Consider the following 57540-nt stretch of genomic DNA (forward strand, 5'->3'; position numbering starts at 1 on the left):
GGATCAAAGCATCCGGGAAATCATAGTCGGGATTGTGTAGCTGCGGATGATCCCGCCCCGCGCCTAGCCAGAACATGGCGTTTTTTGCGCCTTTTCCGAACTGCCCAAAATCTTCCGAAAACCTTTGTGGGGTTGCAACCAGCTTGCAAGGAATGTCGCGGCTTTGGCAGGCCTCTGACAGGATCTGCACGGCTTCACCCGAATTTGTGCAAGCCTCAAACACATCGTCATAGGTGATTTCAACACCTAATCCCTGTGCATGAGCACGTGTAGCCACCAGCTGTTCTGCGTCGCGGATCAGGCTTGCCATCCGGCTGTCCGAGACCGTGCGCAGGGTCACCCACAGTTCGGCCTGACCGGGTGCGATACCAAAAGTGGCCTCACCCAGCCTAGCATGGGTTACCGTTGTCAGCGCATATTCTGCATCCAGCGCCCCACCCTGCCCCAGAATGGCCAAAGCAGGCATAAGCTCTGCCAACGCACCGGCTGGCGACACTCCATCCTGAGGAGCCGCCGCGTGCGAGGTTTTGCCCGTCAAAACAATTCGCATCCCACGCGAGGCGCAATTCGCCGGACCCGAGCAAAGCTCAACCCCGCCCAATTCCAAACCCGGCAAATTGTGTAAAGAAAACACATAGTCCGGAGCGATATCCGCAAACTTGGGATCAGCACGATAGGCAATCGCACCTTGACCGGTTTCTTCGGCGGGTTGAAAAATCAGAACCACCCGCCCCTTGGTCGGACGCTTGTCCCCCAATACAAAGGCAACACCAAGCACCATCGCCATATGGCCATCATGCCCGCAAAGATGCCCCTTTCCGGGATGTTGCGACGCGTATCGGGCACTTGAGATTTCCTGGATCGGTAAACCGTCCAATTCACACCGGATTCCGATGGTAGGTCCGGGCTGTCCGCTATCATAAACCGCCGCGACACCGTGGCCACCGATACCTGTCAGCACCGCATCGGGATCACACGCCTGAAGCAAGTTCGAGATACTCGTCGCGGTTCCACGTTCCTCGCCCGATATCTCAGGCACTTGATGCAGTTCATGGCGCTTTTCGGTAAGCCAGGATTGAAGTTCGGGTTTCACCTCTGGTTCAACTTCTTTTGTCGAGCTTCGCGCAAACGGGCGAAATCATCGCCCGCATGGTAAGACGACCGGGTCAAAGGAGTTGCCGAGACCATAAGGAAACCTTTTCCGAACGCAGCTTTTTCATAGGCCGCAAACTCTTCGGGTGTAACAAAGCGGTCAATGCCATGATGCTTGGGTGTTGGCTGCAGATACTGGCCGATAGTCAGAAAATCGATATCCGCCGCGCGCATGTCATCCATGACCTGACGAACTTGCTGCTCGTCCTCGCCCAGTCCGACCATTATGCCGGATTTGGTGAAAATGGACGGGTCCATCTCTTTGACCCGCTGCAGCAAGCGCAATGAGTGGAAATATCGCGCACCGGGACGCACCTGAGGATAAAGGCCCGGCACCGTTTCAAGATTGTGATTGAACACATCTGGCTTGGCCTCGACCACAATCTCAAGCACCGAGGGATCGCATTTCAGGAAATCCGGCGTCAGAATCTCGATCGTAGTCTTGGGCGAGCGGTGGCGTACTGCGCGTATGGTTTGGGCGAAATGGTCAGCCCCTCCATCCTGCAGGTCATCCCGGTCCACGGATGTGATGACCACATGGTTCAAGCCCAGCTTCTGCACCGCATGCGCCACGCGACCCGGTTCAAATGCATCCAGAGTATCCGGCTTACCGGTCGCAATGTTGCAGAAGGTACAACCGCGCGTGCAGATTTCGCCCATGATCATCATGGTCGCGTGACCCTGGCTCCAGCACTCACCCACATTCGGGCATCCGGCTTCTTCGCAGACGGTGACCAGATTGTTGTCACGCATTATCTTATGCGTCTCGGCATAGCCCTTGCCACCCGGCGCTTTGACCCGAATCCAGTTCGGTTTGCGCGGAGCCGCATTGTCAGGTCGATGTGCCTTTTCGGGGTGTCTTTGCTCGGGTATTTTCAGATCACGCACGGCTGGCTTTCCTGACTTTGGGTCAATTTTCTTTGTTCATAACATAGACCGACTCATTTGGTTACACCAGCGGCGCATAGCCGCTATGCGGCACGTCTACGTGCGTGCAGCGAAAGTGACCATGCACATCATTTTACGCATTACTTATAATGCTTTAACGCCATCAAAGATATTATGCTTTTGCAGCATATATATCATTGAAGCCGAGTTAGAATCATTTTAACTCTCGCGGCAAACATATGTGAATCACAGGAGTTTGATGATGAAAACCGGTGCAAAACTACCTGACGTAACCTTCCATACCCGTGTCCGCGATGAGGCGGTCGAAGGCCCCAACCCGTTCCGTTGGGAAGACAAGACAACTGCGGATTATTTTGCAGGCAAGCGCGTTATCCTGTTCTCGCTGCCCGGCGCATTCACCCCGACATGCTCGACCTATCAATTGCCTGGTTTCGAAAAAGGCCACGGCGATTTTGCGGCCAAGGGCATCGATGCAATCTACTGCATGTCCGTCAACGACAGCTTTGTCATGAACAAATGGGCCGCCGATCAGGGTCTGGAAAACGTCAAGGTCATTCCTGATGGGTCCGGTGAGTTCACGCGTAAAATGGGTATGCTGGTCGACAAGGACAATCTGGGCTTTGGCATGCGCTCGTGGCGTTACGCAGCCATCGTCAACGATGGCGTTGTGGAGGCATGGTTCGAAGAGCCCGGCCTGATGGATAACTGCCCCGAAGACCCTTACGGCGTGTCGTCCCCAGAAAACCTAATGAAGCATCTGGACGAAGCCCGCGAACCGGCGCTGGCATAATCCTGTCATGCACTACTTTGAAAGGCCCACCATTTCGGCGGGCCTTTTTCGTTAGGTTCGAGTTTTAGCTACCACGTCTTCACCGACCTGCCGGATTACTTGCGCCAATCGATCGAACCACTCCTCCGCTCCGGTCGAGCTGCGACGCACCAGGCCAATGGTCCTCGCCGGTTGCGGCGCACCAAATCGCAACAATCGCAGACCAGGGACTGCATCCGTCTCGGCCTGCGCCGCAAGTTCAGGCATCAACGTCAGGCCAAACCCTTCGGCGACCAAACGCGACAACGTGGCAAGCGAAGACGCACCCATATTAATTTGGCCGCTGGTACGATCCTGACCGCAAACTTCTAGCGCCTGATCTGTCAGGCAGTGCCCGTCTTCCAACAGCATCAATTGCGCTGTCTTCAAGTCCACAGGCCGCAACTCTTCCGGGCTGATGGTCAATCGATTCAAGCGAGTCTGACTTCCTGCCAGCAAGAACCGATCTTCGAATAGTGGCTCTTCGTGGAAAGTTCCATTTCCCAAGGGCAGCGCCAGTACGGCGGCATCTATTTCGCCCAAGCCCAACATGGATAGCAATCGCTCGGTCCGGGCCTCACGAATCTGAACCCGTAACGAGACATCCGCAGCCCGCAACCCGGCTAGCACCCCCGGCAGCAAATATGGTGCAACCGTAGGAATAATCCCGATCGACAGGGACCTATGGCCACCCGAATGGTCGCGTGCAAACCGGTCCAACCGTTCGGCCGCGTTCAGGACATGTTGGGCATAGTCCAAAACGTCTCGACCAAGTGGTGTCAACAGGATGTCGCGGGCCTGCCGTTCGAACAACGGCCCACCAATCGAGTCTTCCAGTGCCTTGATTTGAACCGAAAGCGCAGGCTGCGACACATGGCAGACCTGCGCGGCACGGCCAAAGTTACGCTGTTCGGCGACGGCCTGGAAATATTGCAGCTGGCGGAAGGTAAAATTCATAACCCCTGACTATCATTTGGGGTCATTTCCGCAAGGCCGGTATATGGCTGCATGAATCGTTCAGCCGATCATCCGATCCCGCTCGGTCTGGTCCTCGTAGTGGCGCTTCAGCCTTTGCAACGCGATCCGCAGCACGATCTTGCCTGATCGCGCAGACCAGCCCATCCGCTTTTCAGCCAGCTCAAGCCCTTCTAAATAACAACAACAGCGCAGCGCGACGTCGCTCAAACCCGGCCCAAGGTCAGACAGCGCGCGGGCCACACGATCTCTGGCACCAGAAGGTCCTCGCCCCACATGGCTGTCCGAGGCAAAGTCACCGCGTCCTCCGCCTGTCAGAAAGCGATCCCAATTTTGTGTGACCTGAGGTCCGATCTGCGCCAGTTCGAAATCCTCACGCAAGCGCTCGCCCGCGCTCACCAGAGTTTCATCCAGAAACAGCTTGCCATCCCGGTCGCGGCGGCGCGCCAAAGCGATCAGCGGGCTTTCCACAGTGCTGTAACGAACGCGGGGCTGCGATGGCGCCCTTGCACCCGCAGTTGCGGGTTTGAATGCGGCCTGCGCTTCCGCCATGCCAAATTCATTCTGCGTGCGCGCTCGGTTTTCGGCCTCGGCAATCAAATGACTTAGCGCAGCCCTGCCCGAGGTTGAAATCCGGTAGCGTGAGATCCGACCCGGACAATCGCATGAAATCCAATCATTCAGCGCCAGAGCCTGCGCGATCCGGCAATCTACAACTGCCGTTTTGGTAGTTCCACCTTCGCCGTTGTCCCGAACCACAACAGCCTTGTGCATATCCTCGGCCACGGCAAGCACTGCACCGGATTCACACATGCGCCTCAGTACACGCAGCGACTCGCGCTCGAATTCGTCGTCTTGGGCTTCGGGCCGTTCTGCCTCAGACGTCACGATTGCAAATGCAGAACCTGTGCGCTCCATTGGCGCAAAGTGTGACTGGGCCAGAGAATGCAGAGCTGCATCCACCAAAGGATCGTCCCTGCGCATCTCAACCCTGCGGATCTGACGCAGAATGGTCGAGGCATGGCACCCTACGGACCGCGCAATATCCCGAATAGATCGCCCTGACTCCGTATGGTCCAGATATCGTTGCGCCCCTTCGGGAACCCATGCCGGAACAGTGAATGCCACGCTGTTTTCCATATTTCTTTGCCCTCGTCGACAAAACAAACTGACAGTTTTAGCCGTCGGATTCTTAGTTAACCAAATCTAACTAGAGTTGCTTTCGTTACTCGTTCGTTAATCACAGACGGCACAGAGCAGAATTGATTCAAAAAGATAAACAGTGGTGAAACCATAGTTCGGGGTGATCCCGCACAAGGCAACACCCGCTTAGGTTGTGTCACATTTCAGACAGCGAAATTGAAAAAGAAGGAAAGCTGCCGTGCAGGACCTGATGACCATGATCACCACACTCCGCCGCCCGCGACTACTGGCCCGTGCCGCCAAGATCGGGGCGCAGGACTATAATCGCGACCGCCACCTGCAACGGCTTCTTGGATATGGATCAACACCGGGCACTGGTGCAGCGTTGATCCGTTTGCTGGAATTGGAGCGTGAGATTAACGCGCAACGCATCGAAGAAGATGCGGCCTATTCACTGGTTCGCCATCTTGATCTGCTGATTGCATTGAATGGCGAAGCGCAACTGTATCAGGCCAGTCGCGCAACGCAGTATCAGTAATTAGGTGAACGCGTCCGGCATCGATGCTTTCTTTTCGGCAACATATGCGTCGAGCGCCGCCTTTACATCAGGGTCAAGCTGCGGCTGCTGGTAGTTCGCCAACAGATGCTCAACCCGTGCCGAAGCCAGCGTCCGTGTATCGCGGGCGCCTTCTTCTTCCCAGGTCTCAAACGGCTTATAATCCAAGAGATCGGTTTTCCAGAACGCTTCCTTGAAGTTGGCTTGCGTATGGGCACAACCCAAATAGTGACCTCCGGGACCGACTTCGCGGATGGCGTCCATCGCCTGTGCATTCTCATCATAGGCCACACCTTTGGCCAATCCGTGCAAAACGCCGAGCTGATCGGCATCCATGACGAATTTCTCGAAATCTGCCACCAAGCCGCCTTCGAGCCAACCGCAGGAATGCAGCATGAAATTCACACCCGACATCAGGCCCATGTTCAACGAGTTCGCGGTCTCATACGCAGCTTGCGCATCCGGCAATTTTGAACCACAGAACGAACCCGCAGAGCGATATGGCAGACCCAGTCGGCGCGCCAACTGACCCGCGCCATAAGTGACGTGCGAAGCCTCTGGGGTGCCAAAGGTCGGCGCTCCTGAATTCATGTCGATCGACGATACGAACGCCCCAAAGATCGCAGGAGCACCCGGACGGATGATCTGGCTATATGCTACACCTGCCATGACCTCGGCCAGAACCTGCGTCAGCGTGCCCGCGACCGAAACCGGTGCCATAGCACCACCCACGATGAACGGCGAAATAATGCAGGCCTGATTGTTTGCGGCATAAACTTCCAGAGAACCCATCATCACGTCGTCAAAGGTCATCGGCGAGTTGATGTTGGTCAACGATGTCATCACGGTGTTGTTCTGCACGAACTCTTTGCCGAACAGGATCTCGCACATCTCGATCGAATCCTGCGCCCGGCTGGGATCAGTGACCGAACCCATGAACGGTTTGTCGGACAGAGTCATATGCGCCATCAGCATGTCCAAATGGCGCTTGTTTACCGGAATATCTGTCGGTTCGCAGACCGTACCGCCCGAATGGTGCAGCCACTTGGACATGTAGGCCAGCTTCACGAACTTGTTGAAATCGTCCATTGTCGCGTAACGACGTCCGCCTTGCGCATCGCGTACGAACGGAGGACCATAGACCGGAGCCAGAACCATATTGCGGCCGCCGATGACTACCGATTTCTCAGGATTGCGGGCGTGCTGGGTAAATTCGCTAGGGGCGGTCTTGATCAGCTCACGTGCCAGGCCGCGCGGCAGGCGGACCCGCTCACCATCGACATCTGCACCCGCGTCTTTCCAGCGCTCAAGCGCTGCCGGATTGTCTACGAAATTGACGCCAATCTCAGCCAATACGGTTTCCGCATTGGTTTCGATAATCTCCAGCGCCTCTTCGTTGAGGACCTCGAAATTGGGGATATTGCGTTCGATATATTTCGCGGTTTCGATCTTGACCGCCGTACGCTCGGCACGACGGGCGGCACCACCGCCACCCCGTGCCCTGCGCCGGGTGTTTGCCTCTGCCATTGAGTAAATCCCGTGATTGGTTGGTTTGGTAGATGTGTTACATGAACGGCAAACTTCGCCACAGGTAGTTTACGGCGCTCTAGAGGTAAAAGCGACATGAACCGCGGGCCGCTGCGACATATGTCTGTCGGTTACTACTTTGCCTTTTTCTGCATAACGACAGTGTTTCCTGACACCTCGACCTCAACCCACCCCAGATGAGTGTACATTTCGCGGGTTGCACGCATCAGCCGATGTGTCCGCAAGCGCAGGACTGAAAGCCCGGCCTCAACGGCCTTAGCTTCAGCAACTGCAAGCAGTTGCCGCGCAATACCCTTGCCCTGAGCCTCTGGCGAAACGGCGAGATTGAATATCATCATAGCCTCGGCCTGTTGATCAAATATGATGACACCAAAAAGTGTACCGTCCACTTCAGCAATGACGACCTGATGCTCTGCGATCTCTTCCTCGATACCAGACGTAACATCCGGCAGATCGGCAATGTCTCTCATCGCATCGGCATAAGCGCTTGCGATACAAACTTGTATCGACTTGGCGTCGCTTCGTTCGGCAGTTCTGAGTTTTATGGTGGTCATGTATCAGCCTCCTCGCTGAATTGACGTCATTACGCTTGCACAAGCAAGGCTTGCGACCTAATAGCCAATCATGACCCAAGACAGCCATGACCGCCTTTTGATCATCGACTTCGGCAGCCAGGTGACGCAGCTTATTGCCCGCCGCTTGCGCGAACTGAACGTCTATTGCGAAATCCACCCCTACCAGAACGTCACGATGGATTTCGTGCGAGAGATGGCGCCCAAGGCCGTCATTTTTTCGGGCGGCCCTGACAGTGTTACGCGCGAGGGTTCACCCCGCGCCCCGCAAGAGATTTTTGACTACGGCGTGCCGATCCTGGGCATCTGCTATGGTCAGCAGGTGATGATGCATCAACTGGGCGGCAAGGTTGAAAGCGGGCACGGCACCGCAGAATTTGGCCGCGCATTTGTTACTCAGAATAATCGGCTTGATATCCTCGATGGCTGGTTCGCCGAAGGTGACGAGCAGGTCTGGATGAGCCACGGCGATCATGTAAGCGAAATCGCTCCGGGTTTTGAGGTGTTCGGCACTTCACCCAACGCGCCGTATGCCATCACGGCCGACGCCTCGCGTCATTTCTATGCGGTGCAATTTCACCCCGAGGTTCACCACACACCCAAGGGTGCAAAGCTCTATGAGAATTTTGTCAAACTGGCAGGGTTCAAGGGCGATTGGACCATGGGGGCTTATCGGGACGAGATGATCCGCAAAATCCGCGAACAGGTCGGGGACAAAAAAGTCATTTGTGGCTTGTCTGGCGGTGTCGACAGCTCGGTTGCGGCGATCCTGATACATGAGGCGATTGGCGATCAGCTGACCTGCGTGTTTGTCGACCATGGGCTGCTACGCAAGAACGAGGCTGCCGAAGTCGTCGGCATGTTCCGCGACAATTACAACATCCAGTTGATCCACGCGGACGAAAGCGAACTGTTCCTGGGTGAACTTGATGGACAATCCGATCCTGAAACCAAGCGCAAGATTATCGGCAAGCTGTTCATCGACGTGTTCCAGAAACACGCCGACACAATCGACGGCGCCGAGTTCTTGGCACAGGGCACCTTGTATCCAGATGTGATTGAATCCGTGTCGTTTTCAGGCGGTCCATCTGTGACCATCAAATCGCACCACAATGTGGGTGGCCTGCCTGAAAAGATGGGCCTGAAGCTGGTCGAGCCTCTGCGTGAACTCTTCAAGGACGAGGTCCGCGCGTTGGGCCGCGAGTTGGGCCTGCCCGACAGCTTCATCGGTCGCCACCCCTTCCCCGGCCCCGGCCTTGCCATCCGCTGCCCGGGTGAGATAACTCGCGAAAAGCTTGAGATCCTGCGCGAAGCCGATGCCATCTATATCGACCAGATTCGCAAACATGGTCTGTATGATGAGATTTGGCAGGCCTTTGTCGCCATTCTTCCGGTGCGCACGGTCGGTGTAATGGGGGATGGACGAACATACGATTATGCCTGCGCCCTCCGCGCGGTCACATCCGTCGATGGCATGACAGCGGACTACTATCCTTTCAGCCACGAATTCCTCGGTGAAACCGCCACGCGTATCATCAACGAAGTCAAGGGCATCAACCGGTGCACTTACGACATCACCTCGAAACCTCCCGGAACGATTGAATGGGAATGATTATTCCCCCTCGACAGTGCTGAAATGCACCGCGTTTGACGGGAGAAGGACAATTCGATGAGCAACTACTCGGTACATGAAACGGCAATCGTCGATGAAGGCGCGCAGATCGGAGATGGCTGCCGAATCTGGCATTGGGTGCACATCTGCGGAGGCGCCAAGCTGGGCCGAAATGTTTCACTCGGGCAGAATGTCTTCGTTGGGAACAAGGTCATAATTGGCGACGATTGCAAAATTCAGAACAACGTTTCGATCTATGACAACATCACGCTGGAAGACGGCGTATTCTGTGGGCCGAGCATGGTGTTCACGAATGTGTACAACCCGCGTTCATTGATCGAACGAAAGGCCGAATACCGCAATACTCTGGTAAAGAAAGGGGCCACGCTGGGCGCCAATTGCACGATCGTTTGCGGTGCTACAATCGGGGAATACGCTTTTATCGGCGCAGGTGCCGTTGTTAATGCTGACGTGAAGCCATACGCACTGATGGTGGGCGTCGCTGCCAAACAGATTGGCTGGATGAGCGAGTATGGCGAGCAGTTGGATTTACCTCTCACTGGGCGTGGTGAGGTTACCTGCCCTCATACCGGTGCTCGATACGTGTTGAACGGCGATTCGGTCAGCAAAGCTCTGCCAACCACCTGAGTATCAGAGCCAGCACGCCGAACGGCTAAGAACCCCTTTTATTTGCGGGTTCGCGTCAGAATACTGGCATCATCTAAGCCCCTCACCCAAAGCGATCATAGACGGCCAGACTTACATTTAGCCTTGCTTCATCGGGTAAAACGCAATCTATTCAGCCCGTTGCACCACAGCACATGTAAGAGATCTCATGAACAGCAATAAAATGCAGATCGGTAAGGCGGCGCTGTGGATGACAGGGGCGATCGCCTCATTCACATCGATGGCCATTGCCGGCCGCGAGCTGAGCGTGACGCACGACACCTTTGAGATCATGTTCTATCGCAGCCTAATTGGTATCTGCGTGGTGGCAATCGTCCTCTCGACTTCACGCAAATGGCATCAGGTAACCACCAAACGTCTTGGTTTGCATGGTATTCGGAACGTGTTGCATTTCACCGGGCAGAACCTGTGGTTCTATGCAGTAACGGTGATCCCGTTGGCCCAGGTCTTTGCACTCGAATTCACTCAACCCATCTGGGTGATCCTGCTATCCCCACTGCTGCTGCACGAGAGGTTGACCGCTTTGCGTCTGACCGCAGCCCTGATCGGATTTGCCGGGATTCTCATTGTGGCCCGTCCAGGGGCCGCCACACTTAGTCCCGGCGTTATTGCTGCGGCCGCATCTGCGATTTTCTTCGCGTTAACAGCAATATCAACCAAGTCCTTAACGCGCACAGCCAGCATCGGATGCATTATGTTCTGGCTTACTTTGATGCAGGCCGGTTTGGGTCTGGTTGCATCAGGTCTGGATGGGCAAATAACACTTCCAACCTTAACGACTGCGCCGCTTCTTTTGCTTGTCGGCTTGGCAGGCCTATTGGCCCACTACTGTATTACCAATGCCCTGGCCATCGCGCCTGCGACCGTGGTCGTGCCGTTTGATTTTGCACGCCTTCCGACCATCGCGATCCTCGGGATGGTCCTTTATCACGAGCCGCTGGATCACTGGACGCTTCTGGGGGCCGCGGTGATCTTTGCCGGGATTTTCCTGAACGTTTGGTCCGAGAACCGTAGCAATTCAGCAACACCCGCATAGAGCTATTTTGCTGAATAACGCTCCGTCACCGGTTGACCCAATTTTAAAGTTTAAGACAGTAAAAAGCGGTAACGAGGCCGAATACGCCCAATGAGGATGCGTATAACAGGCAATTTGGACAGTGTAGGGAGGAATATATGAAACGAGTGTTGTTGCACACATGCGCATTGTGCATTGGGGCAACCGCGGCGCAGGCCGGCGGCCTAGACCGAAGTGGGCAAGGTGTTAACATCCTTTTCGAAGAGGGATCTGTCGTGCAGTTTCGGCTTGGGTATACAAAGCCGGACGTAAGCGGATCGATGGAGGATCAAATCCCGACCAGCCCGACGTTTGGGGAAACGATTGACTCGGGCAATGTCTCGAACAGCTTTTTCACGCCGCATCTGGCATACAAGACTTCTTTGACCGAAAAGCTCGACTTCGCGCTGGTTTATGACGAGCCGTTTGGCGCGGATATCGACTATTCTTCGGATTATCCCTTGTCGCAGAATGTCTTGGCTCTGGCAGGTCTTCCCGGAGCAACAACTGACGTGCTTCGCGCAAAAGCAGATACCGATGCGATCACGGCTTTGCTTCGCTACAAATTGGATGGTGGCTTTAGTGTTATCGGTGGTCTCCGCGCCCAGCGTCTGAAAGCAAGTGTTTCAGTTCCGATCGCTGGTGCAAGCACAACACCATTCGCGTCCGGCGGATACCGCGTTGAAACGGATGCCGAGATCGATTTCGGTTACGTTGTCGGTGTTGCTTGGGAACGGCCAGATATCGCCGCACGGGTCGCTCTGACCTATAACTCGAAAATCACACATGATCTGTCGCAGACCGAAGCGAACGATGCCATCACTGGAATTGTACCACCCGGCATACCCGTCGTGGGTCGCGTCAGCGCTGATTCATCGACCGAGGTTGTGACGCCTCAATCGGTCAATCTCGATTTCCAGACAGGTGTCGCGCCAAAAACGCTGTTGTTTGGTTCGATCCGTTGGGTTGACTGGCCGCAAACCGTGTACGCACCGCCGGTCTATACTGGTCTGACCGGTATTAACCTGGTCGACTACGAAGAGGCGACATGGACCTACTCACTGGGTCTCGGCTATCAGTTCAGCGAAGAATTCTCTGGCGCGGTAACGCTGGGCTACGAGAGCTCTCAGGGGAACTCGGTCTCTAACCTAGGCCCGACGGATGGGTTCTGGAGTATCGGCCTGGGCGGCACTTACTCTCTTGAAAAGGCCAAGATTTCCGGTGGTGTACGCTATACGGATATTGGGGATGCCACTGCCAACGGTACTGGCCCCGATAACCGTGCCACGTTCACTGGCAACAGCGCATGGAGCGTTGGTATTCAGGTGACTTACGCGCTGAACTAAAGCAGATGCAGATGTGCATATTAAGCCCCGCCATCTCGGTGGGGCTTTTTCGCATGTTCCGGGTCGATTTGCTGATTGAGAGATGCCAGAACAAGCCATGACTTCTCAGAAAACACTCACAGCTCGCGCTTGGTCCGAATTGATACTGCTTGGTGTCATTTGGGGAATGTCATTCCTTGCGATCCGAATCGCACTTGATACGATTCCCGTCATAACATCAGTTTTCCACAGGGTTTTTTGGGCAGCGCTGGCGTTGTGGATCGTCATCAGCTTTCAACGCCAACCGGTCCCGAGCGATCCGAAGGTCTGGGGTATTTTTCTGATCATGGGGCTGTTGAACAATGTCCTGCCATTCTCGCTTATGGCCTGGGGGCAGCTCTATGTCGAAACTGGGCTGACATCGATTCTGAACGCTGCCACCGCGATCTTCGGCGTCCTTTTAGCGGCCTTGTTTTTTCGCGACGAGAGGCTGACCAAAACCCGCCTCCTTGGCGTAGGGCTTGGGTTTCTAGGCGTTTCAATCACAATTGGCCTCAGACAGTTTAGCAACCTAAACCCAAGCAACCTGGGTCAGGTTGCGATCCTGGCTGGGACGCTTTCTTATGCGTTTGCAGCCATCTGGGCGCGTAGCCACATGAGCGCCCTTCCCCCTAAGATCGCCGCGGCAGGTATGTTGACCGGATCCGCGATCCTGATGACGCCTGTTATGTTGTTGGTCGATGGAGTTCCGACCTTCACCCTGCCCCTGCAAACCTGGCTGGCAATCGCCTATTACGCCCTGCTGGCAACAGCCGGAGCCTATTTGCTGTACTATCGGGTGCTACAACAAGCAGGCAGCGGCAATGTTCTGCTCGTAACGCTCATCATTCCGCCAATCGCAATCCTAATGGGTGCTTTGGTGCGCGATGAAGCTTTGCCACCACGTGCTTTTATCGGTTTTACGGTACTGGCGATCGGCTTGCTCATCCTCAGCCGATCTCGCCGACGCGATTGACGCCGCCAGCGGCCCGTTTTAGCTAGGGCAAAACAAGGGACGGCGGATTATGATCTACAACTCGGCAACGGACTGGCGTCAGGCTGCGCGAAAGAAGGTGTTGTTCTTCGGTATGTCCGGGTTGGGAAAATCCTATGTCTCAAACACGCTGCGAGATGCCGGGGACTGGTTCCACTATTCAATCGATTACCGCATCGGCACCCGCTATATGGGCGAACATATCGCGGACAATGCCAAGGCTGAGGCGATGAAAGTACCCTTTCTCCGCGAGCTTTTGCTGTCGGATTCAATATATATCGGGTCGAACATCACGTTTCAAAACCTGACCCCGGTGTCGACTTATCTGGGCAAGCCGGGCAATCCCGATCTGGGCGGCCTTGAAATCTCGGAATATCAGCTGCGGCAAGACCAGTTTCGGCAGGCCGAAATCCATGCCCTGTTGGATACCAAGTATTTCATAGATCGGGCCAACCGTCTTTATAGCTATCCACACTTTATCTGCGATACCGGCGGGTCAATCTGCGAATGGGTAGAGCCTGACAATCCAAATGACCACATTCTGACTGAATTGTCGCGCCAGACCCTGATGATCTGGATCAAGGGCGATGAAGCCCACACTGAAGAACTGATCAAACGCTTCGACAAGGCACCAAAGCCTATGTCCTATAAGGCCGAGTTCCTGCAGAGGGTTTGGGACGAATACCTCGCCCTCAACAAGTGTTCCGGCACCGAGGTTGATCCGGATGCATTCATCCGCTGGACCTATGCGCAAGCGCTGGCGCACCGGCAGCCACGCTATGAAGCGATGGCCCGAAATTGGGGCGTTACAATAGCAGCCGATGACATCGCCAAAGTGCGGGATAGTGGCGATTTCGATGAGTTGATCGAACGCACCCTTGAGACCCGCCCCAACCCCGCCTAAGTTCCAGACTTCCTTCGCAGTTTCAACAGCGTGACCAAATGCCGATCAAAATCCCCTCCGACCTGCCCGCCTTTGAAGTCCTGACAAATGAGGGCGTCATGGTCATGGCTGATGATCAGGCCGCACGGCAGGATATTCGCCCCCTTCGGATCGGGCTTTTGAACCTGATGCCAAAGAAGATACAGACCGAAAACCAGTTCGCACGCCTGATCGGAGCGACCCCGCTGCAGATTGAGCTATCGCTGATCCGCATGACGGAACACCAGACCAAGAATACCGCCGCCGAGCATATGGCCGAGTTCTACCATCCTTTTCAGGAGGTGAAGGACCAGAAGTTCGACGGCCTGATCATAACCGGTGCACCAATCGAACATCTGGATTTCGCTGACGTCACCTATTGGGATGAAATCCGCGAAGTGTTCGAGTGGACCCAGACCAATGTGCATTCCACATTTGGCGTATGCTGGGGTGGTATGGCGATGATCAACCATTTCCACGACGTTGAAAAACACATGCTGGATGCGAAGGCCTTTGGCTGCTTCCGGCACCGGAACCTTGCACCCGCGTCTCCATTTTTGCGTGGTTTTTCTGATGATTGCGTGATACCCGTTAGCCGCTGGACCGAGATGCGGCAATACGAGATCGATGCGGTTCCTGATCTGATCACCCTGCTTGGCAGTGATGATGTCGGCCCCTGCCTGATCGAAGATCCCGTGCATCGGGCGCTCTATATCTTCAATCACTTTGAGTATGACAGCGATACGCTTAAACAGGAATATGACCGGGACATCGCAAATAACACGCCGATTAATGTGCCTATCAACTACTATCCCGACGATGATCCAAGCCAGAACCCTCAGAACAGGTGGCGCAGTCACGCGCATCTGCTTTATGGTAACTGGATCAATGAAATTTACCAGACAACCCCGTTTGATATGAGTAAAATTGGCCAGTAAGCTTTTGATATCGCTCAGCGTTGCGCTTGTGGGTCTCGCCCTTGTGACCGCATGGCGCAGCGCGCAGCGTGAAAGCAGCGCCGAGGCTTCGTTTCCGCCAGAAGGCCAGATCGTCGATGTCGATGGCGTTGCTGTGCATGCCGTCGTGATGGGCGTAGGGCCGGATGTGGTGCTTATCCACGGGTCCAGCGGAAACACGCGCGACATGACTTTTGCGCTGGCCCCAATTCTGGCCGAGACCTATCGCGTCATCGTCTTTGACCGCCCGGGTCTTGGATATTCAGATAGCTTTAACTCCGACGGTGAAACCATTGTCGAACAAGCGGAAATCCTACAACGGGCTGCATCGAAACTAGGCGCAGAAAAACCGATCGTCGCCGGGCAAAGCTATGGCGGTTCGGTTTCGCTTGCCTGGGCTGTCACCCGGCCCGACAACATCGCAGCTTTGGTCCTGATCGCTCCGGCGGCGATCCCGTGGGAAACACCTCTGGACGCGTTCAACACTATTGGTGCGACGACAGCGGGCAACGCCCTTGCTTTGCCTTTGGTCAGCGCATTTGTTCCTGACTGGTTTGTTACGAAGGCGTTGGACCAGGTGTTTGCACCGCAAAAAGCCCCCGAAGGATATGCCGAGCATTTCGGGCCGGGCTTGACCATGCGCCAGTCTTCGATGCACGCAAATGCCAAACAGCGTGCAAATCTGCTGGATGAAATCACCGAGCTTCAACCCCGCTATGGCGAGATCTCCGTGCCGACCGAAATTGTCCACGGTACGGCGGATACGACTGTCGGGCTGGGCTGGCATTCCGAGCGCCTGATCGAACAGATTCCCGGCGCTGAGCTGATCGAATTGGACGGCATAGGACACATGCCGCAGGTTGTGGCCGCCCCAGAGGTTGCCGCCGCAATCGACCGCGCAGCCGAGCGCGCGGGTTTGCGTTAAGTCCATCCGTAATTCATAGTAAGATATGGATTTTATGGCGAGGCGTGCATGACCCAATCAGACCCGGACACTATCGAGAACTATTTTCACAACCACGCCCCAAGACCCATACGCTCGGCTATTGAAGAGGCCAAGAAGGGTGAAATTCTGAACCCGACCTACCCCTACTCCAAAAAGCTTAAAGGCAAGGAATACGATCAGCAGATGGAAGGTCTGCAGATTGAGCTGGTCAAGATGCAGCGATGGGTCAAGGAGAACGACCAGCGCATCGCTATCCTGTTCGAGGGCCGTGACGCCGCTGGCAAAGGCGGAACCATCAAAAGGTTCCGCGAGAATTTGAACCCAAGGGGCGCGCGGAACGTGGCGCTTAGCAAACCCTCGGACGCAGAACGCAGCCAATGGTATTTCCAACGCTATATCTCTCATCTCCCATCGGCTGGTGAAATCGTGTTTTTTGATCGCAGTTGGTATAATCGGGGCGTTGTCGAAAATGTCTTTGGCTTCTGCACGACGGAAGAGCGTGAACGTTTTTTCAGGCAGGTCCTGCCCTTGGAAACCGGGTTTAGCAATGATGGCATACATATCTTCAAGTTCTGGCTGAATGTCGGGCGCGCCGAGCAACTTAACCGCTTTCTTGCCCGCGAAACCGACCCTCTGAAGCAGTGGAAACTCAGCCCGATCGACATCGCAGGCCTACACAAATGGGACGAATACAGCCAGTCGATTACCGAAACCCTTACACGAAGCCATTCCGAAAACTGCCCTTGGACGATCATTCGATCAGATGACAAGAAACGCGCCCGGCTGGCAGCCATTCGCACCGTGCTAAGCCAACTCGACTACGAAGGCAAAAACCTGGAAGTGGTGGGCATGCCGGATGAAAAGATCAGTGGTGGTCCGGAAATCTGGGATGCATAAGCTAATTGCAACGCTCTGCTCAGCCTACGCTGGATTAGGCCCTGGCCGCTGCATATATACAATAAAACGCGCCTGAGGCCGGGATGACGAAACGCGGATATCACCACGGAAACCTAAAGCAAGCCTTGATGGAGGCCGCCTTGTCCCTGATCGAACAGAAGGGACCGACCGGTTTTACATTGTCAGAGGCCGCAAAGACCGCTGGGGTCACTCCTGCCGCCGTCTATCGCCATTTCGAAGGGCGTGAGGACCTGATCGCCGAGGCTGCCCGTCAGGGGTTTGAGATGTTCGCCGACCTGATGCAATTTGCCTATGACAAAGGGCAACCCTCGGCGCTTGCGGCGTTTGAGGCCACGGGCCGCGCCTATCTTGCCTTCGCCCGCAAGCACCCCGGCTATTATATCGCGATGTTCGAAAGCGGGATTTCGATCAATCGTACACCGGAACTGGCGCTGGCCGCGAACCGGGCCAAAAACGTACTTGAAAAGGCCGCCAGCGATCTGTCGCAGCATATTCCGCCGGAGAAGCGTCCGCCCGCTTCGATGTTCAGCGCCCATATCTGGGCCATGAGCCATGGTGTTGTCGAACTTTTCGCACGCAATACCGGCGCAAGTTCCCCCTTCCCGCCTGAAGACCTTCTGGAGAGCGGAATTGGAATCTATCTGCGCGGTCTGGGTCTGGTCGCACAGGACGAATAAGACCATGCCAGTCAATCGCGTTCGCGGGCGGTCTCGCGGTCGATCAACGGGACTCCCGCTGCCCTGACCCCTGCAATAAGCGCATCAACGGGTTGCGACTCTTTGAATACGCGGCGTTTCAGGTCCTCCAGCGGAAAACCAGGCCAAGTTTTCTGGTAAACATTGGCGAGACGCCGTGCCTCGACTTGTTCGCCATTGTTCCAATGCGCGGCCATCAGATAGGCCGCTGATATCGGCCCAAATGGTCCTCCGCGCTCGATCGTGTCCTCGTAAGTTCGGATCGCCGCTGCATAGTCTTCGGTATGAAAATGCGCAGACCCCAGTACATTGCCAAAGACAAGCCCGCCGCTGCGTTCCGCGAGCTCTTCATACCATTCAGATTGCGCCAGGATCCGCTCGAAATTCAGAGTATAGAGTAAAATAAGCGCATCGAACTCAGCAACATGCGGATCGGTCGGGGCCAGATCAACGGCTCTGCGAGACAGGGCCGATGCCCGATCGTAATTGCCCAGTGCAAATTCCAGCCAGGCCCGCGCCGAAAGCGCCCAAGCCTCATCAGGTGCGATATCCATCGCATGGGCGCTTTTTTCATCGGCAGACTTCAAATACTTTTCTGCATCCGGTTCAAAGAACAACAAAATGGCCAGCATGGTCTCGACCTGTGCCGCTCCGGCATAGCCGCAGAAAAAGAGTGGATCTCGTTCAATCGCCGTCTCAAAAATCAGCAAAGCCGGCTGCAGGCGCGATAGGTCAACGACGGGGAACATCACATCGCGGCCAGCACTGCAAAGGTTTATCGCTTCTACCCGCGCGGGAGATACGTCATAAATTGCGCTTTGCCCTCGGCCCACAGCGCTGCGTGGCTCATTCTTTGAGTAATAGCCTGACACCCAGATGCCTAAGCCAATCAAAGCCAGAGAGAACGCGATGACCAACGCGCTTCGCCGAATGCCCTGTGGGTTCTGGGCTTGCGAACTCCCCAGCGTAAATTCGGGTGCATAGCTACCGACAGGCAGCGAAATCACCACCGCATCAGTTGCGCCATCACCTCCGTAGTAAGCTTTTAGCTTTCGCCGGACACGACCCGCATCAACGCGCACAACCCCTTCCCGCTTGGTCAAGTCGTCGGCGCTGTAGCCATAAACATCCATGGCAATGGTCTTGGCGCGGATCTCATCCGTGCGGCCCGCAAGCGCTTCGGTCACGACATAGCTAAGAAAGGCCCGCATTCGGGCAGATCCTTTGAAGCCACCTGAGTTCAATACCCGCTCAAGAGCACTTCGCACCTCCTCATCCGAGAAAGAAGGCGCTGTGTCACGTTGTTTGTTATCCGCCTGGGCAGTCAAGAACTATCCTTTCATGACAATGGCTTGACCCCATGATGCTACGGTAGCATGCGGCTTTATACGTTCAAGTCATATTCTAGGGAACGCATGCTTTACGAGCAATTTCCACGAAGGCAACGCGGATGGACGAAGAAGACTTCTTTGACGCACAATTCCCGGGAACCTCCGTTCTGCTGCGAAACATGCGCGCGCAAGACAGTGAGTTCGACCGGATTTGCCTCGATTATCAGGAGATGATGACCGAGCTGGCTCAGTCTCCTCTTTCCGACACGGGCGTTCGCCCTCGGTACCTCGCGGATCTGGCGGAAACCGTTACTGATTTGCGAAGCTCTATCGAAGCAAAGCTGTCAGACGTTCCCCGTACGCCTGGGCATATGGATAAAACGAAAGGCTTGAAATGACCCTGAAACACATTTTGCCCGCGCTAATCCTCACTGCAGGTTCGGCATATGCCCAACAGAACCCGATTATTCACGATGGTGAGTTCGAATTTCTGCGTGCCCAGTTCGGCGCGGTCTGGGATGCCCAGGACATTGAGATTGACGCGAAACTGGCCGAAATCCGCGACGCAAACGGGGGCAAACCACCCAATATCCTGTACATCCTGATCGACGACATCAGCTTTGGTCAGATGGGTGATCGCAAGATGAACTACGTCATGGGCATCGAAACGCCCAGCATCAACCAGTTCGCCACCGAAGGTTTGTCGCTGATGCGAATGTACACGGAACCCTCGTGCACGCCGACCCGCACGGCAATGCTAACGGGGCGACATCCGGTGCGTGCCGGTGTGACAGAAGTCAAAGTGGCTCTGGTAGGCGAAGGCCTTCCAGCCAGCGAGGTGACCCTGCCCGAGATCCTGAAAGAAGTTGGCTACAACACCGTACATGTCGGCAAGTGGCACCAAGGTGATATCGAACAGGCCTACCCCCATAATCAAGGTTTCGACTGGGCTGCCTTCCCCCTACATCAACAAGTTCAACTGAGCCTCATGACCCCCGAGGCGATGCGCGCGAATAACATGCTTGGATACGTGCCCGAGGGGCAGAACAATCAGTTTCTGCTGGATGAACGTTTCAAGCCCTACGGGCTGGTGACCGGTGTCGAGGCAGAAGCAGGCGGCACCGCTCGAGAGGTGGATATGTCACCGGGCGAGGTCTGGACCCAAGCCAAGTATGAAGCGATGAACGAGAGGTATCAGCGTCAGGCTCTTGAGCAATTGGAGCGTGCCGCAGCTGAGGAAGAACCGTTTTTCCTGCAATATTGGCCGCTCTACCCGTTGAATTTCGTTTATGCCGAGAACGCGATCTCTCGCAACGGCGGGTTTCATGCTGACAAACTGCAACTACTGGATGGCTGGATCGGTGACCTGCTGGTCAAGCTCGAAGAAACCGGAAAAGCCGACAACACGATTGTGGTTTTGATGGCCGACAATGGACTGATGTACCACTACGAAGGAACTTCGGGGCTCAATCAACTGATCTATCGTGGCGGTAAGACCCAACATCTGGAAGGTGGCGTACGCACGGATGCATTCATTCGCTGGCCCGGAGTAATCGAGGCTGACAGCGCCGCCGGAGATATCTTTCATGTGTCTGATATCTATACCACAATGGCTCGGATCGCAGGCGCGACTGATCATATCCCGCGCGACCGCATCATCGATGGTGTCGATCAGACCGCCCTGCTGCTGAACGGTGAAGGCAACGGTCGCCGCGATTATGTATATGTCTATGAAGGCCCGGTTTTGCGCTCGGTGGTCAAGCAGGAATTCAAAATGCACCTGCCCGCGCCCGGCCAACCCGGAGCGGCGGCCCCGACCTTCAACATCTATCGTGATCCACGCGAACTGCACCCTTTGGTCGGTTACTCACTTTGGGCCGGAGCGTCGTTTCAGGACATGATCAAACGCCATCAGAAGATGATCGCGAAACACCCGCATTCCGAAATCGGGCGCGGCATCCCCTACGAGGGCATCGACAACCTGCGCCCGGAATCTGAACTGGCTCGCGATGTGTTCACCAGCTGGCAGCAGTGAAGGCTACAGAAATTCCTGTTTAAATATGATAATGTTTTAATGTGAAATCAGCGGCAGGAGTGTTTGCGTTCCGCCCAGTACACGATCGGGGGATATCGAATGAAGATTTCAGGGGTATTGGTTTTATTCGTCGGCCTTGCCGCGCGCAGCACGTTCGCGCAAGAAAACCCAATCCAACACGATGCCGAATTCTATATCTTGCAAGCACAGCGCGCAGAGCAATGGGCCCAGGATGATATGGCTGTGGATGAAGCCCTGGCTGCATTTCGCGAAGGCAACAACGGTAAGCCACCGAACATCATCAGCGTTCTGATCGATGATCTGGGATTCGGCGACATGGGGATACCCGAGTTGAACGCCGTTCGGGGTTATTCGACGCCGAATATCAACGATTTCTCCGACGACGCAATGCGCATGGTTCGGATGTATACCGAACCCTCTTGCACCCCTACTCGCGTCGCCCAAATGACAGGGCGGCTGCCTGTACGCATGGGAATGGGTGATACCACCGTTGATATTGCCGGCTTTGGCCTGCCGGGGGCAGAAGTGACATTGGCCGAAGTGCTGAAACAGGTTGGCTACGCAACCAGCCATGTTGGCAAGTGGCACATGGGGGATATCGCGGAAAGTTGGGCGATGAACCAAGGCTTTGACTATGCGCAACACGCAATTCACCAGCAGGGTCAGCTGACGATCTTTAATGATGATGCAATCAAAGAGCAGGTCTCGGTCGCGATCAGAGATTATGATGACAAATACACGCTGGACGGTTGGTTCAGGCCGGACGCCTCAGCGATGATGACCGTCATCGAAGGCGAAACAGGCGGTCCTATTCGCGAAATTCGGATGGAGTCAGGTGAGCGCTGGAATGCGGCCAAATACGATGAGATGAACCAGGCCTTTCAGGACAAAACCTTGTCAGAGCTTGAACGTCTTGCCAGCGACGATACCCCCTTTTTCCTGCAATATTGGCCGATGATCCCTCTGGATAATACCCGCGCCGGACGCTCTGGTCCCGAAAGCGCGAATGGCGGTCTCTATGTCGACAAGATGCAACTTTTGGATCAATGGTTGGGTGATTTGTTCGCCAGCATGGCAGAGTTGGGGGTCAGCGAGAATACCATCGTCATCGTTATGGGGGACAACGGCCACTTTACCAAATACGCCCCGCAATCGGGCTATACTCCGATGATATATGCTGGTGGCAAAGGGGATACGACCGAGGGCGGTGTTCGGGTCGATGCCTTTATTCGCTGGCCGGGGATGATTCAGGCAGATGGTTTGCTGAACAGCATCATTCACGTGTCGGACCTTTATACAACGCTTTCACGTTTTGCGGGGGCCGAGCAATACATCCCGCGAGATCGTCTGGTGGATGGCGTCGATCAATCCGCAGCGCTATTGTTTGCGGACGAAGCCAAAGCGCGCAGAGATCACGTGATCATCTATTCGGTGAACAAACCCGAGGCGATCGTGAAGGACCAGCTTAAGCTCAAACTGCCGGGAGCCGGGGAAAGCGCCATTCTGGCAAAGTTCTTTGATCTCTACCGGGACACGCGCGAGGAATATTCAGTCTCGACCGAGGTTGGCGCCTGGGGCGGGCAGGAATTCGCACGCATCCTTGGCCGACACATGGCCCGCAAAGAGAAATTCCCCGACACGCCACCCGCGTATGGCGTGCCCTATGAAGGGATCGAGAACCTGCGCCCCGAAACCCAACAAGCGGTCGAGGCTTTCCTGATCAAAAGCCAATCCCCGCAGCAATAGCACGGTGTCGCCGTCGTCATTCACTCAAGTTTCTAGGATCATCACATGCTTGGATTACTCCTATTCGCACTGGGTTTAATCGGATCACTTGGGATCGGGTTCGTCTACTTCCGTGATTTGGGCGACGTGTCCCAGATGCTGTTGAAGGTAAAGCGCGAGAATATGGTGCGTTTCATCCGCAATGAATACCGCTTGATTGCCATCGGGTTGGGCGCATTTGCTCTCGCAACGCTCGCGCATTTCGCTCTGGGAGCCGGGCCGTTCTGGCTTTGGCTCATTGCCGCTTTACTTGTTCTACTTCTCTATGGCTTTCCCTATGTCTGGGTTCATCTAGGTCTGAGAAATCAGCTAAATGACGCGCAGTATTTTCCCATCGACGAGGCCCGCAAATATGTCGGTCCGACTGCCCCCGTGATGGTGATTGAAAATGAAGGCCATGCCCGCGCCCATCCTGATGCACAAATCATGCGCCCACATTTGGCGGGCGATGAAAAGGGGCTGGGCGGAGAAGACGTCGTGATGACCTATTGCGCCATGGCCAATCTCGGTCAGGGCTATGCGCCAAGCATCGAAGGCAAACGGCTAAACCTTGAGGTTCTCGCCCAGCACGGCAACAACCTGATCTTGCGTGATAATGACACCGGTGAGCCCATCCAGCACATATACGGCTTTCGCGAAGCGGATCGTGACACAAATGCAAACGGCCTCGCGTGCCCTTTGCGGCCCGAAGCGCAGATGACACCCTGGCCAACCTATCGGATGACTTTCCGTGGATTTCAAAAGGCTTTCCCGGAAGGCGAGGTGTTTTTGAACAAACCCTCCCCAAACCCCTTGCTGCGGCTGCTGGACATGATGACCGAGATCACGTTCGGCTGGGGCATTGGCCGCCAGCATCAGGAAGAGGCTCCGGTGATGGACAACATGGACCGTTCGGACAATCGGCTGCCGAATAAAACCTATGTCTGGGGGATCACAATCGGACAGGATGCCACCTGCTGGACCGACGATTTCGTTGTCGACAACGATTGGATCGTCAACGCGCGTGTCGGCGGGCGGGATATCGTCGTCAGCCTCGATCCGAAATTTGAAAGCTTGGGCGTTTGGTACAATGACAGCGGTCAACCCGTGACCCAATGTGACTTTTGGGGAATGTCTGATCAGGGCCAACTGCAACGGGTCGAAACCCTGCGCGCAGGCGTGTTCTGGCATGTCTGGTCCGAGTTTTTTCCCAGCACCGATATCAATCGTGTCGGTGACGGCGCAGGCAAATCCGAAGACGTGGCAGCATGAAAGAATGAACATTGCGCTTGGCTAGATTGGCATGAGGCGACAACGGAATTTCAATTCAAGATTCTTGGCGGGAGACGGAAAAATGGATGTGACAGTAAAGTGGACAGGATTGGCGCTTGGCCTCACAATGGCAGGTTCGATGGCACCAATGGCCTTGGCCCAACAGTCGGACTGGTCATATGAGGCCTCAATCTATCTTTTCATGCCGGAAACTGAGACCTCACTCAGCACACCGATGGGTACACTGGATGGCACCCTGAGTTTTTCCGATGCGTTGGACAATCTCGATTTTGCCTTCATGGCCGCGTTTGCCGCCACAAATGGCCGGTGGTCCCTGTTGGCCGACTATAACTATACCAATCTGTCTTTCAGCAGCGACACTCCCGGCCCTGCCAGCTCAGGCTTGGACACATCCTTCACCACGCAATTTCTCAGCGGCTATGTCGGCTATAGGGTCTACGAGGATCAAACCGCAAATGTGGATATTGTCGGTGGATTCAGGTGGTTCAGCACGGAAACCGACTTTGAATTGCAACCAGGCGCGGCCCCCGGCCGTCGAACAACGGTTGATTCAAGCTGGACCGATCCCGTGATCGGGGCCCGCGCACGCGTCAAGTTCTCGGACAAATGGTCAGGAACTGGGTTTGTAGACTATGGCGGCTTCCGCAGTGGCAGCGAGACATGGCAGGTTCTGCTGACAGCCGACTATGCGATTAATGATCGTTGGCTGATCCGCGGTGGATACCGCTATATCTCATTCGACCAAGACATCGACGGAAACGATTTCAAGTTCGACCAATCCGGTCCACTGATTGGCGCGACTTACCGCTTTTGAGCGGCTTTTAGTGACCGCCAAAGTAGGCCTCAAGCAATCGCTTATCATTCCGCAACTCATCTGCGGTGCCTGATGTCTGCATGCGTCCTGACTCGAGCACGTAAATCCGGCTCGCAAGCGAAAGCGCGAAATTGGCGTTTTGCTCGGTGATTACAACTGTCAGCCCGTATTCCTTGTTGAGCTTGCGCACCACCTCGGCGATTTCGTGACAGATTTTTGGGGCCAGACCAATCGTCGGTTCGTCGACGAGCAACAGCTCGGGGCTGGTCATCAGCGCGCGTCCGAACGAGACCATCTGACGTTCCCCGCCCGACTGGGTCGAGGTCTCCTGCCCTTCCCTCTCTTCGAGACGCGGGAACAGGCTGTGTACCATTGCCAGATTGCTCTGGATGTCTTCGCGGGCCGTGAAGGCACCGACCATTAGGTTGTCACGCACCGACATATAGGGAAACAGGTTGAAGCGTTCGGGCGCATAACCCACGCCATGTCGTACAATTTCGGAAGGCGTCCGACCGGCAAGGCTGTGCCCCCTGAGCCGGATATCGCCCTCGATTTTGACTAGCCCCATGATGCTGTCCAGCAAGGTCGATTTTCCAGCCCCATTTGGACCCACCACAGCGACAATCTCACCGGGTTGGACGGTGATCGAGATGTCGGTCAGCGCTTGCGCCTTGCCATAGAATGCCGACAGGTTTTCGATTTCCAGATACGACATTACGCGCCCCCCAGATACGAGGCCTGAACAGCCTTGTCGTTCATGACTTCGCTGAACGAGCCCTCGGCAATCATGGTGCCCCGTTCAATGGCGATCGCACGGTCGACCAATGGCTCAAGCGCAGGCAAATCATGGCTGACGATCAGAAAAGTCATCCCATCTTTGCGCATCGACTGAATGAGATCAGAGATTTGGGCGATCTCTCCTGTGGTGAGACCCGCAAACACTTCATCCAGCAGCATCACCTTGGGCGCGGTTGCCATTGTGCGCGCCATCTCAAGTTTACGCAGATCACCCATGGCCAGTTCTGTCGGCGCGCGATTCAAGTCCGCTTCTGTAAACCCGACGCTGAGCGCAAGCTCTCGCTCACGTTCTTTATCTGGGGGTGAGACGATCATCTGCCAGATATTGTCGGGCATTAGGCCAACCCGGATGTTTTCGGCAACGCTCATATCACCAAACGGGCGTGGGATCTGATAGGTCCGGCTGACCCCGGCGCGAATGCGTTGCGGGGTCGACAGCGTCGAGATTTCCTGCCCGAACAGTTCGATCGTTCCGCCGTTTTGCCGCAACTCACCCATGATCTGGCTGAACACGGTCGTCTTGCCTGCCCCGTTGGGACCGATCAATCCAAGCGACTCGCCCTCTTTGAGAGAAAACGACAGATCATTCGTCGCGACTAATCCGCCGAAACGTTTTACCAGACCTGAAACCTGTAACGCCACGCTCATGTCGTCCGCCCCTTGCCCAGGCCTTTGAAACCACGCCGAACCAGCTCAACAATACCTTTCGGCTGATACATGTAGAGGAGCAGAGCTATGGCTCCGTAGACGAAATACCGTTCGGCGCCAGGTAGGACCGGTCGCAGATACTCCAACAGGAATGTCATGAAGAACGCGCCGATCATGGGGCCAATGATGGTCGAGGTTCCGCCCAGAAGTGCCGCAACGATGATTGTGAACAGGAAGTTAATATCAAACAACGCACGCGGCGCGAGCGATCCCAGATAATGAACGTAGAAGGCACCACCCAAGCCCGCGATCATCGCACTTGTCAGAAAGGCAAAAGCTTTGAGGCGCGTGGTGCTGAGGCCCGAACCGCGCACACTTTCCTCGTTCATTCCGATGGCAGACAAGGCCGTACCTAGTCGCGTCTTCATCAAAAGCCACATGCTGACGGCGATTGCCAACATCAGCGTCGTGGACAGGTAATACCCGTTGGCCGCGCCGCGTGTCAGCGTTTGAATGCCCGACATGCCGCGCGTTCCGCCAGTCAGATCCGGGCGAATGACCTGAACCAGTTGATACAGCAACTCCATGAACGCCAGCGTAACGAGCGCAAAATAACTTCCACGGATACGCAGCGCTGGAAGCAGCACCAATAGGCCCGCGATCATGGTAACAAGTACGGCGATCGGGATCGAGATTTCGACAGCGACGTCAAAGCGCTTGGTCAGGATTGCCGTGGTGTAGGCCCCGATACCGATCAGGAACGGATGACCAAAGCTCACATAGCCTGTTCGGCCAGACAACACGTCCCAGCTGATAGCGAAGATCGCCAGGTAGTTGGCAAAGATCATCGTGCGCATCGTCCCGTTCGAGACGAATTGCGGAAGCAGGAACATTCCGACGATCAAGCCACCCCAGAGTGCAAAGTGAAACCAGCGTAGCCCCATCGTCACAGCTCCTCTCGGCCGAACAGGCCCTGCGGTCGCGTGACCAGCACCCCGATGATCAACAGCATAGTGAAGACACCCCGCAACTCAGGTGCAAGCGTCGCCACAACGATGACTTCGAGGAAGCCCACAATATGCGCCACCACCAAAGTGCCCAAGATCGAGCCGATCCCGCCAACGATAACCACAGCCACCGAAATGATTAGCGGAGCCACCCACATGGATGGCGATAGCTGAGTGTAGCTGGCAAAGAAGACGCCTCCGATTGCGCCCAATGCGCCAGAGATACCCCAGGTGATCAGATTGATGCGATCCGGATCGATCCCGGAAATTGCAGCGCCTTTAGCATCCATCGACACCGCCTGCATCGCCCGTCCGGTATGTGTGAGCCGCACAAAGGCATAGAGCCCTAGCAGAATTGCCCAGCTAATAAGGGTTGCAATCAGGATGTTATACGTGACCGAGGCCCCGGCCACATTGATCACCCCGGGAACAATCGGCAAAAGGATTTTGCTGCTGTCGCCAAAGACCAAAACGATCCCGGCCTGAATGACGACCGCAAGGATCAGCGTCGAAATCTCGACGGCCACGTGATCCCCTTTGAGCGTTTTGACAATCAAACGGTACTTCAGAACTCCCATCAGCACACCCAGCGCAGCGGCCACGGCAACCCCCATAAGCTTAGGCATTCCAAGCGATTGCGATATCCAGAAGTAAATGTAGCCGCCGACCATCAGATAGGCACCATAGGCAAGATTCAGAACGCGACCGATGCTGAAGATCAGCGTGAACCCCATAGCGATGAGCGCGTAGAGACCGCTGAGCAAAAGCCCCTGAATCAGTATCTGCAACATGTGTGGATCCTTGGCTGCGAGTGCGCGTCGCCGCGCACCCGTTTCAAGCTATAGTTGGGGCAGGTTTATGGCTTTACCCAGCTGGGCAGCGTGAACTCGCCCGTCGCGTATTTCTCGGGGTACACAACTGCGGCAGTGCCGTCTTCGTACCACTGGACCACGACCATTGACGGGGCCGCATCATCAAACGGCTCGGAAAGATCAAAGCGAATGTTGTGGGGATAGGTGCGGCCTGTCACAGGCTCGACCTCATCATCGCCCCAGAAGGCGTAGCGCAGCCAAAGCTGACCATCCATTTCAAGAACCAGATCCTGCTTCTTCATTGCGTCGGCCCAGCCTTCGACATTGTCGAAACCACCCGCCTCTTCCGCGGCAGCCATAGCCTGTTTCAGACCGTGGTAGGCGTTGAACCCATTGAAATGCGGCAGCAGTGGGCGGCTGTCATACTTGGCCTGATAGGTATCAACAAAGGCCTGACTGGCCGGATCCAGCTTGAATCCCACGGAAGGGATCGGTGACAGGGTCGAGATGCCGCCACCGGCTCCGCCAGTGTCTTCCCAATATTCCATACCTAAAGCGGCTACGTTCACCCCTGTCATCGCCATGGGCACCTGCAGTTTGACATATTGCGACGAAACCACCTGCGAATTTACGGATGAGACCTGATAGATAAAGTCAGCCCCGGTATCCTGCGCCCGGCTGAAAATCGGCGCGAAATCTACGGTGGCGACGTCATAGGTGATGATGTCCTTGACCTCGATCCCCGCAACCGGCGCAAGCGCCTCGGTCACCAATCCGGTGATCGCTTCGCCAAACGCTGTATCCTCAGCCAGAATGACAACGGAGTCCCAACCCATCTTTTCCTTCAGAACATCCGCACCGAAATTGATATAAAGCGTGGCAAGAGCCTCGTCTGAGGCGATGTTCATGAAATATGGCGCCATGCTTTCGGGATCTTCGACCACCATGTCGATGATGCCGATATATGACGTCCACGTGTCCAGCGTCGGAATCCGGTATTCCTGCATTCGCGGCAGCCAGCCCAACGAAACATCATCGATAGAGCCTGAGATGATGAAATCCACTTCTTCGGTTTCCGCCAAGTATTCATAGGCCCGCACCCCTTCGGTCGGATCCTGCCCAGTGTCGGCGGACACCAGCGTGATCTGTTCCCCCATAACGCCGCCATTCGCATTAAGCTCTTCAATCGCGATCTCTGCACCACGCAGCGTCGACAGACCGGTGTCTGAGGAAAGAGATCCAATAAAGCCCACCTTGATTTCAGCTGCGGCCGCCGAGGCCACAAGCGCGATACATGTTCCGCTGAGTAGCGCTGTCTTGATCATCACATTAGCTCCCTGTGTCTTATTGTGCCCTTCTTGTATTCTGTATACAGTACACAAGACGATAGTTCGATCAAATCCTTTCTTGGTGACTCATGTTCAGATTCCGCTGATTTCGCCGTTTTCGTCGTGAATTACCGCATCCACATCGATTTCCACCGTCAAACCGGGTTGCGTCAGCCCGGCTTGAACGGCTGTCAGAACAGGATCGATATGTTTGAATACCTCTCCGTGAACGCTCGCGAATTCACCCGCGCGCGACAGATCGGTCAGATAGGCGCGGACCCGGCCTACATGGCGCATCTCGGCACCGACGGCCTTAAGCGCCTCTTCTATGCGGGACAGAATGTATTTTGTTTGGGCTCCCACATCTCCTGGCGCATGAATACGCCCGCTGGGTTCGATCGCTGTGGTCCCTGCGACCCAAACGAAGGGACCGATGCGCTTTGCGCGGGAATAAGACGCAACTTCTTCGAACCGCCCGCCTGACTTCCAGATGCGGAGGGTCACAGGCCTAACCTCGATCGGATGGCATCCGCCGCTTTCTGCAAGGCTGCTTGTTCTTGATCGGTCAGCCGCAACTCCTCGACTTCGACCAACCCGGAAGACCCCAGATGGGCAGGAACACCAAGCACAACCCCATCGATGCCATATTCCCCCTGCAACATGACCGAGACCGGAACCGGGCCGGTGCGTGCGCCCCGGATATGGTCGATCAACTCGATCGACGCGTGCGCCGGTGCTATGGTTGCGGAACCGGATTTCTTCAGGGCAACTACCTGCCCACCGCCGGTCACGGCGTCCTGAACGCAAGCCTCAATCTGATCAGGCGATAAAAACACATCCAATGCCCTGCCCTTAATTTTTGCCCGGCTTGGGATTGGCGCCATCTCGTCCCCGTGGCTTCCGAGCGTGAAGGCTTCGACATCAGCGGGCGCTACTCCCGCAGCCATAGCAAGGGCGTTGCGAAACCGGCTGCTGTCCAGAGTACCGGCCATGCCCAGCACTCTTTCACGAGGGAACCCGGTTGCGCTCAGCATTTCTACGGTCATTTCGTCAAGCGGATTTGTCACCACGATGACGATGGCATCAGGCGCAGCGGAGCGTATGGCCTCAGCGGCCTGGCGGATCACGCGCGCATTCACGTCGATCAGATCCGCGCGGCTCATACCCGGACGCCGGGCACGGCCTGCGGTCACCACGACCACCTCAGCCCCTGCCACAAGGTCCAGCGACTCGCCGCCAATACACCGGGCGCGCGCTCCGGTGATGCCTGAAGTGTGATTCAAATCCAACGCGGTTGCAGCCGCCATCCCCGGAGCAATGTCGATCAGTGCAATCTCATCCGCGATATCCTGCATCGCCGCCAGATGCGCCACATTGCCCCCGACGCCCCCTGCCCCGATCATGGCAAGTTTGCCAAGCCTTCGGACCTTGCGTTTCGAACGCACCGGAGCAACCCATTTGGGCGAGCGGCGATACAACACACGCTGCATTGAAATAGCAGCGTCTGTACGCGTTGGTTGTGGCTTTTCGAGCGGTCCGTCGACAAGCTTTATGCCAACACGCTCGGCAGTTTCGCGTGCCAAGGCCGTCACGATATCGTCGGGCAGGACTTCAAACACGATCCGACCGCGACGGCGGGCATCTTCGACCGCCTCTGAACCTATGACGCGCGGCACTGCCATCAGTTGGCTTGCCCGTCCACCGCCTCTATCGCGCGGGTTGCGGCCTCGACGGCGGTCTTGACCGAGTTTTCAGACCCCGAGATGAACAGGCGGCCAAACCGCCCCACGGCGCGCACTTCGACAATATCGATCTCTGCCGCCTTCTCCGCTTCATTCGCGGCAATCGAGATATAAGCAGCCGGGGCACATTCGACGATGCCCAACGTCTGCCCTGGAACGATCAGAGCCCCCTTGCGCCATTTGTTCAGCAGTTGCGCCTGATAGGGTTCGACGCTGGTAATAATCTGCGTGGAACTGATCGCCGGTTTCAACCGGTCAGACATTGTTGCGCCGAGCTCGGCCAGCATCGCATCGCGCGCGGCGGACACCTCCGCATTCGACGGAGACCGCAGGATAAAGAACCCGAACTCGCGCTCGACCATCTGTGTTGTCGCCTCAACCGAAGATGCCTTGAGCGCCCGGTCGATCAGCGAGAATACTCCGTTACCCGGCGCAAACTCTCCGATCAAAACCGTATCCCCGGACAAAGGCACCGACCCTTGCACCGTCGCACCGTTATAGGCGGCGAATTTTGGTTGCAGGTTGTCGATCTGCATCAGCGCCCGGATGGTAATCTCGCTCATGCGCCATACTCCTCGTAAATGTCGCGCCAGGGTCTGCTTTCATAGGCTACCCGTTTGATGTTGATGAGATGCAGGGCCGTCACATTGTCCGAAGTGATCGAACCTGACCACGTGCCAGTGCCCAGCATGAAGGATGGTTCCAGATCAGTCGAATATCCCATACCGCCCATGATGCCCGGTGTATTCACCAGTACCCGACCCGTCGGCACGGTGGCAAAACGGGCCACGATCTCAGGGTCGTCCGAATGGATGACTGAGGAATGACCCCAGCCTTCGAACTTGGCGATGGATTGCGCCAGATCGATCCCATGGTCTGTGGATTTCGCCGCGTAGAACGCCAGAACGGGGTTCAGCTTTTCTGCAGACAGCGGGCGTTTCCAGCCTACTTCAGTCTCTTCCGAAACAAGGCACCGGGTGCGTGGGGGGATGGAAAAACCAGCAGCGTCAGCCAGCGCCTGCGGGCTTTGCCCCACCTTCTCAGGGTCCATGGCCTGCACGCCTTTGAAGATCACCCCGGCAAGACGATCCGCTTCGGCCGGAGTGCAGAAATAGGCACCTTTCAATTTAAGCTCGTGGCGCAAATCACGTGCGATCTCGGGATCAGCGACGACGGCCTGCTCACTGACGCAGGCGGTCCCGTAGTCAAAGCTCTTCGACGTCACGATCATCTCGGCGACTTCCGCCAGATCGCGTGCTTTCGACTTGTGTACGTAACACGGCACGTTGCCCGCACCGACCGCGAGCGTGGGTTTGCCGCTGGAATACGCCGCTTTGACCATGGCAGGACCACCGGTTGCCATCACAACCGAGGTACGGCGATGTTTCATCAACTCGGCTGTGCCCTGAATTGTCACGGAATCCAGACATTGGATTAGACCCTTGGGCGCACCCATTTGTTCAGCCACGCGCGCCATAATTCGCACCGTTTCGATGCCACAACTCACGCCACGCGGATGCGGCGCGCACACGATCGCATTGCCTGCCTTCACCGCAGAAAGCACTTTGTAGATGATCGTTGAAGTGGGGTTCGTCACCGGGATCAGAGCTGCCACAACGCCCATCGGTTCACCGAAGGCTGCGATCTTTGTCGCATCATCGCGCCAGAGCAATCCCAGCGTTGTCACATCTCTTAGATAATCCGCGACTGAAAGCGCGTTGAACAGGTTCTTGACGCGCTTGTCCGGCACATTCCCATATCCGGTTTCCTCGACGGCCATTTGCCCCAGCCGTTCGGCATCGGGCTCGATGGCGCGCGCCATCGCGTCGACTATTGCGTCTACCTGCGCCGGGTCAGTGCCCAAAAAGGCGCGATAAGCCTCGAAAGCGCTATCTGCGGCACGCCGTGCGGCGGCGATTGATTTCAGATCTGCATCCATCAAGAAGCTCCGGTGACCATGGTGTCAAAGATACGGCGCGCTTGATCAACGTCGCCCGCTGAAACCCCTATGGCTTCGAGGCGCCGTCCGGCGGCAGCCACATCCGCCCCCAAAATTCGGTCGGACATCGCGATTAGGCTGTTCGTCAGCGGGCTCGGGATACCCGCAAGCTCACCCGCTGAGACCAAAGGTACAAGCGAGCCCAACACGCCATCCCGCATCATACCGCGCGACGTTTGCTGATCCGGGATCGGACGCGCGCCCGAGCCACGTTCGGCGCCGGCAAAGGTGGCTATCCACTGCCCTGTCTCCGGCAGGTTGCGAACTCCAAACGCAGCAGCAATGCGTCGCCGTTCGTCTGCAAGCCCCTGAATGACCTCCGTCTGGTCCGGACCAATCAGAGACGCAAAGGTCTGGTTATCCTCAAGCTGAACACCACCCATTGGAATGTCAGGACCACCTGTCCCCATTGCGGCACCGCCGAGGATCAGCGCAGGTATCTCGACTGCGGCCGACAGATCGTTGAAGCCGCACGACAAAACCGAGTCGACCGCCTGAACGTTGGACAAATAGGCGGACACGGCGTCCAGAACCTCTTCCCGACCGCGCGGCAAGGTTGCCGCAGCCATCGGTGCCGCCTGCGAAAGCGTCAAAGCTGCGCCCTCGGAACGGAACCAGTATGGCAGACCCTGAACCTCGACCAGCGTGACGTCCGCCGCGCAGCCTCCGATCCGCAACAACCAGGCTGTTTCCACAGCCCCCAAAGATCGTCCCGGCGCAAGGACCAAGATTTGCCCGTCGCTGAGGTGATCGGCCAGCACCATCGCATAAGTGCGCTGTTTGTGAAGCGGTCCGGTCAGGAATATCACCTGTGCATCGCGCACCGCTGCATCCAGCTCAGCGGTTGTGCGCACCGACGGCCCATCCCGATCGACTTGATAGGTCCCGACCGGACCTTCACCGCGAAGCGAAATGCCCGAGGACTGGGCCAACAGCGACAGTTCGGCCCCATAGGCCGAAAACAAGGTGACCTCAGCCCCTTCGGCAAGGCAAAGAGCGGCCAACAGGCGTGCATCAGCCCCGCCGCCCAACACCGATATCCGGTCGAGCTTGGGATGTTCAGGTGCACCCCGGGTTGAGCCACGTGTCGCTGCACGTGTGAATTCCTCGAAACCGGCTGACATAGCGTCTCCTCAAGACAGACGGATTAAGCCGCAGAGCCAGCACCAAGGCTGTCGATTATGGCCTCAAGTTCATCATGTGGGCGCGCGATCACGTGGACGGATACGACTTCACCCACTTTGTTTGCCGCTGTCGCACCGGCATCCGCGGCGGCTTTGACTGCGCCGACTTCACCACGCACAAGGGTGGTGACTAGGCCTCCGCCAGCCTTGGTTTGGCCGACAATCGAAACGCTGGCCGCCTTGACCATCGCATCTGCCGCTTCGATCGCGCCGACCAGTCCGCGCGTTTCGATCATGCCCAGGGCCATTTGCCCCGCCACTGGTTTCGCCATTTTTCGTTCCTCCAAAGAAATTTAGATGTTTGGTGTTCTTGGTTCAGGTCGTGGACACGCGATCCACAATCGCGATGATCGCCAGATCGACGGGCGCGGTGGACAGACCGGCGGCCATACGCGCCGCCGAGCCGTTGACCAGCAGAACCGTATCCCCCACCCCGGCACCGCAGGTGTCGACGGCGACCCGCGCCGGTTCGATCACCTTGCCTTTGCTATCGACCAAATCCGTCACCAGCAGTTTCGTACCGACCAGTTTTGCGTCTTTGGCCGTGGCTGTGACGGTCCCGGCGACCTTGCCCAAATGCATCAGAAGGTCCTCAGGTAGCGGTCCAACTCAACCGGAGTGACCTGTTGATTGAAGAATTCAAGCTCGCGCTCAGCCTGCTGCAGAACCAGCTCCCACAGCATTTCGCCCATGAGATCGCGAAGCCATTCGGATCCTCGCGCCAGTTCGATCGCCGTTGGCAAGTCGGTTGGGATCGGATCGCCGATCCCTTCTTCGTAACCGTTGCCGGTTGTCGGCTCTGACGGAGCCAGGCCCTGCTCGATCCCGTCCAGCCCCGCTGCAATCTCGGCCGCCAACAGAAGGTAGGGGTTGGCATCCGCACCAGCATCGCGTTTTTCCACGCGCACCGCGCTGTCGGATCCTTCAATGACCCGAATACCAACGGTCCGGTTGTCATAACCCCAGCTCGTGTTGATCGGGCAGAAAGTATAAGGCTGACGGCGTCGATAACCATTGACGGTGCCACTGCCACAGATTGCCGTTTCGCACATGCGTTGTTGTAGCCCGGCGATGAAGGATTTGCCGGTATCGTTTATCTTGCCGTTATCGGCAAAGACATTCTTGCCGTCTTTCCAAAGCGAGTAGTGTGTGTGGAAGCCGTTGCCGGACTGATCGTAGAACGGTTTTGGCATGAAGGTTGCCAGATAGCCGTGGGCGATGCCCAGCTGGCGGATCAGCGACTTGAACAAGACGACACGATCTGCCGCTGCGAGCGCTTCGCCGTAGCGGATATTCACCTCAATCTGACCCGCAGCATATTCCGGGTTCGATTGCTCGATGGGGATACCGCACTCGTTGATCTGCTGGCGGATCGGTCCAACGATGTGCTCCATCCGCGCAGCACGGCCCAGACCGTAGACCTGAATCCCGCTATCGCGCGGCTGTCCGGTCTCCGGATCCAGTAGATAAAATTCAAGTTCAGTACCGACATTGACCTCGAACCCCATTTCGCGGGCCCGTTCAACCTGACGCACCAGCGCCTGTCGAGGGTCGATCGGAACCGGCTTGTGATCCATACCTTCCGCCCGACCAAAGCAAACAGCGACGCCTGGCTCCCACGGCACAGCGACGGGCTGGGTCATTGGGAAGACGTGCATATCGGGGTAGCCGTTGTCGAAATTGACATAAGGCGTATCCCAGACGTCGCACGTCATATCGATCGCCATCAATGCAATCGACAGCGCATTGCCGCTTTTGCAGACGTGGTCCCAGTGGCTGGCCGGAATGCGCTTGCCGCGCATGATGCCGTTGAGGTCACCCACACCGAGTATGACGGTGTGCGTACCTTCGGGCAGATCAAATCCCGAACTCATTGATGCGCTCTCCCTGTTTTTTGGCTTTATAATTGTTGTATTCTGTATACAGTATTCACAAAGACAATCGATAAACAAGGAAAATCTGCATCATGTCCAAGAACTCGGTCATCGTTGTCGGAGGCGGCATCGTCGGCGTCATGACGGCGCTTACACTGCAACGACGTGGTGAGGCAGTGACTTTGATAGATCGCTGGGAACCGGGACATTCCCGTGCATCTTCAACGGATTACAACCGTGTCATCCGTGCGATTTCCGGGCGGGATGAGTTCTATACACGTTGGGCCCGCGAAAGCCGCCTGCGCTGGCTGGAACTGCAAGCCGAGAGCGGCCAGAACCTGATGTATGAATGCGGTGCGCTGATTCTTGCAACAGGCGGTCATTGCGACTGGGAGAACGCCACAGCCGAAACCTTCGACCGCGTTGGTGTGCCCTACTACAAGTTCGGACGGCAGGACATCGAATCGCGATTTCCGCAGTTTCGCGTTCCTGACATCGAATACGCCCTGTTCGAACCCGAAGCCGGAATGTTGATGGCGCATCGCTGCGTCCTGACCGGGCTTGAGCTGTTTCGTCGAGCGGGCGGGATCGTACAGCGCGGTCGCGTGACCACCGATGGATCAGAGCGCCCAATGCTGGATGGAAAGCCGCTTGAGGCTGATCTTATCATTGTCTCAACCGGCCCCTGGATGGCGGACATGTTCCCCAGGACGATCAAGCCGATATCGACGGTGGTTGGTGTGAATGTCCTCTATACCTCGACGCCAGATGGGTCCGAGGAGTTCGATATGAGCCGAATGCCCTGCTGGATCGATCATGGTCAGGGCTCATTCGGGCTGCCCTCCTCCGAGGGTTCAGGGGTAAAAGCGGCAGTCGTCATCCCGGACAAGATCGATCTGGACAATGACGAAAGGCTAATCCGACAGGAAACGCTAGGACGCACTCGCAGCTATATCCGTCATCGTCTTCCGGGCCTTGAGGGTGAGCGGGTGGTGGATTCCAAATTCAACCAAATCATCCTGACACCTGACACGCACTTTATTGTCGACTGGCACCCCGAGCATGAAAACGTGCTGTTCGCCGGAGGCTGCTCGGGACATCTGTTCAAACACGCGCCGGTTTTTGCAGAGTTTGCGGCCGGTGTTGGAATGAAGGATTTCGGAACGGCTGATCGTTTCAAGATCACTGGTCGAAGAAAACTGAGCCCAAAAGAAAGTCCAAGCGGGCGTTAAAGGTCCGACAGAGCACTATAAAAACCTGAGTTCGGGCACTTCTCCTGCGGCAAGCGATTACCTGATCGAATTGCATCGCGGCAGGTTTTCGCCTGACGGCAATGCCCACATTTTTCTGCAAGCTCAAGGCTAAGCTTAGGATGTGCATTGAGATCATCTTCGCTAAGACCAAACTGACTTGCCATAGAAAGGATACGCTCTCGCGCATTGGGCGCGCCAGAGCGCAACATGGCCAAATCAGCGCGGGACAGGCCGAGATCCGATAGCTCCAGATCGCTGATACTTCCCTCGCGTGGAGCATTCACAATCCGCGCAATCCTCTCAAAGAAATCCTTGTATCCCGTCATTGCCAAATCTCCCAACCGATTGCGTATACAGTATACATAATGCAGCTTTGCTCGACTTGATTAGGATCAAGAGCCGTTCGCTCAAAGGCTTATTGTTCAGGGACGTATGCACCGCGAAAAAGCTCTACTGCTTGAAGCGCTGCAATATCGTCCGGCACCTTTGCCGCGTTGATCGAGGACATCCCATCATCCGCCTCCGTAGCTGACAAAAGCACCTCTCGACCTCTGGTGAACAGATCGCGCAAGTGATGCGCCTTGTATTCGGGATGAAACTGAACAGAGCGGGCAGGAAAATCATAATCCAGTGCACCAACTGGACAGTGGCTCGCTGATCCGGTCACCCGAGCCGAGTCCGGAATGCTTGTTACCTGATCCTGATGCCAGACATATGCATCCACGCTATCTCCGCCATAGTTGAAGGGCCGTGCGCCAACGACATTGCCTACCTCGGCTTTCTCGGCCTGACCACCATAGACGTCAGCCATGATCTGATGACCGAAACAGATACCAAAGACTGGTTTTCGGATTTCTCGACAACGGTCCAGGAAGGCACGTAGCGGCTGCATCCAATCCGTGTCATCATATACGCCAAATTCAGATCCGCCGACTATAGCACCGTCGAAATCGCTCTCGTCCGGGAGCGGTTCTCCATCAACAACCCCTACTACTACGAACTCGGCTTCCGGTAGGTGTGGGGCGATCCACTCATGAATCTGCTGTGAAGTCCGCGGCATTCCCTCCAACAATGGCAGCGGGTGGCTAGTCAACTCAAGAACTGCGATTTTCACCAGTCAAAAGCCCTGTCAATTCCAGCCATTTTCACCCCAGTGAAAGCTGACGCTTGAAAGCTAAGCGCGCGCAGGTCTTCAGTTTCCAGATTGTGTACCGAGGACTTTCCGCAGGCTTTCGCAAGCGCTGTAATCTCCATGGTCATGGCCGTCAGATAGCGCGCAATGCGCTCTGCCCCTGCATTCGGGTTCATACGAGCTTCGAGACTTTCATCCTGCGTCGCAATCCCGACCGGGCAGCGACCTGTGTGACAATGGTGGCAGGCACCGGGGGATGTTCCCAAGGCCGCGTAATCTTCGAGATAGCGCGGACTGTTGCACCCTAGCGCAACCATGGCCGCGTTGCCGATCATCACAGCGTCAGCACCGAGGGCCAGACACTTCGCCGCGTCCACACCGGACCGAATGCCACCGGCAGCGACCAGAGAGACTTTGCCGGTCATGCCGCATTCGTCTAATGCTTCACGCGCAGCGCGAATGGCGCTCATCGTCGGGATACCGGTATGGTTTAACAACAACTCCGGAGACGCGCCGGTACCACCTTCGGCACCATCAACTACTACAACATCAGCACCCGCTTTGGCGGCAACTGCCACGTCAAACCGGGGACGTGTCGCACCCATCTTGATGAAGATCGGCACCTGATAGTTGGTGGCGATGCGCAATTCTTCAATCTTCACTGCCAAATCATCAGCGCCGAGAAAATCTGGATGGCGGATCGTAGATCGCTGATCCACGCCTTCGGGCAAAGTTCGCATCTGGCTGACGCGCGGGCTGACCTTCATACCCAGCAACAGACCCCCGGTTCCGGGTTTCGCACCCTGCCCCACGACAAGTTCCAAGGCATCCGCGCGGCGCAGATGATCCAGATCCACACCATACCGCGCGGGTGACATCTGATAGAGCAGGCGTTGGGAGGCTTCGCGCTCCTCTTCCAGCATGCCACCCTCACCCGTGCAAGTCATGGTTCCTACTTTCGAGGCCCCATAACCCAGCGATGCCTTGGCCGATGCCGACAAAGCACCAAAGGACATTGAAGCGATGTAGATCGGGATCTTCAATTCAAGCGGGCGCTCCACAAGGCCGCGCCCTCCACCCAGTACGGTCGTCGTATCGCAATTCTCGCGATAGCCTTCCAGCGGCAGGCGGGTCATCGTTGCAGGAACGAATGTCAGATCATCAAAGGTCGGCAATTGCTTGTTGAACGTGTTGTATCCACGCACCTGATAGCGCCCAAGCTGCGCCAGCGCGTGAACTTCCGAGATCGCCTCGGGTGTCCAGCGGGTCGATCCTCCTTCGTCATACGACGAAGGAACGCCAGCCGGGCGGCCGTCGATCGCTCCCGCATCGCGGAACCTGATTTCCTCTTCCGAGGCAACGTCGAACGGATATTCGTAAGGTTTACTCAGATCATGAGCCATGCGCTTGCGTCCCTGCTTTCAAAATACCAAAGACGCTGGCCCGAAACCATTTTGCGCCAATTTCGCGAACTGTCGACAAGCCCGAGCGGGTCGAGGATCGCATCGACCTCGGCCACTTCTTCAGCAGTCGGTTCGATCACGTCGACATCCACACCCAGGCTGTCGACCTCGCCAGCTACCCAGACTTCGCCTTCCCAAAGCGCATCAGCACAGGATTCACCCGCACCGCCAAGCGCTATGATCCGACCGGAATGCGCCATGAAGCCGGACTGATAGCCAATCTTTCCTTCGACGACGATGTTTCCACCTTTCATCGCAACGCCCACCCTTGGCCCCGCATCGCCTTTGACATGGATCGTGCCGCCGATCATCGCAGCACCACAGGACATACCGGCATAGCCACCGACAGTGATGTGCCCTTTGGCCATACCTTCGCCAACGGCCCAGCCGCAGTTGCGTTCGATAGTGATTTTCGCCCCGGTATTGAGACCGCCGCAGTAATAACCAACCGACCCCTCGAAAGTGATATCCACATTGTCGGGCAGACCCACGCCCAAATTATGACGAGACAGCGTATCTACCACGCGGATCGGCCGACCCATTGTGCAGGCTTCCATTATCTCACGATTGACCTCGCGGATATGTCGCTTGCCGACTTCGATGACGATCTCATCCATCTTTGCAGCCACCTCATTCATGCCGCCAAACTCCGGTTTCCGACGCCCCAGATACCGGTCAGCGACGGGCCGTCGTAGTTGATCACATCGCATTCCTCGGTCATCACCCGGCGGACCGCTTGTTCTTCGGTCGCAGCCGCCAGATCGCCATTGCGGTTGACGACGACCAGAGGTTTCATTGCAAATCGGTCTTTGGCAAACCCAATCCCGTTTGGCGTTGCGATCATGTAGGTAAACACACCATCGATAGAGGTAATGGACTTCTTTAGCGCCTGCCCCATGGTCAGGCCCGCCTTCATCTGGTCGCTGACCCACACGGCAATCAACTCGCTGTCATTCTCAGTCAAGAACCGATATCCCATTCGGGTCAGCTTATCGCGCCAGGTGAAGTAATCGGTGATCTGCCCGTTATGTACGATCGCGACATCCGAAAATGGGCGCGCCCAGAACGGATGCGATGCGTTAGGCAATACCGAACTTTCCGTAGCAAGCCGTGCATGCCCCAGCCCATGTGTTCCTATCATATCGCGAACTCCGTGCTTTTCGGCCACGGCTTCAGCACCGCCAATATCCTTAATGATCTCAAGACTGCGGCCACAGGATTGAACTTCAATGCGGTCTGTCAGCTCATCCGCGTCCGCGACCCAGGCTTGAAGATTCCTTGGGTCTGAAATTTCCATCCGAAAGCAATAGTGAAGACTTTGGTCCGTTACGATTTGGGGGTCAGACAGAAAGCTGCTTCCGTGTTCACGCAATATCGTTTCAAACGCGGAGAGATCCGCATCCTGTTGAGACTTGTCGAATCCCATTCCGCGTAAAACGTATCCCGTTTCTCGTGGCAAACCATAAACGGCGAAGCCAGTGCTGTCGGCGCCTCGATGTTCCTGCGCATCCATCAGGTCAACAAGATCCGCCCCAACCTTCCCGGGCGCGGCCAGTATTCTACCAGCAATTCCACACATGAAGAGCTCCCTGTTCATTCTTTCTTGTATACTGTATACAGTACACGAACAATAGCAACCCCATTCGCCTTGGCAGCAGTTGTTTTATTGAATACAGAATTCATGAAGGACAGAAAGAGAGGCTCCGAGTGGCTCTGAAACAAATCAAAACACAGCGCAGACGCCTGGCGGACGAGGTCTATGACCAACTGGTCGAAGCCATCATGAGTCGCGAGATCACCGGTGAAGATCGGCTAGTGCAGGAAAAGTTGGCCGCCGAGTTGAACATCAGCAGGACGCCTGTACGCGAAGCGCTCATGCGGTTGGAGACTGAAGGCGTGTTGGAAGTGGCCGCCAGCGGCGGATTTCGACTGGCGCGCATGGACCAGACCGAGGTTCGGCAACTATACCAGGCACGCGCAGCCATCGAAGGTCAAGCCGCGCGCATACTTGCGGTACACGCTGAACCAGAGGTTCTTGATCGATTGCGCGAACTCATTCGTCGCGAAGAAGATCTGAGCCAGCCAACGACACGAGACTATTTTATCGCAAACCGACGCATTCATCGTGCCTTCATGGTTGAGGCGGGCAACAAATTTCTTATCGACATGTTCGATATGATCTGGGGCAAAGCGATGGCGTTCCATCTGTTTTCAGCAATTGAGAACGTTGATATATCCAAATCGCTCGGAAACCACCTGACGCTCGTTGACGCGATTGCGACGGGTGATGTCACCGAAGCGCTGGAAACTTTCACCAGCCACATTCAGGAAGGTTTCGACCTTCAGATCGAAGGTCTGAAAGAAGCAGATAACGGCTAAACCGCGTTTCTGATCGAGCGGCCAATCAGGGCCTGTGACCTGATTGGCCGCAACTGGTTCAAATCACAAAATGCAACCTATCGAACTCACCACGCCATCCTGATACCTCGGATAGAACGGATTCACCGCTCAAGCCACGTCGGATCAGTTCTGCCAGACGCTCTGCATCTCCTGCTGTCATACCCCACCGGACCAGCTCGGGCGTGCCGATCCGTAGGCCATTCATGTCGCCTTCCACCGGCTCAACTGGCAATCCGATGCCACATGCCAGAAACCCGGATTTACGAAGCAGTTTGGAGGCAGTCTGACCGCCACCATACGGCGCTGCCAGTACCGCGAATTGATGCGAATTGGTGAAACCCTCTCCACCTGCGAAGACCGGAACACCTTGCGCATCCAACGCGGCAGCAAGTGCTTTGGACATCGCAATCATCTCATCTGCATAGGCTGAGCCGAACTCTTTCCAATCCAGCATGGTGACGGCAAGTGCAGCCGTTTTTGCGGCATCAAAGTTGGCTGTCATACCGGGGAAAGCAATTGCATCCAGCGCCTTGGCGATTTCTGCATCGTTCGACACAATCAGACCCCCGGCCGGTCCGCCCAGGCTTTTGTAGGTACTCATGGTCATGAAATGCGCACCCTCCTTCAGCGGGTTGCACCACGCACGCCCTGCGATGATGCCGCACTGATGGGCGGCGTCGAACATGACCTTTGCGCCAATTTCATCTGCTATGGCACGCACCTCGGCCACAGGATGCTCAAACAGGTTCAGACTGCCGCCTATCGTGATTAGCTTGGGGCATTCGGTCTTCGCCAATGCCCTCAAGCGTTCCAGATCAACGGTATACCCATCCGCATTGACGGGGGCCTCAATAGAGCGCAGACCAAACAGCCCCGCACACCCCGCCAAATGATGAGTCACATGGCCACCAATCGATGCTGGCGGAGCGATTATCGCATCACCGGGTTTGCAGGTCGCCATAAAACCATAGAGGTTGGCAATTGCGCCCGAAGGCACGCGAACCTCGGCGAATTGCGCGTCGAAAACATCGGCACACAACTCTGCTGCGATGACTTCGATCTCTTCGATCGCCTCCAACCCCATTTCATATTTGTCACCGGGATATCCCAGCGATGGTCTGGACCCGATGCCTGACGACAAAAGTACCTCGGCCCTTGGGTTCATGACATTTGTCGCCGGGTTGAGATTGAAGCACTCTTTTTCGTGAATGCGCCGGTTTTCCTCTGCCAGATTCTCGATCCGGGCCAGTAAATCGCCAGACGACAACGATGCGGCCTTGGTCGCGATATCCTGAATCAGGGTTTCGCTTGCGGCAGGCACCCAGTCTCTTTGTACAAGTGTCATCTGACATCCTCCTGTTTTTCGCAGTTTGGCGGCTTTCGCGTGACACCGCAAAGCAGAATTGTTATTTCTTGGCGTAGAAAAACTAAGGCTAGATCGATGAGTGTCGCCCCCAAACGCCCCAAGGGACCTCCGCTGAATGCAATGAGGGCGTTCGAGGCCGCGGCGCGGCATGTCAGCTTTGTCGCGGCGGCGGAAGAGCTGAACGTTTCTCCGGGTGCGATCTCACAGCATGTAAAGGCGTTGGAGGGTTGGGCAGGTGCGCCGCTGTTTCGCCGCAACGCGCAAGGGGTTGAACTGACGCCCCAAGGTCAATCACTTGTCGCTGTCTTCACCACAGCCTTTGATCAGATGGGCGATGCCGCTCGGGCCTTGCGAAACCTTAAACCAAATGCCGATTTTCACATCGCCGCTTTGCCTGCTGTTGCCCAACTCTGGTTGCCCAAACGATTGCGCCGGATCAGAGAGTGTTTTCCGCATATCAATTTTTCGGTCACGGCGCTGGAAACACCACCCAGCCTGTCGCGTGAGATGTTCGATTTGGCGATCTTCTTCGCGACCTTGGACGAAGCACCTGACCAAATTGTGCTGTGCGAGGATGAAACCCAACCGGTTTGCGCCCCTGCTCTGCTGGATCGGGTGACCGACAACAACGGGTTTCAAGGCACTCCCTTGTTGCACGATCAGACGTGGAGCAGCGATTGGTCCACATGGTCGCGAAGCACAGGTTGTGAGGTCCCAGATGTCAAAACTGGCCCGCATTTTTCGCTTTACAGCCTTGCCGTGGAAGAGGCCAAGGCCGCAGCTGGCGTGCTAATGGGGCACCTATGCTTACTCGAAGAGCCATTGAAATCTGGTGCACTCGTAACGGCCCACGCGCAATCCTGCCCGACAGGGCGTGCTCTAGCGGTTCAAGTGCCAGTGGCATCGCGACGAAGACCTGAAACCGATCAAGTCATCGCCTTGTTGTCAGATTGAGTCAAATCTCATCAATCCGGTGCATTGTGCACGACACTTCACATTGAAAGCCGTGCACAAAACAGTCTCGCATAGACCGCAAGGCATCTCAGATTTCATGGGGTATATGGCGGAGAGACAGGGATTCGAACCCTGGAGACGGTTTCCCGCCTACACACTTTCCAGGCGTGCGCCTTCGACCACTCGGCCACCTCTCCGGTAGAGGTGACTTATGCGAATTTCTGAACCGAGCGCAAGGCCCCTTTCGCAAAAATGGACGGGTCAGAAAATACGAAAGCTGGCGACAAATGGCAGATGATCCGACACCTCATCCTTGAACGCCTCGCGCCCCATATTCATGGTCCAGTGCATTGGAAACAGCCGCAGGCTGCCGCGGACATAATCGGTGGAATAGGTGCGTGATACGGCAAAACCGTCCAGTAAATTGGCGCGACCCTTATCCAGAATATGCGAGAACCGGTCTTGCAGGTCCCAGCACGAAACAAAGTCCATCATGTCATCCCCGCCAAGATGGTGGAAATTGCTGACGTCCTGACCGGGGATCATGTTGAAATCACCCATCAGCAGGATTGTGCGTTGTGTCAGACCGGGGGTCGAGCGGATCTCGGCGATCTTGTCTCCGATAATCCTGCATTGGCTGTCACGTATCTGCTGCTCGGGCCGGTCTCGTCCGGATTTAAGATGCACAGCGATCAGCTTGGCCTTGAATTTGCCGACCTCGACATCGGCGATCAGGGCCTGCCGTCCGCCGGGATCGTCACCTTCCGAGCCGTCGATCAGCTGCAAACCTGTCACCGAGACCCCCGGTTTGTGCAGAAACCCGATATGGATATTGCCGTTGGGCTGCGGCAGGATCTTGACCTGATAGTCCAGCCCCTTATCGGCCAGACCCAAGGCCAGCCGATCGATATGTTCGATGGGGCTGACCTCGACCAGAGTGATCAGTTCGGCGTCCAGCAGGGCCAGCCCTTCGATTTGATGGGTGACCCGGTCACTGCTGGCTGGAATACCCAGACTTGTGTTTACTGGATTGAAGCCGGCCAGATTCCAGACGGCAATACGCGCGAGACTGTGTGAAAATGTAACCATCAAAATTCCTCCTGCAAATGACTTCAGACTACATCAAAATGAAACAGTCCGATAACCATTTGCGGGAAAATGCCGATCGCATCACGCTCAGTGGTTGTCGCCCTCGCCGTCCTGATCCCCTGCCGCGTCCAGATCGTCTGCTGTCATGTCCACTGGTTTTGTCGATGGCGCTTGGGGTGATAGGTCGTCATCCACGGCAGAAGCATCATTGGACGGATCGGACTGACCCGTCAGCACCTCAGGGTTACGGAGCCACAGGTCACGCTGCGCGAACGGGATCTCGATACCTTCCTCAACGAACCGGCGATTGATCTCGTGGTTCATGTCGGATTTGACAGACAGCACCCAGTTCACATCCCGCAGGATTGCGCGGATTTCAAAATCCAACGAGTCTGCACCGAAGCCCTGGAACACTACGCTGGGCGCGGGATTGGCCAGAACCATCGGGTGCCCGTTTGCGATCTCGCCCAGAATAGTTTCGACCTTGCGGGTATCGGTACCATAGGCGACGCCTACAGGCACGATCACTCGGCCAATCGTATTGCCCCGGGTGTAATTCGTAACCACCCCACTGATCAGGTCCGAGTTTGGAACGATCACATCCGTCCGGTCGAACGTCTCGATCCGCGTCGACCGGACTGAGATATCGCGCACATATCCCATCATCCCGTTCACATCGATCCAGTCACCTTTGGAGATAGGACGCTCAACCAGCAGGATGATCCCTGAGACAAAGTTCGATACAATGGTCTGAAGACCGAAACCGATGCCGACCGACAAAGCACCCGCCACGATCGCAAGCGAGGACAGGTCAAAACCGGCAACCATGATAGCGATCAGTGCCGATAGAAAAATTCCGACATATCCGGTACCCGACACGATGGCATTCTGCCCGCCGGGATCAATGCTGGTCTTCGGCAGCAGTGAATTGCGCAGCCCGCTTTGCAGCAAACGGGTCAGCGTATATCCAATGGCGAAAATGGCAACGAACGTCAGGAAGTTACTGGGTGAAATCGTAACCCCGCCAATATCGAACCCCAGCAACAATCGCGACCAAGCTTCAAGCAGGTCCGTCTGGCGCGCGCCCCAGTAAAGCGCCAATATCGGCAACGCCAGAATGGCAAGCGCAAACCCGACCAGAACCGAAAACAGTGAATCGCGCGCGGCGTCGCCCTGCCCCGAAAGCCAGCCATACACTGTACCGATAAATCGCTGCACGATCACCAGAGCTGCAATCAGAACCAGCGTTTTGATGGCAGGAAATACGATAGCTTCGGCAGCGTTGATGTATCCGAAGGCCCCCAAGATTGGAGTCGCAATCCCAAGCATGAACAAGGCGCGCCGCAAGAACTCGACCAATTGGCTGAACCCTGCGCCACGGCGGGTAGCTTCCTGGTCCGTCTGTTCTTGCTGAGGCTCTGATTGGCGGACCTGACGCACACGCAGCAGAAGAAGGGCAGACACCACAACGATCGGGAAGCCAACAACGGCGCGGGTCGCGTCCGAGATATTCTCGATCTGCTCGAACAATTGCGCCAGCTCATGCAGAATAAGCATGACCGCCAACAGGTCGATATAAACCCGCAATTCTCTGATTTTGCCTGCGGACAGTCTTTGGAAGTTCTGCGCCGCTCCCATCAGATAGACCTGCCGGCCGATCCAATCAAAATAGAAGATAATCGCGGCCCAATAGGGAATTTGCTGGAACAAAAGTGTACCGCGCAGGCCCAACACGCCAGTTAGCACGACAGCGGTGACCAACGCCAACACGCCCAACCAAGGCAATAGAATGCGCAACAGCGAAACAATAAAGGTCCAAACCCCGCTGCCGCTACCTCCTAGCGAGCGGAGATATTCGCCGCCTTTCTCGGACCATTTGCGCCCAAACAGCAATAGAACTGCTGAAACAACCAACAGCACGAGAATGCCAAGACCGCGCTCGCGGATTTGTTCGCGCACCACATCAGAGCGCAAGTTTTCGATGGTTTCGTTAATAAGACTGTGCGTCGCCTCTTTGATGTCGACCCAGGCTGGTCCCCAATAGACGGGGTTGAGCGGCGACGGCCCGCGTTTCAGCATCTCTTTCTTTTGTCTGTCCCGGACGATCCGATCAATTTCGCTGATCAGCCCATTCGCGCGACTGAAAGCCTCTTCCGAGATGATGCGGGGAACACGCAAACTGTTCAGCTGGGTTTCGAGTTGCGCGCGCAGCTTGGCAATGTCTTCGGCCTCGCTTTCCCCGTCAGCCGGCTTTGGGCCAAGCGCCTTGAGTTGGCTTTCCAGCGTCTGAATACGATCGGTGTTGGCACCTCGGGCTTTGTTAAAGTCTTCGCGATACTCATTTATTTCCGAACGCAAATTCTCTAATGCTGCGTTGGATGCACGGTTCGCGCGAATAACAGATTCCGCCCGGTCCGCCGTGCTGACCCAGCCCTGATAATACTCGCTCTGCCGGTCAGTAAGTTGGGCAGAGGCGATCCCGCCCAACCCAATCAGGCAGAATAGCACCAGAACCAGACACAGGCGGACCTGTTGCAGCATCACACGTCCTCAAACACGCCAGGAATACTGCGCGGCGCATCGGTCATCCAATCGGGCACGGGAAGTACCTTTTCACGCAGGAATTCAGGATTGAACAGTTTGGATTGATAGCGGGTGCCGTAGTCACACAAAATCGTAACAATGGTGTGCCCTGGCCCCAGTTCTTTCGCCAAACGGACAGCACCGGCAATGTTGATCGCAGTTGAACCGCCCATCACCAGACCCTCTTCGCGCAGCAGATCGAAGATATAGGGCAGCGCTTCGCTATCGGTAATCTGCCAGGAATGGTCAGGGGTGAACCCTTCGAGGTTCTTGGTAATCCGCACCTGTCCGATACCTTCGGCAATAGAACCACCCTCCATCGCGATCTCACCCGTAGTGTAGAAGGAATAGAGCCCCGCCCCCATCGGATCAGCCAAACCGATCTTGACACCCTTGGGCTGCAACGCTTCAGCCACCCCGGCCAGAGTACCACCCGATCCAACGGCACAGATGAAGCCATCGACTTTACCGCCGGTCTGCTCCCAGATTTCGGGACCAGTGGTTTCCACATGCGCCTGACGGTTGGCGACATTGTCGAACTGATTGGCCCAAATCGCGCCATTTGGTTCGGTTTGAGCCAACTGCTCGGCCAGACGGCGCGAATAGTGCACAAAGTTGTTGGGATTACGGTACGGCGCCGCAGGCACCTGCACAAGCTGAGCCCCCGCCAGGCGGAGCATATCCTTTTTCTCTTCGGATTGGGTTTCAGGAATGACGATCACCGTCTTGAACCCCATCGAGGCACCAACCAGCGCCAGACCGATGCCGGTATTCCCGGCCGTGCCCTCAACAATCGTGCCGCCGGGTTTCAGATCACCGCGCGCTATCGCATCGCGGATGATAAACAACGCAGCACGGTCTTTGACGGACTGACCCGGGTTCATGAATTCGGCCTTGCCGAGAATCTCGCATCCCGTTTCTTCGCTGACGCGACGCAGCCGGATCAAAGGTGTTTTACCGACAGCGTCGGCAAGGTCTCGTGCAATGCGCATGGCATCCTCTTGTCATATGGTATTGCAGCAGATTTACAGGTGCCCTGACGCGATCACAAGCAGGGATCACTTAGCGCGCAGTCGATCGCGGTTCCGCGCCAACCAATAAGCAAGAGTTAGAAGCGGCAGATCCTTGAAAACATGAGCATCTACCATGCTCATGAATTCATCAAACGGCAGAATTCTGCTGCGGATATCCTCACCTTCGGAAGCGAGGCCACCGCTTTCAACCGTACTAGTCAGATCCCCAAGACCGACATAGAGATAAACATATTCTGTTGACGATCCGCTGGATGAATAGGCACCACCTGCATATTCCAGTTGGTATAGTGAAATCTGCGCTTCTTCCATGGCCTCGCGGGTGGCCGCCTGCTGAGGTGTTTCGCCCGGGTCGATCATGCCAGCCACAGGCTCCCACATCCACGGCTCGGGGTCGTCGATCAGGAACACGGGCGCGCGGAATTGCTCTACCAGCAACACCGTATCGCGCACCGGATCATAAGGTAGGACGACCACAGCGGACCCTTGCATCAATCCATTGCGATGCAGCACCGGACTCATCTCGCCGTTATTCTGACGATGCTGCAGTTCAATTTCATCCATCCCAAAATAGTTGACATAGGCGCGCTTGCGGTCATGAACGATCACGTCATCCGCAACGCTCCGCTCATCCCCCGCTCCACGTTGTCTTGCCGCTAATCTGGCCCAGGCGCGTGTTCTTATGGCTGGAAAGCTGCGCACGATGTCCGAGGCATCGACTCTTCCATAATGGGCCATCACCTCGTCTGCCGCGAACACCGAAAGCGCACCCCAATCCCTGATCCAGGTTTCAAGATCCCACGGTGCGCCTTTTTTCCAAATCTCAGTATCCGGAAAGAACACCAAGGCCTGATGTTCTTTTCCATCCTCAGCCACGATTGTCTCCGGGCGCAGTTCATATTCGAAACCGCCTTCATAGAAGGCCAATCGACTACGCTCGACGTCACCTAGGCCCTGCACCAGAACGCCACTGGCCTTACTGCCCTTTTCGGTGACAATCATTGGAAAGGGTTGATCTTGAACCGCGTATACGGCGTGATCCGGCAAAACAGCCTGCATCGCCGATAAATCGCCTGCGCTGCGACCCATGACGAGTTCCAGCAAAGAGACATGGCGCAAAGTGCCATAGAAAAACAGATTGGACAAAGCAGCGGCCCCGAATTTGCAGATCAGATTTAACGCCAGCGGCGAAAGGCAATTTCGGTAAGTATGCCGCTGAGAACAGCACCAAAACCCAGCGTAAGCAGGATTTCCGGTGCCAGAAGCTGTTCACCATAGCCAATCCCGATCTGAAAGATGGCAAGCAGAGCCTCAAACGGACCACCAAACCGATGGCGCATCGCCTGACTGAACATCTCGTACGTGCCCTGAACGAACAGCCCCCAGAACACCAGCGCAGCGACACCGGTCAAGCCGTTGTTGACCGCCGCCGTCCAGCCACGGCCAGCGCGTTTACCCATGACGACCCAGCCGCAGACCCAGCCCAAAAATATGTTCACGTAGGTGAAATAACCATAGTCTTTACCCTCTTCCCCGTTGTCGATGATCATGCCCGACACAAGGAACGCGATCACCAGCAGACACAACGCGGCGGTGAGACGTGAGGCTGTAGGCATCCGATTTTTCCGTTCTTCAACTGGGTTTGGCTATTGTGATCTGTGTCACATCACAATTACCGGTGTCAAAGGCTGCGCCACATGCGGTCAAATAATAATTCCACATGCGGCGAAAACGCTCATCAAACCCCAGTTCCGATATCTGATCCCACTTGGCATTGAAGGTCTCGTACCAGCGACGCAGGGTCAGATCGTAGCTTTTGCCAAACTCTTTTGAGCGCACCACCGTCAACCCGGCCTGACCGATCTGATCCCGAAGGATTGAAGGGGCGGGCAGCATCCCGCCAGGAAAGATATATTTCTGAATGAAATCAACGCCGTTCTTGTAGATGTCCCAGCGATGATCCGCGACCGTGATGATCTGCAAAGTGGCATGGGCACCAGGCTTCAACCGATCACGGACCGTATTGAAATATGCGGGCCAGTATTTCTGACCGACCGCCTCGAACATCTCGATCGAGGCAATTCCGTCATATTGACCCTGCTCATCGCGGTAATCCTGTAGCTTGAATTCCACAAGGTTAGAAAGCCCTGCTTTTTCAATGCGCTCCCTGGCGAATTTCAACTGCTCCTGACTGATGGTCAGCCCGGTGACACGCAGCCCACGCTCTTTCGCGGCATATTCGGCGAACCCACCCCAGCCGCACCCGATCTCAAGAATGTGGTCCCCCGGTTTGGCCCCCATTTCATCCACCAGGCTGGCATATTTCGCAGTTTGCGCGTTTTCGAGGCTTTCCTGACCCGTTTCAAAGATGGCGCTGGAATAGGTCATCGTGTCATCCAGCCACAGGCCATAGAAATCGTTGCCGAGATCATAGTGATACGAGATGTTCTTTTTCGCCTGCGAACGGTGATTGCGGTGCAACCAAAACCGCAGTCTTTCATAGGCTCGCACAAGAAACTGCCCGGTAAAATCATCGTAGACCGTTTCAGTTCCCAGATGCACAAGGTCCATGAAACTTCGCAGATCCGGTGTGCTCCAATCGCCTTCAAGGTAGCCGTCCGAGAAGCCCAGCTCTCCCTCGCGCACCAACCGGGCAAAGACGTCGGGGTCGTGAATATCCACATGCGCCACCGGACCAGGTTTAGGCGCATCCGCGCGGAAAACGCGGCCATCAGGCAGCGCGATGTCAAGTCGGCCGCTCTCCATCCGATTCAACATCTTGAAGACTTGTACAAAATATCTCGGCAGGTTTTCCTGCCCTTCGGTGCTCGTCAGGAACATCCGCTCTCCCCTCTGCGGTTGCGGAACAAAGCTAGGACGGGATTCGGTTTCTGGCAAGTTTTCAGTTCCTTACTGGTTTTTTCCGGCATTATACGCGCCCAACGCACGGGCGCGGCCTTCCTTCAGCCCCACCACCGGCGCGGGATACATCTGCTCAAAGGACAGCCCCCATGATCGCGGCACGGCATCAAAATAGGCCAGCGCGGTGTATGGCGGTTCGGTTTGACCCTCGGCTATCCAACGGCGCACATAACTTGAGTTTCGGTCAAACCGCTCGCGCTGGGTATCGGGATTGAAGATACGGAAATACGGTGCGGCATCAGGGCCGGAACCGGCCACCCATTGCCATCCCATCGCATTTGCAGCCGGGTCCCAGTCGATCAGACAATCCCCGAACCAGTCGGCGCCGATTTTCCAATGCGTCATCAGATGCTTTGTCAGATAACTCGCGACAATCATCCGCGCTCGGTTGTGCATGCGTCCGGTGACATACATTTGTCTTAGACCGGCATCGACAAGCGGAATTCCGGTTCTTGCCTGACGCCACGCGCGCACTTCGGGCGTGTCGGGATCAGTATTCCAAGGGAATGCGTCCCATTCAGGCTTCCAATTGGCACTCAGAAGATGCGGCCAGTGGTACATTAAGTGATATGCGAACTCACGCCACACAAGCTGACGCAGATAGCCTTCACCACCATGCGCCCCGGTTTGGTCGGCGATTTGCACTCGATGCCAGATTGTACGCGGCCCGATCTCGCCCAGAGCAAGGTATTCTGAAAGATCAGAGGTTCCAGATTGATCCAGTTGATCCCGCTGTTCGCGATACTGATCAATACGTTCTAGAAACGCATCCAACTGGTCCAGCGCCGCATTTTCGCCCGGGTGGACAAACGGGCGGACCACTGCGGCCCCGCGCTGCATATCCCGATCCAGTCGCCAATCAGACAATTGATCGGACGCAGGCCAGGTTTTCGGCGTCATAAGCCGCGTGGGCGCGGGCTCGGGCAAAGAGACTTCGCGCCCCTGCACTGATCGCCACATCGGAGTGAAGACCCGAAACGGCTGGCCGGTTTTGGTGGCGATCGTCCAAGGCTCAAACAAAAGCAGGCCAGCAAAAGACTGTGCCTGGATACCCTGTTCGGTCAAAGCAGCCTTGATCTGGGTATCCCTGTTGATCGCCTCTGGATCATAAGCCCGCGTCCAGAATACGGAGCCTGCCCCAGTTTCTCTGACCAGTTCACAAAGAACATCCAGTGCTTGACCCTGGCGCAGTATCAACTTGCTGCCAAGCTGCTCAAGCCTGCCGGCAAAAGCGTCAAGGCCCAGACCAAGGCGCCATTTCGGCGCGGCACCCAAAGTCTGAACCTGATGATCGAGAACAAATACGGGCACGATGGGTCGACCTGATTGCACCGCCGCGCTCAGCGCCGGATGATCTCCTAACCGAAGATCGCGCCTGAACCACAAAATGATCGGAGAATGATCAAAATTCATGTCCGCCCCATGTTTTCTTCGAACTACGAAGCGCCGCAGAAACTGGATCACAAAACGCGGTCAAGCGCCTCCAAAAGCTGATCAATTTCCTGTCGACTGGTGTAGTGTGTAAAGCTAAGGCGCAAGACCCCTTGTTCTGCGTCAACGCCCATCGCTTGCAACGGGCGATGTGCGTAGAAATCACCGCCACCTGCCATGATACCGTGTTTGGAAAGCTCGGCAGCAACAGGCTCGGCCTTCTTATTCAGACTTAACGCTACCGTCGGTGCGCGCCGACTGGCATCAGACGGTCCGATCAGGCGCAGAGCGTTCCGGTCTTTGACCGCGTCCAGCAGAGGTTGCAACAGAGCGACCTCGTGTTCCCGCATCAGATCATGCACAAAGGACCCCCGTGCCGAAGCTCCTGCTTCCGGTCCGCCATGATGGGTACAAAGCAGGTCCACATAGTCCGCCATGCCTGCGCTGGCCGCGATCTGAGCATGGTCAGGCCCGGCTGGTGTGAACCGCTTGAAAAGAGTGTCGCCGTTGAAATAATGCGCTTGGTTGGGCAGCAATTCACCCAGAGCTCGTCGAATAACCATGCAACCCTGATGCGGGCCATAGGTTTTGTAGGCGGAAAACAGATAGATATCAGGGCCCAGATCACCGACATTGGGGAACCCGTGCGGTGCGTAAGAAACCCCGTCGACACAGGCAAAAGCACCTGCAGCATGGGCGATCGCGGTGATTTCGGTGACCGGGTTGATTTCCCCAACAACATTCGAGCAATGCGGAAAGCACACCAGCCGCACTTTCTCGTCCAGCAAATTCTCCAAATCTTGCGGGTTCAAAGACCCACTCTCCGGATCAATCTTCCATTCCCGAATTTCGATCCCCTCATCGGCCAATCGCCGCCAGGGCCCCGAGTTTGCTTCGTGGTCCTGATTGGTCACGACAATCGCTTCGCCCGGCTGCATCCACTGCCGGAATGCCTGAGCCAGTACATAGGTGTTCTGCGTTGTCGAAGGGCCAAAGCTCAGCTCATCTGCTTCCACCCCCAATATCGCGGCAAGTCGCGCTCGTGCTTCGTCCATTTCCGCGCCACCCGCACGGCTCGCCTCATAGGGCGCGTAGGGCTGAACCTTTCGCTGGATGTAGAACCGGCTCAACCGATCAAGCACAGGTTTGCAGGTATAGGACCCACCTGCATTCTCAAAAAAGGCCTGTCCTTGAAGGCTGGGTTCCGAAAAGGCCGGGAATTGTGCCCGAACGAATTCAATATCAAGAGCGCCCATCGCATCTCTCTCCCTTATCATGCACTACAGTCCGGGTTGTTGCCCGCGCAAAGTCCGGACATCCCCGAAAACAAGGCAGGTCTTCCAGCCCAGCCGCAGGTCCTTGGAACGGGTAAGGATCGACGGCAGCCCCCATGATGGCCCCATCACCACCAGCAGACCCGGCCAGATAGCCAGAGGTAGAAGGTTGGGTCAAGTGATTGCGTTAATGGTATTTTTTGCCGCCACGCAATGCGTGCACTGACGAAGACATTGGCCCACGCGGGGGCTTAGTTTCTTTTAAGTAGGAAAATGCCGGGCAGAGATGCCCGGCTCAGTGTTGTTCAAATCAGCATTAGCCCTGAACTTTGGTATAAGTCCCCTCACCCGCCAGGATGCCGCGGAACCCGCCGGGTTCATCCAGACCGAAGACGATCAGTGGCAGATTGTTGTCGCGCGCCAACGCAATGGCCGATGCGTCCATTACGCGCAGCCGCTTGGCCAAAACATCGTCATAGGAAACCTGATCATAGCGCACTGCATCCGAGTGTACCTTGGGGTCTTTGTCATAAACGCCATCCACACCGTTCTTGCCCATGAAGATCGCCTGACACGCCATTTCGTTAGCGCGCAGAGTCGCAGCGGTATCGGTGGTGAAATAGGGGTTCCCGGTTCCTGCGGCAAAGATGCAAACCCGCTTTTTCTCAAGGTGACGAACAGCACGGCGGCGAATGTAGGGCTCGCACACCTCATCCATCCGAATGGCCGAAATTACACGTGTAAAGACCCCTACCCCCTCCAGCGCGGATTGCATCGCTAGCGCGTTCATGACAGTCGCCAGCATGCCCATGTAGTCGGCTGTCGTACGCTCCATCCCCTGCGCCGAACCAGACAGACCACGGAAGATATTGCCACCACCGATGACCATGCAAATCTCAACACCAAGATCATGAACCGATTTGACCTCTTGCGCGATGCGCTGAACGGTGGGCGGATGCAGTCCGAATCCCTGATCTCCCATCAGCGCCTCGCCGGAAATCTTCAACATGACACGGTCATATGTTGTTTTTGGGGTCTCGGTGGTCTCGACGGAAGGGGAAAGGCTCATGTTGCGCTCCGGGCTGGCACGGGGTTATTTTCCGGCGCAAAATGAAGCAAAACCTCCGCAGGTTCAATGCGGATAGTCAGGAACGGGGCAACCAGTCATGGCCGACAACTCTGAGAACCGGCTTTTGGCGCAATTGCCGTCGATTCCCTATGACAAACCTGTATTGATCGCCGGGCCCACTGCCTCGGGTAAATCGGCGCTGGCGCTGTTGATCGCCGAGCGTTTCGGAGGCGTGATTGTCAACGCCGATGCCAGTCAGGTCTATGACTGCTGGCGTATTATCTCGGCCCGCCCCTCGCCCGAGGATGAGGCCCGCGCACCGCACCGTCTGTATGGGCATGTTGCCTATGACCAGACCTATTCGACTGGTCATTGGCTGCGAGAGGTCACGCCGATGCTGTCGCAACGCCCTCGTCCGATAATCGTCGGAGGGACCGGTCTGTATTTCACAGCTCTGACCGAGGGGATGGCCGATATCCCCGCAACCCCGCCGGAAATCCGGGAACACGCGGATAAGTTGCCGTTGCAAGAACTAATCGCGGGTTTGGACGGTCTGACCCTGCAGAGGATCGATACCCAAAACCGCGCGCGTGTTCAGCGCGCCTGGGAGGTTCAGAGCGCAACCGGGCGATCCCTTTCGGAATGGCAGGCTGACACACCCGCCCCGATACTGGATATTCAAAACACGGCACCGATTGTTTTCGACGCCAGAAAAGACTGGCTTCTGGATCGCATCAACCGGCGGTTCAACCTGATGTTGGACCAAGGAGCTATAGAGGAAGTGGAGGCCATGCGCGATCGCTATGACCCCTCTTTTCCCTCCTGTAAAGCGATCGGCGTTCCGGAGCTAATGGGCTACCTGGACGGCCGCATGACACTGGATGAGGCGCGCGAAAAAGCGACGATCGCGACACGTCAGTTTGCCAAGCGCCAACGCACATGGTTCCGTGCGCGCATGAAGTTCTGGCATCACCTTGACGCTGCGTGTTGAAGGCTGCAGTCGCCGGATACGATAAAGCCCAATATAACAACGCCTTAATCAGCACCATGGTGAGAGATAGATATATATCCATCTATCCGTCACAACGTGTCTCGTTTCCTTTCACATTGAA

At 56.0% G+C, this 57540-nt stretch carries 57 protein-coding genes and 1 tRNA gene (1 of these 58 cut by a window edge); 21 read left to right on the forward strand and 37 right to left on the reverse strand.

The window, feature by feature from the left end; all coding sequences use genetic code 11:
* Nucleotides 1-1093 carry the 5' portion of an amidohydrolase gene (locus ACR0AH_RS04320; protein ID WP_480590572.1) on the reverse strand. The gene continues 53 nt to the left of window position 1, outside the view, so 1093 of the gene's 1146 nt are visible here — the first part of the coding sequence; the start codon lies at nt 1091-1093; its stop codon lies beyond the left edge, outside the window.
* The gene (lipA, locus tag ACR0AH_RS04325; RefSeq protein WP_170421324.1) at nt 1090-2040 is read right to left on the reverse strand and encodes a lipoyl synthase; all 951 of its coding nucleotides are present in this window, start codon (nt 2038-2040) and stop codon (nt 1090-1092) included. Before lipA ends, ACR0AH_RS04320 begins: the two co-directional genes overlap by 4 nt.
* Nucleotides 2041-2302: 262 nt before the next feature.
* Between lipA and ACR0AH_RS04330 the strand changes: the two genes are divergently transcribed.
* The gene (locus ACR0AH_RS04330; protein ID WP_170393246.1) at nt 2303-2851 is read left to right on the forward strand and encodes a peroxiredoxin; all 549 of its coding nucleotides are present in this window, start codon (nt 2303-2305) and stop codon (nt 2849-2851) included.
* 51 nt (nt 2852-2902) lie between these two features.
* Here ACR0AH_RS04330 and ACR0AH_RS04335 read toward each other — a convergent pair whose 3' ends face one another.
* Nucleotides 2903-3826: a hydrogen peroxide-inducible genes activator gene (locus ACR0AH_RS04335; protein ID WP_170732036.1), complete on the reverse strand. Its 924-nt coding sequence runs from the start codon at nt 3824-3826 to the stop codon at nt 2903-2905.
* A 60-nt stretch (nt 3827-3886) separates the two neighbouring features.
* Entirely contained in the window at nt 3887-4984 is a 1098-nt protein-coding gene (locus ACR0AH_RS04340; protein WP_480590576.1) for a DUF6456 domain-containing protein, read from the reverse strand.
* Between the two features lie 241 nt (nt 4985-5225).
* Between ACR0AH_RS04340 and ACR0AH_RS04345 the strand changes: the two genes are divergently transcribed.
* A complete protein-coding gene (locus tag ACR0AH_RS04345; RefSeq protein WP_170610387.1) occupies nt 5226-5525 on the forward strand; it encodes a DUF6477 family protein in 300 nt (99 codons plus the stop codon).
* Here the strand turns inward: ACR0AH_RS04345 and ACR0AH_RS04350 are convergent, their stop codons facing one another.
* Entirely contained in the window at nt 5526-7070 is a 1545-nt protein-coding gene (locus tag ACR0AH_RS04350) for a trimethylamine methyltransferase family protein (RefSeq protein WP_170393250.1), read from the reverse strand. It lies immediately after the preceding gene.
* Nucleotides 7071-7204: 134 nt separating this feature from the next.
* Nucleotides 7205-7645, reverse strand: coding sequence for a GNAT family N-acetyltransferase (locus ACR0AH_RS04355; protein WP_170510246.1), 441 nt, complete (start codon nt 7643-7645; stop codon nt 7205-7207).
* A gap of 70 nt (nt 7646-7715) precedes the next feature.
* On the opposite strand from ACR0AH_RS04355, the gene guaA reads away from it, so the two are divergent.
* The 10 genes from guaA (at nt 7716) to ACR0AH_RS04405 (ending at nt 17793) form a co-directional block, all read left to right on the forward strand.
* Entirely contained in the window at nt 7716-9275 is a 1560-nt protein-coding gene (gene guaA / locus ACR0AH_RS04360; RefSeq protein WP_480590580.1) for a glutamine-hydrolyzing GMP synthase, read from the forward strand.
* Nucleotides 9276-9332: 57 nt separating this feature from the next.
* Nucleotides 9333-9923: an acyltransferase gene (locus tag ACR0AH_RS04365; RefSeq protein ID WP_170393253.1), complete on the forward strand. Its 591-nt coding sequence runs from the start codon at nt 9333-9335 to the stop codon at nt 9921-9923.
* 187 nt (nt 9924-10110) lie between these two features.
* Nucleotides 10111-10998 (forward strand): DMT family transporter, encoded by an 888-nt coding sequence (locus ACR0AH_RS04370; RefSeq protein WP_480590583.1) that lies wholly within the window; start codon nt 10111-10113, stop codon nt 10996-10998.
* A gap of 299 nt (nt 10999-11297) precedes the next feature.
* Nucleotides 11298-12362, forward strand: a complete 1065-nt coding sequence (locus tag ACR0AH_RS04375) for an OmpP1/FadL family transporter (RefSeq protein WP_480590585.1) — start codon at nt 11298-11300, stop codon at nt 12360-12362.
* Nucleotides 12363-12444: 82 nt separating this feature from the next.
* Nucleotides 12445-13356: a DMT family transporter gene (locus ACR0AH_RS04380; protein WP_480590589.1), complete on the forward strand. Its 912-nt coding sequence runs from the start codon at nt 12445-12447 to the stop codon at nt 13354-13356.
* A gap of 49 nt (nt 13357-13405) precedes the next feature.
* On the forward strand, nt 13406-14278 hold the full coding sequence (locus ACR0AH_RS04385; RefSeq protein ID WP_170421305.1) for an ATPase: 873 nt from the start codon (nt 13406-13408) through the stop codon (nt 14276-14278).
* A 38-nt stretch (nt 14279-14316) separates the two neighbouring features.
* Complete coding sequence (gene metA, locus ACR0AH_RS04390; protein ID WP_170393257.1) at nt 14317-15234, forward strand: homoserine O-acetyltransferase MetA; 918 nt, start codon at nt 14317-14319, stop codon at nt 15232-15234.
* Entirely contained in the window at nt 15224-16177 is a 954-nt protein-coding gene (locus ACR0AH_RS04395; protein WP_170610374.1) for an alpha/beta fold hydrolase, read from the forward strand. The genes metA and ACR0AH_RS04395 overlap by 11 nt, the downstream gene beginning before the upstream one ends.
* A gap of 48 nt (nt 16178-16225) precedes the next feature.
* A complete protein-coding gene (ppk2, locus tag ACR0AH_RS04400; protein WP_170595796.1) occupies nt 16226-17095 on the forward strand; it encodes a polyphosphate kinase 2 in 870 nt (289 codons plus the stop codon).
* An 83-nt stretch (nt 17096-17178) separates the two neighbouring features.
* Complete coding sequence (locus tag ACR0AH_RS04405; RefSeq protein WP_170393260.1) at nt 17179-17793, forward strand: TetR/AcrR family transcriptional regulator; 615 nt, start codon at nt 17179-17181, stop codon at nt 17791-17793.
* Between the two features lie 11 nt (nt 17794-17804).
* On the opposite strand, the gene ACR0AH_RS04410 is transcribed toward ACR0AH_RS04405, so the two are convergent.
* Nucleotides 17805-19022 (reverse strand): tetratricopeptide repeat protein, encoded by a 1218-nt coding sequence (locus ACR0AH_RS04410; RefSeq protein ID WP_480590592.1) that lies wholly within the window; start codon nt 19020-19022, stop codon nt 17805-17807.
* 239 nt (nt 19023-19261) lie between these two features.
* Here ACR0AH_RS04410 and ACR0AH_RS04415 point away from each other — a divergent pair, with 239 nt between their 5' ends.
* The 5 genes from ACR0AH_RS04415 to ACR0AH_RS04435 all read left to right on the forward strand — a co-directional run bounded on the left by ACR0AH_RS04415 (nt 19262) and on the right by ACR0AH_RS04435 (nt 25069).
* Nucleotides 19262-19540 (forward strand): hypothetical protein, encoded by a 279-nt coding sequence (locus tag ACR0AH_RS04415; RefSeq protein ID WP_170732020.1) that lies wholly within the window; start codon nt 19262-19264, stop codon nt 19538-19540.
* A complete protein-coding gene (locus ACR0AH_RS04420; RefSeq protein ID WP_170732018.1) occupies nt 19537-21177 on the forward strand; it encodes a sulfatase-like hydrolase/transferase in 1641 nt (546 codons plus the stop codon). The genes ACR0AH_RS04415 and ACR0AH_RS04420 overlap by 4 nt, the downstream gene beginning before the upstream one ends.
* A 99-nt stretch (nt 21178-21276) precedes the next feature.
* Nucleotides 21277-22944: a sulfatase-like hydrolase/transferase gene (locus tag ACR0AH_RS04425; protein WP_170421294.1), complete on the forward strand. Its 1668-nt coding sequence runs from the start codon at nt 21277-21279 to the stop codon at nt 22942-22944.
* A 45-nt stretch (nt 22945-22989) separates the two neighbouring features.
* Nucleotides 22990-24234, forward strand: a complete 1245-nt coding sequence (locus ACR0AH_RS04430) for a DUF3179 domain-containing (seleno)protein (RefSeq protein WP_480590595.1) — start codon at nt 22990-22992, stop codon at nt 24232-24234.
* Between the two features lie 82 nt (nt 24235-24316).
* Entirely contained in the window at nt 24317-25069 is a 753-nt protein-coding gene (locus tag ACR0AH_RS04435; protein WP_480590598.1) for an outer membrane protein, read from the forward strand.
* A 7-nt stretch (nt 25070-25076) separates the two neighbouring features.
* Here ACR0AH_RS04435 and ACR0AH_RS04440 read toward each other — a convergent pair whose 3' ends face one another.
* The 13 genes from ACR0AH_RS04440 to ACR0AH_RS04500 all read right to left on the reverse strand — a co-directional run bounded on the left by ACR0AH_RS04440 (nt 25077) and on the right by ACR0AH_RS04500 (nt 36461).
* Nucleotides 25077-25784 carry an ABC transporter ATP-binding protein gene (locus tag ACR0AH_RS04440; protein WP_170393266.1) on the reverse strand — a complete coding sequence of 236 codons (708 nt, stop codon included), beginning with the start codon at nt 25782-25784 and terminating at the stop codon, nt 25077-25079.
* Entirely contained in the window at nt 25784-26515 is a 732-nt protein-coding gene (locus tag ACR0AH_RS04445) for an ATP-binding cassette domain-containing protein (protein WP_170662819.1), read from the reverse strand. Before ACR0AH_RS04445 ends, ACR0AH_RS04440 begins: the two co-directional genes overlap by 1 nt.
* Nucleotides 26512-27459 carry a branched-chain amino acid ABC transporter permease gene (locus ACR0AH_RS04450; RefSeq protein WP_170393268.1) on the reverse strand — a complete coding sequence of 316 codons (948 nt, stop codon included), beginning with the start codon at nt 27457-27459 and terminating at the stop codon, nt 26512-26514. Before ACR0AH_RS04450 ends, ACR0AH_RS04445 begins: the two co-directional genes overlap by 4 nt.
* A gap of 2 nt (nt 27460-27461) precedes the next feature.
* Entirely contained in the window at nt 27462-28313 is an 852-nt protein-coding gene (locus tag ACR0AH_RS04455) for a branched-chain amino acid ABC transporter permease (protein WP_170510277.1), read from the reverse strand.
* Between the two features lie 65 nt (nt 28314-28378).
* Nucleotides 28379-29659: an ABC transporter substrate-binding protein gene (locus ACR0AH_RS04460; RefSeq protein WP_170510280.1), complete on the reverse strand. Its 1281-nt coding sequence runs from the start codon at nt 29657-29659 to the stop codon at nt 28379-28381.
* 96 nt (nt 29660-29755) lie between these two features.
* Entirely contained in the window at nt 29756-30166 is a 411-nt protein-coding gene (locus ACR0AH_RS04465; protein WP_480438485.1) for a Rid family hydrolase, read from the reverse strand.
* Nucleotides 30163-31344 carry a malate dehydrogenase gene (locus ACR0AH_RS04470; protein WP_480453646.1) on the reverse strand — a complete coding sequence of 394 codons (1182 nt, stop codon included), beginning with the start codon at nt 31342-31344 and terminating at the stop codon, nt 30163-30165. Before ACR0AH_RS04470 ends, ACR0AH_RS04465 begins: the two co-directional genes overlap by 4 nt.
* On the reverse strand, nt 31344-31967 hold the full coding sequence (locus tag ACR0AH_RS04475) for a BMC domain-containing protein (protein ID WP_170393272.1): 624 nt from the start codon (nt 31965-31967) through the stop codon (nt 31344-31346). Before ACR0AH_RS04475 ends, ACR0AH_RS04470 begins: the two co-directional genes overlap by 1 nt.
* Entirely contained in the window at nt 31964-33343 is a 1380-nt protein-coding gene (locus ACR0AH_RS04480) for an aldehyde dehydrogenase family protein (protein ID WP_480590602.1), read from the reverse strand. Before ACR0AH_RS04480 ends, ACR0AH_RS04475 begins: the two co-directional genes overlap by 4 nt.
* Nucleotides 33343-34527, reverse strand: a complete 1185-nt coding sequence (locus ACR0AH_RS04485) for a hypothetical protein (protein ID WP_480590605.1) — start codon at nt 34525-34527, stop codon at nt 33343-33345. Before ACR0AH_RS04485 ends, ACR0AH_RS04480 begins: the two co-directional genes overlap by 1 nt.
* Before the next feature lie 23 nt (nt 34528-34550).
* Nucleotides 34551-34859, reverse strand: a complete 309-nt coding sequence (locus ACR0AH_RS04490; RefSeq protein WP_170393275.1) for a BMC domain-containing protein — start codon at nt 34857-34859, stop codon at nt 34551-34553.
* A 43-nt stretch (nt 34860-34902) separates the two neighbouring features.
* The gene (locus ACR0AH_RS04495) at nt 34903-35169 is read right to left on the reverse strand and encodes a EutN/CcmL family microcompartment protein (protein WP_170393276.1); all 267 of its coding nucleotides are present in this window, start codon (nt 35167-35169) and stop codon (nt 34903-34905) included.
* Nucleotides 35169-36461: a glutamine synthetase family protein gene (locus ACR0AH_RS04500; protein ID WP_480590608.1), complete on the reverse strand. Its 1293-nt coding sequence runs from the start codon at nt 36459-36461 to the stop codon at nt 35169-35171. The genes ACR0AH_RS04495 and ACR0AH_RS04500 overlap by 1 nt, the downstream gene beginning before the upstream one ends.
* A 92-nt stretch (nt 36462-36553) precedes the next feature.
* On the opposite strand from ACR0AH_RS04500, the gene ACR0AH_RS04505 reads away from it, so the two are divergent.
* The gene (locus ACR0AH_RS04505) at nt 36554-37693 is read left to right on the forward strand and encodes an FAD-dependent oxidoreductase (protein ID WP_170393278.1); all 1140 of its coding nucleotides are present in this window, start codon (nt 36554-36556) and stop codon (nt 37691-37693) included.
* On the opposite strand, the gene ACR0AH_RS04510 is transcribed toward ACR0AH_RS04505, so the two are convergent.
* From ACR0AH_RS04510 to ACR0AH_RS04530, 5 genes are all read right to left on the reverse strand, one after another.
* The gene (locus tag ACR0AH_RS04510; protein WP_480590611.1) at nt 37690-38040 is read right to left on the reverse strand and encodes a hypothetical protein; all 351 of its coding nucleotides are present in this window, start codon (nt 38038-38040) and stop codon (nt 37690-37692) included. The genes ACR0AH_RS04505 and ACR0AH_RS04510 overlap by 4 nt on opposite strands.
* 89 nt (nt 38041-38129) lie before the next feature.
* Nucleotides 38130-38774, reverse strand: a complete 645-nt coding sequence (locus ACR0AH_RS04515) for a type 1 glutamine amidotransferase (RefSeq protein WP_480590614.1) — start codon at nt 38772-38774, stop codon at nt 38130-38132.
* A gap of 50 nt (nt 38775-38824) precedes the next feature.
* Nucleotides 38825-40249 (reverse strand): FMN-binding glutamate synthase family protein, encoded by a 1425-nt coding sequence (locus ACR0AH_RS04520; protein WP_170393281.1) that lies wholly within the window; start codon nt 40247-40249, stop codon nt 38825-38827.
* Entirely contained in the window at nt 40234-40947 is a 714-nt protein-coding gene (locus ACR0AH_RS04525) for a GltB/FmdC/FwdC-like GXGXG domain-containing protein (protein ID WP_170405341.1), read from the reverse strand. Before ACR0AH_RS04525 ends, ACR0AH_RS04520 begins: the two co-directional genes overlap by 16 nt.
* A complete protein-coding gene (locus ACR0AH_RS04530) occupies nt 40944-41888 on the reverse strand; it encodes a class II glutamine amidotransferase domain-containing protein (protein ID WP_480590617.1) in 945 nt (314 codons plus the stop codon). The genes ACR0AH_RS04525 and ACR0AH_RS04530 overlap by 4 nt, the downstream gene beginning before the upstream one ends.
* A 128-nt stretch (nt 41889-42016) precedes the next feature.
* On the opposite strand from ACR0AH_RS04530, the gene ACR0AH_RS04535 reads away from it, so the two are divergent.
* Entirely contained in the window at nt 42017-42688 is a 672-nt protein-coding gene (locus tag ACR0AH_RS04535) for a GntR family transcriptional regulator (protein WP_170405336.1), read from the forward strand.
* Between the two features lie 58 nt (nt 42689-42746).
* Here ACR0AH_RS04535 and ACR0AH_RS04540 read toward each other — a convergent pair whose 3' ends face one another.
* Nucleotides 42747-44054 carry an aminotransferase class I/II-fold pyridoxal phosphate-dependent enzyme gene (locus ACR0AH_RS04540; protein ID WP_480590620.1) on the reverse strand — a complete coding sequence of 436 codons (1308 nt, stop codon included), beginning with the start codon at nt 44052-44054 and terminating at the stop codon, nt 42747-42749.
* 96 nt (nt 44055-44150) lie between these two features.
* On the opposite strand from ACR0AH_RS04540, the gene ACR0AH_RS04545 reads away from it, so the two are divergent.
* Nucleotides 44151-45029, forward strand: a complete 879-nt coding sequence (locus tag ACR0AH_RS04545) for a LysR family transcriptional regulator (RefSeq protein ID WP_480590623.1) — start codon at nt 44151-44153, stop codon at nt 45027-45029.
* A 107-nt stretch (nt 45030-45136) separates the two neighbouring features.
* Here ACR0AH_RS04545 and ACR0AH_RS04550 read toward each other — a convergent pair.
* The 11 genes from ACR0AH_RS04550 to pyrH form a co-directional block, all read right to left on the reverse strand.
* Nucleotides 45137-45226: transfer RNA gene (locus tag ACR0AH_RS04550), tRNA-Ser, on the reverse strand.
* 64 nt (nt 45227-45290) lie between these two features.
* On the reverse strand, nt 45291-46118 hold the full coding sequence (locus tag ACR0AH_RS04555) for an exonuclease/endonuclease/phosphatase family protein (protein WP_170510728.1): 828 nt from the start codon (nt 46116-46118) through the stop codon (nt 45291-45293).
* Between the two features lie 87 nt (nt 46119-46205).
* Entirely contained in the window at nt 46206-48659 is a 2454-nt protein-coding gene (locus ACR0AH_RS04560; protein WP_480590626.1) for a DUF3772 domain-containing protein, read from the reverse strand.
* On the reverse strand, nt 48659-49693 hold the full coding sequence (locus ACR0AH_RS04565; protein ID WP_480590629.1) for a cysteine synthase A: 1035 nt from the start codon (nt 49691-49693) through the stop codon (nt 48659-48661). Before ACR0AH_RS04565 ends, ACR0AH_RS04560 begins: the two co-directional genes overlap by 1 nt.
* Nucleotides 49694-49759: 66 nt before the next feature.
* Nucleotides 49760-50878, reverse strand: a complete 1119-nt coding sequence (locus tag ACR0AH_RS04570) for an NUDIX domain-containing protein (protein ID WP_480590632.1) — start codon at nt 50876-50878, stop codon at nt 49760-49762.
* A 29-nt stretch (nt 50879-50907) separates the two neighbouring features.
* Entirely contained in the window at nt 50908-51348 is a 441-nt protein-coding gene (locus ACR0AH_RS04575; protein WP_480590634.1) for a TrgA family protein, read from the reverse strand.
* A gap of 16 nt (nt 51349-51364) precedes the next feature.
* Nucleotides 51365-52573, reverse strand: a complete 1209-nt coding sequence (locus tag ACR0AH_RS04580; RefSeq protein WP_480590636.1) for a class I SAM-dependent methyltransferase — start codon at nt 52571-52573, stop codon at nt 51365-51367.
* A 69-nt stretch (nt 52574-52642) separates the two neighbouring features.
* On the reverse strand, nt 52643-54067 hold the full coding sequence (locus ACR0AH_RS04585; RefSeq protein ID WP_480590638.1) for a cryptochrome/photolyase family protein: 1425 nt from the start codon (nt 54065-54067) through the stop codon (nt 52643-52645).
* A gap of 47 nt (nt 54068-54114) precedes the next feature.
* The gene (locus ACR0AH_RS04590; protein WP_480590640.1) at nt 54115-55341 is read right to left on the reverse strand and encodes an aminotransferase class V-fold PLP-dependent enzyme; all 1227 of its coding nucleotides are present in this window, start codon (nt 55339-55341) and stop codon (nt 54115-54117) included.
* On the reverse strand, nt 55328-55537 hold the full coding sequence (locus ACR0AH_RS04595; protein ID WP_170645933.1) for a hypothetical protein: 210 nt from the start codon (nt 55535-55537) through the stop codon (nt 55328-55330). Before ACR0AH_RS04595 ends, ACR0AH_RS04590 begins: the two co-directional genes overlap by 14 nt.
* Nucleotides 55538-55675: 138 nt before the next feature.
* Nucleotides 55676-56428 carry a UMP kinase gene (pyrH, locus tag ACR0AH_RS04600; RefSeq protein ID WP_170405311.1) on the reverse strand — a complete coding sequence of 251 codons (753 nt, stop codon included), beginning with the start codon at nt 56426-56428 and terminating at the stop codon, nt 55676-55678.
* A gap of 97 nt (nt 56429-56525) precedes the next feature.
* Here pyrH and miaA point away from each other — a divergent pair, with 97 nt between their 5' ends.
* Nucleotides 56526-57419, forward strand: a complete 894-nt coding sequence (miaA, locus tag ACR0AH_RS04605) for a tRNA (adenosine(37)-N6)-dimethylallyltransferase MiaA (RefSeq protein WP_480590642.1) — start codon at nt 56526-56528, stop codon at nt 57417-57419.
* Nucleotides 57420-57540 lie beyond the last annotated feature (121 nt).

The sequence above is a fragment of the Ruegeria sp. AM5 genome (genome assembly GCF_056540645.1).

Coding starts and splice junctions, on each gene's coding strand:
- ACR0AH_RS04330 (WP_170393246.1), top strand. CDS start 2,303: ATGAAAACCGGTGCAAAACTACCTGACGTAACCTTCCATACCCGTGTC.
- ACR0AH_RS04335 (WP_170732036.1), bottom strand. CDS start 3,826: ATGAATTTTACCTTCCGCCAGCTGCAATATTTCCAGGCCGTCGCCGAA.
- ACR0AH_RS04340 (WP_480590576.1), bottom strand. CDS start 4,984: ATGGAAAACAGCGTGGCATTCACTGTTCCGGCATGGGTTCCCGAAGGG.
- ACR0AH_RS04350 (WP_170393250.1), bottom strand. CDS start 7,070: ATGGCAGAGGCAAACACCCGGCGCAGGGCACGGGGTGGCGGTGGTGCC.
- ACR0AH_RS04355 (WP_170510246.1), bottom strand. CDS start 7,645: ATGACCACCATAAAACTCAGAACTGCCGAACGAAGCGACGCCAAGTCG.
- guaA (WP_480590580.1), top strand. CDS start 7,716: ATGACCCAAGACAGCCATGACCGCCTTTTGATCATCGACTTCGGCAGC.
- ACR0AH_RS04365 (WP_170393253.1), top strand. CDS start 9,333: ATGAGCAACTACTCGGTACATGAAACGGCAATCGTCGATGAAGGCGCG.
- ACR0AH_RS04370 (WP_480590583.1), top strand. CDS start 10,111: ATGAACAGCAATAAAATGCAGATCGGTAAGGCGGCGCTGTGGATGACA.
- ACR0AH_RS04375 (WP_480590585.1), top strand. CDS start 11,298: ATGGAGGATCAAATCCCGACCAGCCCGACGTTTGGGGAAACGATTGAC.
- ACR0AH_RS04380 (WP_480590589.1), top strand. CDS start 12,445: ATGCCAGAACAAGCCATGACTTCTCAGAAAACACTCACAGCTCGCGCT.
- ACR0AH_RS04385 (WP_170421305.1), top strand. CDS start 13,406: ATGATCTACAACTCGGCAACGGACTGGCGTCAGGCTGCGCGAAAGAAG.
- metA (WP_170393257.1), top strand. CDS start 14,317: ATGCCGATCAAAATCCCCTCCGACCTGCCCGCCTTTGAAGTCCTGACA.
- ppk2 (WP_170595796.1), top strand. CDS start 16,226: ATGACCCAATCAGACCCGGACACTATCGAGAACTATTTTCACAACCAC.
- ACR0AH_RS04405 (WP_170393260.1), top strand. CDS start 17,179: ATGACGAAACGCGGATATCACCACGGAAACCTAAAGCAAGCCTTGATG.
- ACR0AH_RS04410 (WP_480590592.1), bottom strand. CDS start 19,022: ATGCGGGCCTTTCTTAGCTATGTCGTGACCGAAGCGCTTGCGGGCCGC.
- ACR0AH_RS04415 (WP_170732020.1), top strand. CDS start 19,262: ATGGACGAAGAAGACTTCTTTGACGCACAATTCCCGGGAACCTCCGTT.
- ACR0AH_RS04420 (WP_170732018.1), top strand. CDS start 19,537: ATGACCCTGAAACACATTTTGCCCGCGCTAATCCTCACTGCAGGTTCG.
- ACR0AH_RS04425 (WP_170421294.1), top strand. CDS start 21,277: ATGAAGATTTCAGGGGTATTGGTTTTATTCGTCGGCCTTGCCGCGCGC.
- ACR0AH_RS04430 (WP_480590595.1), top strand. CDS start 22,990: ATGCTTGGATTACTCCTATTCGCACTGGGTTTAATCGGATCACTTGGG.
- ACR0AH_RS04435 (WP_480590598.1), top strand. CDS start 24,317: ATGGATGTGACAGTAAAGTGGACAGGATTGGCGCTTGGCCTCACAATG.
- ACR0AH_RS04440 (WP_170393266.1), bottom strand. CDS start 25,784: ATGTCGTATCTGGAAATCGAAAACCTGTCGGCATTCTATGGCAAGGCG.
- ACR0AH_RS04445 (WP_170662819.1), bottom strand. CDS start 26,515: ATGAGCGTGGCGTTACAGGTTTCAGGTCTGGTAAAACGTTTCGGCGGA.
- ACR0AH_RS04450 (WP_170393268.1), bottom strand. CDS start 27,459: ATGGGGCTACGCTGGTTTCACTTTGCACTCTGGGGTGGCTTGATCGTC.
- ACR0AH_RS04455 (WP_170510277.1), bottom strand. CDS start 28,313: ATGTTGCAGATACTGATTCAGGGGCTTTTGCTCAGCGGTCTCTACGCG.
- ACR0AH_RS04460 (WP_170510280.1), bottom strand. CDS start 29,659: ATGATCAAGACAGCGCTACTCAGCGGAACATGTATCGCGCTTGTGGCC.
- ACR0AH_RS04470 (WP_480453646.1), bottom strand. CDS start 31,344: ATGGCAGTGCCGCGCGTCATAGGTTCAGAGGCGGTCGAAGATGCCCGC.
- ACR0AH_RS04475 (WP_170393272.1), bottom strand. CDS start 31,967: ATGAGCGAGATTACCATCCGGGCGCTGATGCAGATCGACAACCTGCAA.
- ACR0AH_RS04480 (WP_480590602.1), bottom strand. CDS start 33,343: ATGGATGCAGATCTGAAATCAATCGCCGCCGCACGGCGTGCCGCAGAT.
- ACR0AH_RS04485 (WP_480590605.1), bottom strand. CDS start 34,527: ATGTCAGCCGGTTTCGAGGAATTCACACGTGCAGCGACACGTGGCTCA.
- ACR0AH_RS04490 (WP_170393275.1), bottom strand. CDS start 34,859: ATGGCGAAACCAGTGGCGGGGCAAATGGCCCTGGGCATGATCGAAACG.
- ACR0AH_RS04495 (WP_170393276.1), bottom strand. CDS start 35,169: ATGCATTTGGGCAAGGTCGCCGGGACCGTCACAGCCACGGCCAAAGAC.
- ACR0AH_RS04500 (WP_480590608.1), bottom strand. CDS start 36,461: ATGAGTTCGGGATTTGATCTGCCCGAAGGTACGCACACCGTCATACTC.
- ACR0AH_RS04505 (WP_170393278.1), top strand. CDS start 36,554: ATGTCCAAGAACTCGGTCATCGTTGTCGGAGGCGGCATCGTCGGCGTC.
- ACR0AH_RS04510 (WP_480590611.1), bottom strand. CDS start 38,040: ATGACGGGATACAAGGATTTCTTTGAGAGGATTGCGCGGATTGTGAAT.
- ACR0AH_RS04515 (WP_480590614.1), bottom strand. CDS start 38,774: ATGCCGCGGACTTCACAGCAGATTCATGAGTGGATCGCCCCACACCTA.
- ACR0AH_RS04520 (WP_170393281.1), bottom strand. CDS start 40,249: ATGGCTCATGATCTGAGTAAACCTTACGAATATCCGTTCGACGTTGCC.
- ACR0AH_RS04525 (WP_170405341.1), bottom strand. CDS start 40,947: ATGAATGAGGTGGCTGCAAAGATGGATGAGATCGTCATCGAAGTCGGC.
- ACR0AH_RS04530 (WP_480590617.1), bottom strand. CDS start 41,888: ATGTGTGGAATTGCTGGTAGAATACTGGCCGCGCCCGGGAAGGTTGGG.
- ACR0AH_RS04540 (WP_480590620.1), bottom strand. CDS start 44,054: ATGACACTTGTACAAAGAGACTGGGTGCCTGCCGCAAGCGAAACCCTG.
- ACR0AH_RS04545 (WP_480590623.1), top strand. CDS start 44,151: ATGAGTGTCGCCCCCAAACGCCCCAAGGGACCTCCGCTGAATGCAATG.
- ACR0AH_RS04555 (WP_170510728.1), bottom strand. CDS start 46,118: ATGGTTACATTTTCACACAGTCTCGCGCGTATTGCCGTCTGGAATCTG.
- ACR0AH_RS04560 (WP_480590626.1), bottom strand. CDS start 48,659: ATGCTGCAACAGGTCCGCCTGTGTCTGGTTCTGGTGCTATTCTGCCTG.
- ACR0AH_RS04565 (WP_480590629.1), bottom strand. CDS start 49,693: ATGCGCATTGCACGAGACCTTGCCGACGCTGTCGGTAAAACACCTTTG.
- ACR0AH_RS04575 (WP_480590634.1), bottom strand. CDS start 51,348: ATGCCTACAGCCTCACGTCTCACCGCCGCGTTGTGTCTGCTGGTGATC.
- ACR0AH_RS04580 (WP_480590636.1), bottom strand. CDS start 52,573: ATGTTCCTGACGAGCACCGAAGGGCAGGAAAACCTGCCGAGATATTTT.
- ACR0AH_RS04585 (WP_480590638.1), bottom strand. CDS start 54,067: ATGAATTTTGATCATTCTCCGATCATTTTGTGGTTCAGGCGCGATCTT.
- ACR0AH_RS04590 (WP_480590640.1), bottom strand. CDS start 55,341: ATGGGCGCTCTTGATATTGAATTCGTTCGGGCACAATTCCCGGCCTTT.
- pyrH (WP_170405311.1), bottom strand. CDS start 56,428: ATGAGCCTTTCCCCTTCCGTCGAGACCACCGAGACCCCAAAAACAACA.
- miaA (WP_480590642.1), top strand. CDS start 56,526: ATGGCCGACAACTCTGAGAACCGGCTTTTGGCGCAATTGCCGTCGATT.